The 53,977-nt window shown below is 64.8% G+C and carries 60 protein-coding genes and 1 tRNA gene (2 of these 61 cut by a window edge); 25 read left to right on the forward strand and 36 right to left on the reverse strand.

Annotation, left to right across the window (positions count from 1 at the left end; all coding sequences use genetic code 11):
* The 6 genes from HWX69_RS12665 to HWX69_RS12690 form a co-directional block, all read right to left on the reverse strand.
* Positions 1-91 carry the 5' end (the start) of an acetyl-CoA carboxylase biotin carboxylase subunit gene (locus tag HWX69_RS12665; RefSeq protein ID WP_178917455.1) on the reverse strand. 1,757 nt of this gene lie to the left of the window's left edge, so only the first 91 of its 1,848 coding nucleotides appear in the window; it begins with the start codon at positions 89-91; its stop codon lies off the left edge, out of view.
* 158 nt (positions 92-249) lie between these two features.
* Positions 250-492: an acc operon protein gene (locus HWX69_RS12670; RefSeq protein ID WP_178918339.1), complete on the reverse strand. Its 243-nt coding sequence runs from the start codon at positions 490-492 to the stop codon at positions 250-252.
* Positions 493-494: 2 nt separating this feature from the next.
* Positions 495-2,039 (reverse strand): acyl-CoA carboxylase subunit beta, encoded by a 1,545-nt coding sequence (locus HWX69_RS12675; RefSeq protein WP_394353448.1) that lies wholly within the window; start codon positions 2,037-2,039, stop codon positions 495-497.
* Positions 2,040-2,130: 91 nt separating this feature from the next.
* The gene (locus tag HWX69_RS12680; protein WP_178917457.1) at positions 2,131-3,447 is read right to left on the reverse strand and encodes a sodium-dependent transporter; all 1,317 of its coding nucleotides are present in this window, start codon (positions 3,445-3,447) and stop codon (positions 2,131-2,133) included.
* Between the two features lie 76 nt (positions 3,448-3,523).
* A complete protein-coding gene (locus HWX69_RS12685) occupies positions 3,524-4,231 on the reverse strand; it encodes an SDR family oxidoreductase (RefSeq protein WP_178917458.1) in 708 nt (235 codons plus the stop codon).
* Positions 4,232-4,335: 104 nt separating this feature from the next.
* Positions 4,336-4,986, reverse strand: coding sequence for a helix-turn-helix domain-containing protein (locus HWX69_RS12690; RefSeq protein ID WP_178917459.1), 651 nt, complete (start codon positions 4,984-4,986; stop codon positions 4,336-4,338).
* 84 nt (positions 4,987-5,070) lie between these two features.
* Here HWX69_RS12690 and HWX69_RS12695 point away from each other — a divergent pair, with 84 nt between their 5' ends.
* The 3 genes from HWX69_RS12695 to sucD all read left to right on the forward strand — a co-directional run bounded on the left by HWX69_RS12695 (position 5,071) and on the right by sucD (position 8,783).
* Complete coding sequence (locus HWX69_RS12695) at positions 5,071-6,003, forward strand: ferritin family protein (RefSeq protein WP_178917460.1); 933 nt, start codon at positions 5,071-5,073, stop codon at positions 6,001-6,003.
* A 765-nt stretch (positions 6,004-6,768) separates the two neighbouring features.
* The gene (sucC, locus tag HWX69_RS12700; RefSeq protein WP_178917461.1) at positions 6,769-7,914 is read left to right on the forward strand and encodes an ADP-forming succinate--CoA ligase subunit beta; all 1,146 of its coding nucleotides are present in this window, start codon (positions 6,769-6,771) and stop codon (positions 7,912-7,914) included.
* Positions 7,911-8,783 (forward strand): succinate--CoA ligase subunit alpha, encoded by an 873-nt coding sequence (gene sucD / locus HWX69_RS12705; protein WP_178917462.1) that lies wholly within the window; start codon positions 7,911-7,913, stop codon positions 8,781-8,783. Before sucC ends, sucD begins: the two co-directional genes overlap by 4 nt.
* A 21-nt stretch (positions 8,784-8,804) precedes the next feature.
* Here the strand turns inward: sucD and HWX69_RS12710 are convergent, their stop codons facing one another.
* Positions 8,805-9,785 carry a hypothetical protein gene (locus HWX69_RS12710; RefSeq protein ID WP_178917463.1) on the reverse strand — a complete coding sequence of 327 codons (981 nt, stop codon included), beginning with the start codon at positions 9,783-9,785 and terminating at the stop codon, positions 8,805-8,807.
* A gap of 76 nt (positions 9,786-9,861) precedes the next feature.
* Here HWX69_RS12710 and HWX69_RS12715 point away from each other — a divergent pair, with 76 nt between their 5' ends.
* Positions 9,862-10,656: an SDR family NAD(P)-dependent oxidoreductase gene (locus HWX69_RS12715; protein ID WP_178917464.1), complete on the forward strand. Its 795-nt coding sequence runs from the start codon at positions 9,862-9,864 to the stop codon at positions 10,654-10,656.
* A 57-nt stretch (positions 10,657-10,713) separates the two neighbouring features.
* Here HWX69_RS12715 and HWX69_RS18035 read toward each other — a convergent pair whose 3' ends face one another.
* Positions 10,714-12,000, reverse strand: a complete 1,287-nt coding sequence (locus HWX69_RS18035; RefSeq protein WP_218644789.1) for a hypothetical protein — start codon at positions 11,998-12,000, stop codon at positions 10,714-10,716.
* Positions 12,001-12,164: 164 nt separating this feature from the next.
* On the opposite strand from HWX69_RS18035, the gene HWX69_RS12725 reads away from it, so the two are divergent.
* The gene (locus tag HWX69_RS12725; RefSeq protein WP_178918340.1) at positions 12,165-13,484 is read left to right on the forward strand and encodes a cytochrome P450; all 1,320 of its coding nucleotides are present in this window, start codon (positions 12,165-12,167) and stop codon (positions 13,482-13,484) included.
* On the opposite strand, the gene HWX69_RS12730 is transcribed toward HWX69_RS12725, so the two are convergent.
* The 5 genes from HWX69_RS12730 to HWX69_RS12750 form a co-directional block, all read right to left on the reverse strand.
* Positions 13,481-14,104, reverse strand: coding sequence for a DUF7504 family protein (locus HWX69_RS12730; RefSeq protein ID WP_178917465.1), 624 nt, complete (start codon positions 14,102-14,104; stop codon positions 13,481-13,483). The two genes, HWX69_RS12725 and HWX69_RS12730, sit on opposite strands and share 4 nt — an antisense overlap.
* Before the next feature lie 100 nt (positions 14,105-14,204).
* A complete protein-coding gene (locus tag HWX69_RS12735) occupies positions 14,205-15,293 on the reverse strand; it encodes a twin-arginine translocation signal domain-containing protein (protein WP_178917466.1) in 1,089 nt (362 codons plus the stop codon).
* A gap of 75 nt (positions 15,294-15,368) precedes the next feature.
* Positions 15,369-15,677 carry a hypothetical protein gene (locus HWX69_RS12740; protein ID WP_178917467.1) on the reverse strand — a complete coding sequence of 103 codons (309 nt, stop codon included), beginning with the start codon at positions 15,675-15,677 and terminating at the stop codon, positions 15,369-15,371.
* A gap of 81 nt (positions 15,678-15,758) precedes the next feature.
* Positions 15,759-15,832, reverse strand: a tRNA-Val gene (locus HWX69_RS12745).
* A 38-nt stretch (positions 15,833-15,870) separates the two neighbouring features.
* Positions 15,871-16,137 (reverse strand): DUF7553 family protein, encoded by a 267-nt coding sequence (locus HWX69_RS12750; protein ID WP_178917468.1) that lies wholly within the window; start codon positions 16,135-16,137, stop codon positions 15,871-15,873.
* A 216-nt stretch (positions 16,138-16,353) separates the two neighbouring features.
* On the opposite strand from HWX69_RS12750, the gene HWX69_RS12755 reads away from it, so the two are divergent.
* On the forward strand, positions 16,354-16,728 hold the full coding sequence (locus HWX69_RS12755) for a HesB/IscA family protein (RefSeq protein ID WP_178917469.1): 375 nt from the start codon (positions 16,354-16,356) through the stop codon (positions 16,726-16,728).
* 86 nt (positions 16,729-16,814) lie between these two features.
* Here the strand turns inward: HWX69_RS12755 and HWX69_RS12760 are convergent, their stop codons facing one another.
* Positions 16,815-17,012 (reverse strand): dodecin, encoded by a 198-nt coding sequence (locus HWX69_RS12760; protein WP_178917470.1) that lies wholly within the window; start codon positions 17,010-17,012, stop codon positions 16,815-16,817.
* A 112-nt stretch (positions 17,013-17,124) separates the two neighbouring features.
* On the opposite strand from HWX69_RS12760, the gene HWX69_RS12765 reads away from it, so the two are divergent.
* On the forward strand, positions 17,125-18,309 hold the full coding sequence (locus HWX69_RS12765) for a pyridoxal-phosphate-dependent aminotransferase family protein (RefSeq protein WP_178917471.1): 1,185 nt from the start codon (positions 17,125-17,127) through the stop codon (positions 18,307-18,309).
* On the opposite strand, the gene HWX69_RS12770 is transcribed toward HWX69_RS12765, so the two are convergent.
* Positions 18,295-18,609, reverse strand: a complete 315-nt coding sequence (locus tag HWX69_RS12770) for a DUF7116 family protein (RefSeq protein WP_178917472.1) — start codon at positions 18,607-18,609, stop codon at positions 18,295-18,297. The two genes, HWX69_RS12765 and HWX69_RS12770, sit on opposite strands and share 15 nt — an antisense overlap.
* Positions 18,610-18,733: 124 nt before the next feature.
* Positions 18,734-18,970, reverse strand: coding sequence for a DUF5816 domain-containing protein (locus HWX69_RS12775; RefSeq protein WP_178917473.1), 237 nt, complete (start codon positions 18,968-18,970; stop codon positions 18,734-18,736).
* A 78-nt stretch (positions 18,971-19,048) separates the two neighbouring features.
* Here HWX69_RS12775 and HWX69_RS12780 point away from each other — a divergent pair, with 78 nt between their 5' ends.
* The gene (locus tag HWX69_RS12780; protein WP_178917474.1) at positions 19,049-20,410 is read left to right on the forward strand and encodes a 5'-nucleotidase C-terminal domain-containing protein; all 1,362 of its coding nucleotides are present in this window, start codon (positions 19,049-19,051) and stop codon (positions 20,408-20,410) included.
* Positions 20,411-20,461: 51 nt separating this feature from the next.
* On the forward strand, positions 20,462-20,863 hold the full coding sequence (locus HWX69_RS12785; RefSeq protein WP_178917475.1) for a universal stress protein: 402 nt from the start codon (positions 20,462-20,464) through the stop codon (positions 20,861-20,863).
* Here the strand turns inward: HWX69_RS12785 and HWX69_RS12790 are convergent.
* Positions 20,847-21,929, reverse strand: a complete 1,083-nt coding sequence (locus tag HWX69_RS12790; RefSeq protein WP_178917476.1) for a mechanosensitive ion channel family protein — start codon at positions 21,927-21,929, stop codon at positions 20,847-20,849. The genes HWX69_RS12785 and HWX69_RS12790 overlap by 17 nt on opposite strands.
* A gap of 73 nt (positions 21,930-22,002) precedes the next feature.
* Between HWX69_RS12790 and HWX69_RS12795 the strand changes: the two genes are divergently transcribed.
* Positions 22,003-22,743, forward strand: coding sequence for a proteasome assembly chaperone family protein (locus HWX69_RS12795; RefSeq protein ID WP_178917477.1), 741 nt, complete (start codon positions 22,003-22,005; stop codon positions 22,741-22,743).
* Between the two features lie 11 nt (positions 22,744-22,754).
* Here HWX69_RS12795 and HWX69_RS12800 read toward each other — a convergent pair whose 3' ends face one another.
* On the reverse strand, positions 22,755-24,836 hold the full coding sequence (locus HWX69_RS12800) for a hypothetical protein (RefSeq protein ID WP_178917478.1): 2,082 nt from the start codon (positions 24,834-24,836) through the stop codon (positions 22,755-22,757).
* Positions 24,837-24,893: 57 nt separating this feature from the next.
* Entirely contained in the window at positions 24,894-25,628 is a 735-nt protein-coding gene (locus HWX69_RS12805) for a helix-turn-helix domain-containing protein (protein ID WP_178917479.1), read from the reverse strand.
* A gap of 89 nt (positions 25,629-25,717) precedes the next feature.
* Here HWX69_RS12805 and HWX69_RS12810 point away from each other — a divergent pair, with 89 nt between their 5' ends.
* Entirely contained in the window at positions 25,718-26,830 is a 1,113-nt protein-coding gene (locus HWX69_RS12810) for an MBL fold metallo-hydrolase (RefSeq protein ID WP_178917480.1), read from the forward strand.
* A gap of 3 nt (positions 26,831-26,833) precedes the next feature.
* Complete coding sequence (locus HWX69_RS12815) at positions 26,834-28,123, forward strand: MFS transporter (RefSeq protein ID WP_178917481.1); 1,290 nt, start codon at positions 26,834-26,836, stop codon at positions 28,121-28,123.
* A 404-nt stretch (positions 28,124-28,527) separates the two neighbouring features.
* On the opposite strand, the gene HWX69_RS12820 is transcribed toward HWX69_RS12815, so the two are convergent.
* The 5 genes from HWX69_RS12820 to HWX69_RS12840 all read right to left on the reverse strand — a co-directional run bounded on the left by HWX69_RS12820 (position 28,528) and on the right by HWX69_RS12840 (position 32,462).
* A complete protein-coding gene (locus HWX69_RS12820) occupies positions 28,528-29,880 on the reverse strand; it encodes an NAD(P)/FAD-dependent oxidoreductase (protein WP_178917482.1) in 1,353 nt (450 codons plus the stop codon).
* A gap of 32 nt (positions 29,881-29,912) precedes the next feature.
* Positions 29,913-30,449, reverse strand: a complete 537-nt coding sequence (locus HWX69_RS12825; RefSeq protein WP_178918341.1) for a cob(I)yrinic acid a,c-diamide adenosyltransferase — start codon at positions 30,447-30,449, stop codon at positions 29,913-29,915.
* Positions 30,450-30,499: 50 nt separating this feature from the next.
* Complete coding sequence (locus tag HWX69_RS12830) at positions 30,500-30,712, reverse strand: hypothetical protein (protein WP_178917483.1); 213 nt, start codon at positions 30,710-30,712, stop codon at positions 30,500-30,502.
* A gap of 214 nt (positions 30,713-30,926) precedes the next feature.
* Positions 30,927-32,081: an acyl-CoA dehydrogenase family protein gene (locus tag HWX69_RS12835; protein ID WP_178917484.1), complete on the reverse strand. Its 1,155-nt coding sequence runs from the start codon at positions 32,079-32,081 to the stop codon at positions 30,927-30,929.
* A 102-nt stretch (positions 32,082-32,183) separates the two neighbouring features.
* Entirely contained in the window at positions 32,184-32,462 is a 279-nt protein-coding gene (locus tag HWX69_RS12840) for a PadR family transcriptional regulator (RefSeq protein WP_156710334.1), read from the reverse strand.
* A 246-nt stretch (positions 32,463-32,708) separates the two neighbouring features.
* Between HWX69_RS12840 and HWX69_RS12845 the strand changes: the two genes are divergently transcribed.
* Positions 32,709-33,398: a hypothetical protein gene (locus tag HWX69_RS12845; protein WP_178917485.1), complete on the forward strand. Its 690-nt coding sequence runs from the start codon at positions 32,709-32,711 to the stop codon at positions 33,396-33,398.
* Here the strand turns inward: HWX69_RS12845 and HWX69_RS12850 are convergent.
* Positions 33,395-34,819: a sodium-dependent transporter gene (locus tag HWX69_RS12850; protein ID WP_178917486.1), complete on the reverse strand. Its 1,425-nt coding sequence runs from the start codon at positions 34,817-34,819 to the stop codon at positions 33,395-33,397. The two genes, HWX69_RS12845 and HWX69_RS12850, sit on opposite strands and share 4 nt — an antisense overlap.
* Before the next feature lie 86 nt (positions 34,820-34,905).
* Between HWX69_RS12850 and HWX69_RS12855 the strand changes: the two genes are divergently transcribed.
* Positions 34,906-35,190 carry an amphi-Trp domain-containing protein gene (locus HWX69_RS12855; protein WP_178917487.1) on the forward strand — a complete coding sequence of 95 codons (285 nt, stop codon included), beginning with the start codon at positions 34,906-34,908 and terminating at the stop codon, positions 35,188-35,190.
* A 192-nt stretch (positions 35,191-35,382) separates the two neighbouring features.
* Here HWX69_RS12855 and HWX69_RS12860 read toward each other — a convergent pair whose 3' ends face one another.
* Positions 35,383-35,529 (reverse strand): hypothetical protein, encoded by a 147-nt coding sequence (locus tag HWX69_RS12860; RefSeq protein ID WP_178917488.1) that lies wholly within the window; start codon positions 35,527-35,529, stop codon positions 35,383-35,385.
* An 83-nt stretch (positions 35,530-35,612) separates the two neighbouring features.
* Here HWX69_RS12860 and HWX69_RS12865 point away from each other — a divergent pair, with 83 nt between their 5' ends.
* The 3 genes from HWX69_RS12865 to HWX69_RS12875 all read left to right on the forward strand — a co-directional run bounded on the left by HWX69_RS12865 (position 35,613) and on the right by HWX69_RS12875 (position 38,318).
* Positions 35,613-36,572: an asparaginase gene (locus HWX69_RS12865; protein WP_178917489.1), complete on the forward strand. Its 960-nt coding sequence runs from the start codon at positions 35,613-35,615 to the stop codon at positions 36,570-36,572.
* A 42-nt stretch (positions 36,573-36,614) separates the two neighbouring features.
* On the forward strand, positions 36,615-37,325 hold the full coding sequence (locus HWX69_RS12870) for a DUF7117 family protein (RefSeq protein WP_178917490.1): 711 nt from the start codon (positions 36,615-36,617) through the stop codon (positions 37,323-37,325).
* Between the two features lie 84 nt (positions 37,326-37,409).
* A complete protein-coding gene (locus HWX69_RS12875) occupies positions 37,410-38,318 on the forward strand; it encodes a citramalate synthase (protein WP_178917491.1) in 909 nt (302 codons plus the stop codon).
* A gap of 163 nt (positions 38,319-38,481) precedes the next feature.
* Here HWX69_RS12875 and HWX69_RS12880 read toward each other — a convergent pair whose 3' ends face one another.
* The 5 genes from HWX69_RS12880 to glyA all read right to left on the reverse strand — a co-directional run bounded on the left by HWX69_RS12880 (position 38,482) and on the right by glyA (position 43,272).
* Complete coding sequence (locus tag HWX69_RS12880) at positions 38,482-38,985, reverse strand: NUDIX hydrolase (protein ID WP_178917492.1); 504 nt, start codon at positions 38,983-38,985, stop codon at positions 38,482-38,484.
* Positions 38,986-38,996: 11 nt separating this feature from the next.
* Positions 38,997-39,890, reverse strand: coding sequence for a bifunctional methylenetetrahydrofolate dehydrogenase/methenyltetrahydrofolate cyclohydrolase FolD (gene folD / locus HWX69_RS12885; protein WP_178917493.1), 894 nt, complete (start codon positions 39,888-39,890; stop codon positions 38,997-38,999).
* A gap of 92 nt (positions 39,891-39,982) precedes the next feature.
* Positions 39,983-40,531: a hypothetical protein gene (locus HWX69_RS12890; RefSeq protein WP_178917494.1), complete on the reverse strand. Its 549-nt coding sequence runs from the start codon at positions 40,529-40,531 to the stop codon at positions 39,983-39,985.
* Complete coding sequence (locus HWX69_RS12895) at positions 40,528-41,934, reverse strand: FAD-dependent oxidoreductase (RefSeq protein WP_178917495.1); 1,407 nt, start codon at positions 41,932-41,934, stop codon at positions 40,528-40,530. The genes HWX69_RS12890 and HWX69_RS12895 overlap by 4 nt, the downstream gene beginning before the upstream one ends.
* Before the next feature lie 63 nt (positions 41,935-41,997).
* A complete protein-coding gene (glyA, locus tag HWX69_RS12900; protein WP_178917496.1) occupies positions 41,998-43,272 on the reverse strand; it encodes a serine hydroxymethyltransferase in 1,275 nt (424 codons plus the stop codon).
* Between the two features lie 153 nt (positions 43,273-43,425).
* On the opposite strand from glyA, the gene HWX69_RS12905 reads away from it, so the two are divergent.
* From HWX69_RS12905 to HWX69_RS12915, 3 genes are all read left to right on the forward strand, one after another.
* On the forward strand, positions 43,426-45,375 hold the full coding sequence (locus HWX69_RS12905; protein ID WP_178917497.1) for a CHAT domain-containing protein: 1,950 nt from the start codon (positions 43,426-43,428) through the stop codon (positions 45,373-45,375).
* Between the two features lie 130 nt (positions 45,376-45,505).
* On the forward strand, positions 45,506-46,315 hold the full coding sequence (gene tbsP / locus HWX69_RS12910; protein ID WP_178917498.1) for a transcriptional regulator TbsP: 810 nt from the start codon (positions 45,506-45,508) through the stop codon (positions 46,313-46,315).
* 130 nt (positions 46,316-46,445) lie between these two features.
* Positions 46,446-48,143, forward strand: coding sequence for a YcaO-like family protein (locus HWX69_RS12915; RefSeq protein WP_178917499.1), 1,698 nt, complete (start codon positions 46,446-46,448; stop codon positions 48,141-48,143).
* 3 nt (positions 48,144-48,146) lie between these two features.
* On the opposite strand, the gene HWX69_RS12920 is transcribed toward HWX69_RS12915, so the two are convergent.
* From HWX69_RS12920 to HWX69_RS12930, 3 genes are read right to left on the reverse strand one after another with little or no spacing between them, the layout of a single operon-like run.
* Complete coding sequence (locus tag HWX69_RS12920; protein ID WP_178917500.1) at positions 48,147-48,632, reverse strand: DUF2062 domain-containing protein; 486 nt, start codon at positions 48,630-48,632, stop codon at positions 48,147-48,149.
* A gap of 48 nt (positions 48,633-48,680) precedes the next feature.
* Positions 48,681-49,310: a hypothetical protein gene (locus HWX69_RS12925; protein WP_178917501.1), complete on the reverse strand. Its 630-nt coding sequence runs from the start codon at positions 49,308-49,310 to the stop codon at positions 48,681-48,683.
* Positions 49,307-49,969 carry a hypothetical protein gene (locus HWX69_RS12930; protein WP_178917502.1) on the reverse strand — a complete coding sequence of 221 codons (663 nt, stop codon included), beginning with the start codon at positions 49,967-49,969 and terminating at the stop codon, positions 49,307-49,309. The genes HWX69_RS12925 and HWX69_RS12930 overlap by 4 nt, the downstream gene beginning before the upstream one ends.
* Before the next feature lie 151 nt (positions 49,970-50,120).
* On the opposite strand from HWX69_RS12930, the gene HWX69_RS12935 reads away from it, so the two are divergent.
* From HWX69_RS12935 to HWX69_RS12945, 3 genes are read left to right on the forward strand one after another with little or no spacing between them, the layout of a single operon-like run.
* Complete coding sequence (locus HWX69_RS12935; RefSeq protein ID WP_178917503.1) at positions 50,121-50,375, forward strand: MTH865 family protein; 255 nt, start codon at positions 50,121-50,123, stop codon at positions 50,373-50,375.
* A gap of 53 nt (positions 50,376-50,428) precedes the next feature.
* On the forward strand, positions 50,429-50,641 hold the full coding sequence (locus HWX69_RS12940; protein ID WP_156710440.1) for a hypothetical protein: 213 nt from the start codon (positions 50,429-50,431) through the stop codon (positions 50,639-50,641).
* Between the two features lie 56 nt (positions 50,642-50,697).
* Positions 50,698-51,336, forward strand: coding sequence for an ArsR/SmtB family transcription factor (locus tag HWX69_RS12945; protein ID WP_178917504.1), 639 nt, complete (start codon positions 50,698-50,700; stop codon positions 51,334-51,336).
* A gap of 3 nt (positions 51,337-51,339) precedes the next feature.
* Here HWX69_RS12945 and HWX69_RS12950 read toward each other — a convergent pair whose 3' ends face one another.
* Together HWX69_RS12950 and HWX69_RS12955 are read right to left on the reverse strand one after the other, a co-directional pair.
* On the reverse strand, positions 51,340-52,014 hold the full coding sequence (locus HWX69_RS12950) for a metal-dependent transcriptional regulator (RefSeq protein ID WP_178917505.1): 675 nt from the start codon (positions 52,012-52,014) through the stop codon (positions 51,340-51,342).
* A gap of 55 nt (positions 52,015-52,069) precedes the next feature.
* Positions 52,070-52,354: a hypothetical protein gene (locus HWX69_RS12955; protein WP_178917506.1), complete on the reverse strand. Its 285-nt coding sequence runs from the start codon at positions 52,352-52,354 to the stop codon at positions 52,070-52,072.
* Positions 52,355-52,451: 97 nt separating this feature from the next.
* Between HWX69_RS12955 and hisD the strand changes: the two genes are divergently transcribed.
* Together hisD and HWX69_RS12965 are read left to right on the forward strand one after the other, a co-directional pair.
* The gene (gene hisD / locus HWX69_RS12960) at positions 52,452-53,732 is read left to right on the forward strand and encodes a histidinol dehydrogenase (RefSeq protein WP_178917507.1); all 1,281 of its coding nucleotides are present in this window, start codon (positions 52,452-52,454) and stop codon (positions 53,730-53,732) included.
* A 25-nt stretch (positions 53,733-53,757) separates the two neighbouring features.
* Positions 53,758-53,977, forward strand: partial view of an enoyl-CoA hydratase/isomerase family protein gene (locus tag HWX69_RS12965; RefSeq protein ID WP_178917508.1) — the start only. It continues 569 nt past the right edge of the window; only the first 220 of its 789 coding nucleotides appear in the window; its start codon is at positions 53,758-53,760; its stop codon lies beyond the right edge, outside the window.

Genomic DNA, 53,977 nt, shown 5'->3' on the forward strand with positions numbered 1-53,977 from the left:
CGGCGACGGTGTCGATACCGAGGTCATCGCAGGCGCGCATCACGCGCACCGCGATTTCACCCCGGTTGGCGACGAGTACCTTATCGAACATCGTATACTGGTCCACCGACGGAGAACTTGTCATTCTATCGGTTTTCACGATTTTCAACACCACACAAATTTATCGTTTATTTGCGTACACCGCATCGATTGCGCCGGTTTACGCGGCCCCTGCGTCGGTGTACCGAGGGTCTGTCAGCGGACGAACAGTCAGCGGAACGGCATCCGCTCGGTGCGTCCGGCGGCGCTCCAAGCGTCGTCGGGGGCTCCCGCCGGTGTGCGAATCCGGCGGCCCTGTAACGAATCGACGCGGCCGGAGAACCGCCACCGCCGGTCGTTCCAGTCGGTCGTTTCCTCGTCGTCGTCGCCGTCGGCGTTGACGTGGGCACGGATGACGGCGGCGATGGCGGCGGCCTCGTCCTCGTCGGCGTCGTCGGGAACGTTCAGACGCATGCTCACAGCGGGATGTTGCCGTGTTTGCGGTCCGGCGTGTCCTTGCGTTTGGATTCGAGCATCTCGAGGTCGCGAATGAGTCGCGGTCGCGTCTCCTTCGGCTCCAATACGTCGTCGACGAAGCCGCGTTCGGCCGCCGTGTAGGGGTTGGCGAACTGGTCGCGGTACTCGTCGATGAGTTGCTGACGCCGGGCCTCCACGTCGTCGGCGGCCGCCAGTTCGTCGTCGTAGAGGATGTTGACCGCACCCTTCGGCCCCATAACGGCGATTTCGGCGGTGGGCCAGGCGTAGTTCACGTCGGCTTCGAGGTGTTTCGACGCCATCACGTCGTAGGCGCCGCCGTAGGCCTTCCGGGTGATGACGGTCAGAAGCGGCACCGTTGCCTCGCTGAAGGCGTACAGCAACTTCGCGCCGTGTTTGATGATGCCGCCGTGTTCCTGGTCGGTGCCGGGCATGAAGCCAGGCACGTCGACGAACGTGACGATGGGGATGTTGAAGGCGTCACAGAACCGAACGAATCGACCGCCTTTCAGCGAGGCGTCGATGTCCAGCGTGCCGGCGTTGACCCGCGGTTGATTGGCGACGATGCCGACCGACCGGCCGTCGAGGCGGCCGAACCCGGTGACCAGATTGCGGGCGTACCCTTCCGCCACCTCGAAGAACGAATCCTCGTCGACGACGCGGTCAATTACGTTGACGATGTCGTAGGGTTTCTGGGGTTCCGCGGGCACTACGTCGGCCAACTCTTCGTCGCGGCGCTCGGGGTCGTCCCAGGGCTCGACCCGCGGCGGGTCCTCGACGTTGTTCGAGGGGAGATACGACAGCAGATACCGGATGTCGTCGAGTGCTTCCTTCTCGGCGGCCGACGAGAAGTGTGCGACGCCGGATTCCTTGGTGTGCGTGGAGGCGCCGCCCAACTCCTCGAAGCCGACTTCCTCGCCGGTGACCGTCTCGATGACGTCGGGGCCGGTGATGAACATGTGGCTGGTCTCTTCGACCATGAAGATGAAGTCGGTAATCGCCGGCGAGTACACCGCGCCGCCGGCGCACGGGCCCATGATGGCCGAAATCTGGGGGACGACGCCGCTGGCCTTCTGATTGCGGTGGAAGATGTCGGCGTACCCAGCGAGTGAGTCGATGCCTTCCTGAATCCGGGCGCCCGCGGAGTCGTTCAGACCGATGATGGGCGCGCCGGTCTCGACGGCGCGGTCCATCACTTTGCACACCTTCTCGGCGAAGGCTTCACCGAGGGACCCACCGAAGACGGTGAAGTCGTGGGCGAAGACGAACACCTGTCGGCCGTCGACCTCGCCGTAACCGGTGACGACGCCGTCGCCGTACGGCTGGTCTTCGTCCATGTCGAAGTTCGTACTGCGATGGGTTTTCAGTTGGTCGAACTCCTCGAAGGTGCCGTCGTCGAGGAAGTACTCGATTCGCTCGCGAGCGGTCATCTTCCCCTTCTCGTGTTGTTTGGCGATGCGCTCTTCGCCACCGCCCTTCTCGGCGTCCCGTTTCAGCTCGCGTAGTTCCTCGATCTTGTCGTCCATTGTCAACCCAGTTGGCGGGAAAACGAGGAGCCACGAAAAAGGGTTTCCGCTATCGAGACAGCGACGAACCGATTGTGTTTCCCGGGCGTCGCTACAGCGGCGCACCGGTCAACTCGAAGAGGCTCAACGCGACCGTCCCGAGGACGGCCAGAAACACGATGGAGCGAATCGACCACAGCCACACGGTTCCGAGCCCCTCGAACCCGTCGGCTCCCTTTCGAATCTCGTCGACGGCGTCGTCGGCGAGCACCCAGCCGACGAAGACGACGACCAGCAGGACGGCCGTCGGCAACAGCAGGTTCACGCCGATGGCGTCGAACCACGTCAGCCACGCGGTGTCCAGCGCCGAGGGGATGCCGAGTGCGAAGACGATGCCACCGAGCAGTGCGGTCGTTCGGCGGCGTTCGAATCCGTAGGTGTCGACGAGATGGGAGACGACGACCTCCAGAAGTGAGATAGCCGACGACAGCGCCGCGACGGCCACGATGAGGAAGAAGACGAAGCCGACCGCCGACCCGAACGGTACGTCCGAGAGTGCGGTCGGAATCGAGACGAAAATCGCGCCTGGGCCAGCCTCACCGTAGCCGCCACCCTGAACCGCCAACAGCGGAAAGACGACGAGTCCAGCCGTAATTCCGATGAGCGTGTTCGTCAACGCGATGGCGCCGCCGTCGACGAAGAGGTTCTCGTCGTCGTCGATGTAGGAGGCGTACGTTATCATCACCGCAAACCCGAGCGACAGCGAGAACAGCGCCTGTCCCACCGCCGCTGGAACGACCGTCTGGTAGTTCGCGAGGAGTGCACCGAAATCAGGCGAGAGGAAGTACTGATAGCCGGCGCCCGACCCCGGGAGCGTAAAGGCGTACACCGCCAACCCGACGAGCAAGACGACGATGCTCGGCACCATCACTTTCGTCGCCTTCTCGATGCCGCCGCGGATGCCGAAGGCGACGATGCCGACGGTGACGAGCATGAACGCGGCGTGGAAAGCGAGCGCCTCCGGCCCGGCGGAAACTGCCCCGAAGTACTCACCCGGGGCTTCGAGATAGCCGCCGGTGACGCTGGCGCCGATGTAGCGGAACACCCACCCGCCGACGACGCTGTAGTACGACAGCGTCCAGAAGCCCCCGAAGACACCTAAGGCGCCGACCGCACGCCAGCCGGGGTGGTCGAGTGCGTCGAAGGCGCTGATGGCGCTGATGTCGGCACGGCGTCCAACGACGAACTCAGCGAGTATCGCCGGCAATCCGATGACGACGACCGCGAGTAGATACACCAACAGGAACGCCGCGCCGCCGAACTCGGCGGTCTGGTACGGGAACCGCCAGATGTTCCCAAGGCCGACCGCCGACCCGATGGACGCGAGGATGAATCCGATTCGTGTCGCCCACGTTTCTCTGTCTGTCATCGGTCGAATCCCGGAGGTGGGGACGCAAAAATGGCGCTATTCGAACGTAGGCGCGTTCCCGCGTCACACGCTCACGTTAGGCTTCGCCGTACACCGGCACCGCCGCGCCGCTCGTCACCGTCGCCTCGTCGGAACAGAGGAACATGACCACGTCGGCGATGTCGCCGGGGTCGACCCACGAGTCGTGGTCGGCGTCGGGCATCATCTCGCGGTTCATCGGCGTGTCGATGACGCTCGGCATGATGGCGTTGGCCCGGAGGTCGCCGAGGTTCTCCTCGGCGACGGTTTCGGTCAGGAGCCGAACCCCGGCCTTCGAGGCGCGATACGGACCGTCTCCCTCACCGCCCTCCAGCGACGACCGCGCCGACACCGAGACGATGGCGCCGCCGGTCTCTCTGAGGTGCGGAATCGCGTGTTTCGAGGCGAGAAACATCGACTTGAGGTTCACGTCGAACAACATGTCGAACTCCGAAACGTCGGTGTCCTCGATGGGGTCGCCACCGCGCCACGTGCCCGCGATGTTACACAGTGCGTCGAGACGGCCGTGGTCGTCGACGACAGCCGAAACGGTGTCGCGGACGCTGTCCTCGTCGGTTGCGTCGGTTTCGTAGAACTCGACGGCCGAGGAATCGACCAGCGCGTCGTCGTCGCTCGGCGCGACGATGTCCGCAGCACACACCGTCGCCCCGGCCGAATCGAAGGCTTCGGCGATGGCACTTCCGAGAGCCCCGCTTGCCCCGGTCACCAATACGACCGCCCCGTCGAAATCGTATTCTACTGCCATACTGCCCGTAGGGGCGCGTACCGCATAAAATCGCGTGGCGGGTGAAACGTAGCGACCACTTCCGCTGGCTGGCGGAAATTTATATACGTGGTTTGGTTGCGGGCCTACTCCCGAAGCGCCCGCAACACCTTCCCCTCGATTCGTCGGAGGTGTTCACCGACCGTCGCGGGAGCCAGTCCGACGGCGTCGGCGACATCGGCCTGTGTGCCACGGCGTGGTTCCTCGTAGTAACCCACCGCGAGGGCGGCGTCGAGAACCTCGAGTTGTTTGTCGGTGAGCAGCGACTCGGGGCGGTTGGGTTCCGGGGCGTACGCACCGATTTCGACCAACTCGACGTGAAGGTCGTCGGGGAGTCCGTCCAAGGCGTCCTGCAGCGTCGCGTCGTCGCCGACGGCGGATATCTCCAGACGGCCGTCCGAGAGCCACCGTATCGGTGTTCGGACGACCAGTTCGTGTGACCGGCGCAGCGTCAACAGCGCCGCCGCGGCCGCGGTCTGCTCGAAGTGGACGAAGACGTGGATGGTCTCGTCGGTAACGCTCGCGTGGAACGCCGAGACACCCGCCGACTCCGAGAGAATGGTTCGGAGTTCCTCGGCGTCGCCTCGTAGCCGACACAGCGCCACGCCGGTGCCGTCCTCCAGCAGCGAAATCCCGTCGATGGCCACCCGTTCGATATCGGGGTGGTCGGCCACGTCGCTGTCGGCCGGGTGGAGGCCGCTGCCGGGCGCCGACAGCCGAATCGTGGCGGTCCGCATATCTGACCTGTCAACTCCGTCCGTAAAAAACACTCCCCAGATAACCGGGAGAGAGACAAACTCCTGTTAGCGTGTCACAGGAGCATGGCACGACTGACCGACACCGACCGTGGCACCCGAGCGGACATGGATTCCTTCGCCGGTGGCTACTTCAGAAACGCCGTCTATCGCCACTGGGACCCCGACGAGGTCGACATCGCCGGAGATAGACGGGAGTTACTCGACTACGAGGAGTCGTTTTCCGGCGAGGAGTTCGACATGCTCAGACTCGCCGTCGCCCGCTTCGGCGGCGGCGAGGAGGCGGTTACCGAGGACCTCATGCCGCTCGGTCTCGCGCTCGACGGCACCGACGAACAGCTGTTTTTCACGACGCAGTTGTACGAAGAGGCCAAACACACCCGATTTTTCGACCGCTACTGGGAGGAAGTGTTGACGCCCGTCGCCGAGGAACTCGGGGTGGAAGTGACCGAGCCGACCGACGAGCGGTATCTCAACGACGACTACGTCGCGCTGTTCGACGCCGTCGAGAGGTCGATGGCCTCGCTGTTGGACGACCGTTCCCCGGAAGCGCGCGCCCGCGCCTACAGCCACTATCACATCGTCGCCGAGAGCGTCCTCGCCCAGACCGCCTACTACAGTTTGCAGTCGGCGTTCAGTTCCAGCGGTGACGACGACGTCGTTACACGCCCACGGTCGAAACTGCCGAACCTCGACGGCCTCGTCGGGGGCATCGCGCGGATTCGCTCCGACGAGGGCCGACACGTCGGCTTCGGGATGCATCAAGTCCGGAAGCTCATTCAGGAAGACAACGTCGACGAAGCCGTCGTCCGGGAGGTGCTGACGGAACTGATGCCACACGTCGCCGGAATCTTCACGGATATCGAGGGACCCGTCGACCACGGCGCGCTCGTCTCCTACGCCCGGGAGAAACTCACGCGCCGACTCGACATCATCACGGAGGCCGACGCCGAGGTCCCGCCCGTCGACGACCTCGTCGCCATCGAACGGGCGGGCTAACCGACTTCAACCACACCATACCACGTCCCGGCGGCGGTCGTTACTCCTGGGCAGACACGAACGGTCAGAAACGATAAGTCATCTGATAGCGTACCCCAAACCGGGCGGCACGTTTTGTATCGGCCGACGGGGCACAACCCCCCACCTCCCGCGAATCCGCGGGCCCGTCGTCCGACGCCGTCCATCCCGACGAAACCGGACGCCGAAGCCCCGCTTCCGCGTTCGTATTAATAAATGACCTAGACTAGCCGGGTAAATTCCTATTCTTAAGAAGGCCGTACCGGTTGATGCCGAGGTCACCTCCAAGCGGTGGTCGTCGGCACGACTCCGACCGTGGTTCACCCCACTAGGTCGGTTCTCCCATTTCGGGCGGTGGTCCTCCCGCCGCCGCCTCACTGAAGGCACCGAGTCGGCACCGATGATGGATGCCCCCTGAACGTGACGTTACCCCGCTGACGTCATCTCGATGGAAAATAATCGCTAAATAACTTTACCAGTAAAGACGGTAGCGTGTCGTGGGCGCCGGCCGTCCGAGTTCCCCCATCCCCACTACGGTGTTGGCGCCCTGCGGCGGGGACTCCAGCGGCGGACGATTTACCCCGCCGTACGATTCCTCTCCGACACAACGTGTTGAGCGTTTAGCGCACTCACGGCTGGGATTTTCCCCCGTCCGTGGACGCGCGTCGAGTTTACAGCGATATTTTTCGAGCCGACAAGCCACCAAATGGCACGATTTAAGCGGCTGCCACTCGCCGTTCGATGTGGATGAAACTTCACGAGTACCAGGCGAAGGGTGTCTTCGCCGACGCCGGGGTTCCGGTGCCGGACTCGAAGCTCGCGTCGACCGTCGACGAAGCGGTCGATGCGGCCGAGGACATCGGTTATCCCGTCGCCATCAAGGCGCAGGTACAGGTCGGTGGTCGTGGGAAGGCCGGAGGTATCGAGTTGGTCGACAACGCCGAGGAAGCCCGCGAGGCTGCCGAGAACATCATCGGGATGGACCTCAAGGGCCTCCACGTCGACCGCGTCCTCGTCGAGGCGGCCGTCGACTTCGTCAACGAACTGTACGTCGGCGTGACGATGGACCGAAACGAGGGCGAACCCGTCGCGATGGTTTCGACCCGCGGGGGCGTCAACATCGAGGAGGTCGCCGCCGAGGACCCCGAAGCCATCGAGCGGGAACACATCGACCCCGCTTTCGGAATGCAGCCCTACGAGTCTCGGAAGGCCGTCTACGAGGCCGGCGTCGACCGAGAGGTCGCCGGCGACGTGGCGAGCGTCCTCCGGACGCTGTTCCAGCTGTGGGACGACTCCGACGCGACCGAAATCGAGGTCAACCCGCTGATGATTACGGCCGACGGCGACATCGTCGCCGCCGACGCCGTGATGAACATCGACGACGACGCGCTGTTCCGTCACCCCGACCTCGCCGAGATGGAAGAGGAGGCCGCAGAGGACGACCTCGAAGCGAAAGCCAACGAGTACGGCTTCGACTACGTCCGACTGTCGGGTAACGTCGGCATCATCGGCAACGGCGCCGGACTCGTGATGACGACGCTGGACCTCGTCGACTACTACGGTGGCGCGCCCGCCAACTTCCTCGACATCGGTGGCGGCGCGAAAGCCGAACGCGTCACGAACGCCCTCGATATGGTGTTCTCCGACGAGAACGTCGATTCCGTCGTGTTCAACATCTTCGGCGGCATCACCCGCGGCGACGAGGTCGCGAAGGGTATCAACGAGGCTCTGGAGAGCTTCGACGAGATTCCCAAGAAGGTCGTCGTCCGACTCGCCGGCACGAACGCCGAGGAAGGCATGGAAATCCTGAACACCGACCTCGTGACCGTCGAGGTGACGCTGGAGGAAGCCGTCCAGCGAGCCGTCGAATACGCCGAGGAGGAAGCACAATGAGCATCTTAGTCGACAACGACAGCCGCGTCGTGGTACAGGGCATCACTGGCGGCGAGGGGAAGTTCCACACCCGCCAGATGGTCGAATACGGAACGAACGTCGTCGCCGGCGCCGTCCCCGGCAAGGGCGGCCAGGAGGTCGATGGGATTCCCGTCTACGACACCGTCGACCGCGCCGCTCGCGAGGAGAACGCGGACACCTCGGTCGTCTTCGTCCCCCCGGCCTTTGCTGCCGACGCGCTGTTCGAGGCGCTCGACGCACCGCTCGACCTCGTGGTCGCCATCACCGAGGGCATCCCCCAACAGGACATGTCGAAGGTGTACCGGAAGCTCCGAGAGACCGACACACAACTCGTCGGTCCGAACTGTCCCGGCGTCATCACGCCCGGGCAGGCCAAACTCGGCATCCTGCCGGGCAACATCTTCGAGAGCGGTAACGTCGGGTTGGTCTCCCGGTCCGGGACGCTGACCTACCAGGTCGTCGACAACCTCACGAAGCGGGGCATCGGCCAGACCACCGCTGTCGGCATCGGCGGCGACCCCATCATCGGTACCGACTTCGTCGACGCGCTGGAGATGTTCGAGAACGACCCCGACACGAAGGCCATCGCGATGTGTGGTGAAATCGGCGGCGAGGACGAGGAGGAAGCAGCCAGCTACATCGGCGAGTACATGGACACGCCGGTCGCCGGCTTCATCGCCGGCCGCACCGCCCCGCCGGGCAAGCGGATGGGTCACGCCGGCGCCATCGTCTCCGGTGGCGGCGGTACCGGTACCGCCGAGTCGAAAATCGACGCGCTCAACGACGCCGGCGTCCCCGTCGGCGACACGCCCGAAGAAGTCGTCGACCACATCGAAGGCTTCCTGTAACCGGCGCGTCCGATCTGCGTTTCACTCGCTTTTTAATACGAACGGCCCCGACGCCAGCGACCGCTTCGTGACCGCCGACACGCGGAGGACGTACGCCGTGAGGACGGCAAACGGCGCCAACGCGACGGTGTAGGCCGCACCCGTGAACGCGTAGATGTTCGGAATCCCGAGCGTCGTTCCGGAGACGAGTTTTCCGTCGACGACGAGAATCGCATACGAGATGAGGAGGATCGCGGGAATCGAGGTGTAGATGAGGTCCCGTGAGAAGTTCGCGAACTCCCGCTCGAAGTACAGCGACTTGAAGTACTGTCGAGCGGTGCTGAAGTACTCCAAGGCATCGAGGAGGTCGTCCATCTCCTCGTCGATGCCGTCGGGAAACTCGCCGTCGTGTCGGGATTGAAACTGTCTGACCGCCTGCTGTTGTTCGGCGTAGTCGAACGCCAACGCCGTCAACAGCATGTCGATGGTTCGAAACTCGGTTTCGGCGAGCGTCTCCTCTATGGGTTCGACCTCGCCGACGAGTCCGTCGATGAGCGCGTTGACCTCCTCGGCGACGGCCTCGTCGCTGTTCTCGACGGCGGCACGGATTTCGTCGGCGTGTTCACGAATCGCCCGCGAGAGGGCCTCCAGAAAGTTCGCCGGCTCTGCGGGACTCACGTCGACTTCGAGGACGTTCTCCGTCTGCTGGCGAAACTCCCGGGAACCGCTGATGTGGTCGCGGAAGCCGTCGATGGAGGCCAACTCCCGTGAGACCGACAGCGAAGTGACGGAGACGACGATAGACACCAGCAGAATGACGCCGCTCAACAGGGTGTTGAGGATGGACGCGACCGCACCCTGCTCGTCGAGGAGCTGGTTCACTTCCGAGGGTGCGAGGACGCCTATCGGCACGAGAGTGAGGAAGACGCCGACCAGCAGCCAGCCGACGACGACGCGTCGGTTCCCGGTCAGCAGAACCCAGCGGACGGCCCGCCCTCGTCCCGTGTCAGCCCGATACGGCATGTTCGTGTCGGCTCACGAACTGGACGGTAAAACACCCACCGATACCGTGATACCGACGGCCTTCGAGGGGCCGGATATGCCGACAGACCAGTTCAGCGTCGACGGCTGTAACGCCATCGTTACCGGTGCCTCACAGGGCATCGGTCGAACCATCGCGGAGCGACTCGCCGCCGACGGCGCCAACGTCGCCATCTGTTCCCGGTCACAGGACCGCGTCGACCCCGTCGCCGAGGGCATTCGAGAGGAGGGCGGCACCGCCCTCGCCGTCGAGTGCAACGTCCGCGAACCCGACGAGGTCGAGGCGTTCGTCGAGGCCACCGTCGAGGAGTTCGGCGGCGTCGACCTGCTCGTCAACAACGCCGGCGGCGAGTTCGTCGCCCCCTTCGAGGACATCTCCGAGAACGGCTGGAAGGCCATCGTCGACCTCAATCTCCACGGCACCTTCCACTGTACGCAGGCCGCAGGCGAGTACATGCGCGAGGGAGACGGTGGCTGTATCATCAACCTCTCCAGCGTCAACGGCCAACACGCCGCGCCCCACGAGAGCCACTACAGCGCCTCGAAAGCCGCCATCATCCGGCTGACCGAGACGCTATCCGTCGAGTGGGCGCCACACGGCATCCGCGTCAACTGCGTCGCACCGGGACTCATCCAGACGCCGGGCGTCGCCGAGACGCTCGGCATTCAGGAAGAGCAGATGCCACCGCGGGAGACGGTCGACCGTCGTATCGGCCACACCGAAGATATCGCAGATGTCGTCCAGTTCCTCGCCAGCGACGCCGCGGCGTTCATGACCGGCGAGACGGTCACCGTCAAGGGCGTCCCGCGCGCCGGCAATAGCTTCGACGTGGACCTCGGTCTGGACGGGTAACGAGCCGTATCGACGCGCAAATTAGTTTTCGCAGTGAGAGAACGGAGGAACCGACCGTTAGAGGATTCCGAGCAGGCCGTCGTTGCTGCTCGTGCTGCTACTGTCATCGCCACCGAGGATGGGGTCGGTGATGGGGTCGAGCGTGCCGTTTTCTTCAGGGGTCGGCGTCGGCGTGGGTTCCGGAGTCGGCTCCGGCGTGGGTTCCGGTGTTGGCTCCGGTGTCGGCTCTGGCGTTGGCTCCGGTGTTGGTTCCGGTGTCGGTTCCGGTGTTGGTTCCGGTGTCGGCTCCGGCGTGGGTTCCGGTGTCGGCTCTGGCGTCGGCTCCGGCGTTGGCGTCGGCGTGGCGACGGCCTGTGCGTCACCTCCGTCGTCGGCGGGCGGCGAACTGAATCCCTGCGCCGGCCCGAGTGCCGGCACAGCGCCGGCGAGCGTCAGCGCGACGGCGACGATGCTCGCTGCGAACAGCGCGAACGCCGCCACCTTGATGGGTGGCGTGTCGGTGATGCCACCGCTTCCCGGCGTCGGATACGACGGTTCCCCGCCGACGGTCGCACCGGCGGCAGCCGGTTCGGGGTCGGGCGTCGGCTCCGGCGCCGCGGCGACCGGTTCGAAGTCCGACTCACCCTCGCCGAGCCAGCCGGCGAAGTCGAAGCCGCCGGGGTACGTATCGACCGGCTTCGGCGAACCGACGAACGGCAGCACGCCGAGCAGCCGTGAGCGCGCCGAAACGGCTCGCTCGGGCGTCGCACCGACCACGCGAGGCATGTCCGGCGGCTCTTTCGGCCCGGCCTCGTCATCGTCGGTGATCCAGCGGCCGAAGTCGAATCCGTCGTAGACGGGCCCCAGTTCGGCCGCTTCTTCGGTATCTACCTTGGCTTCCGTAGCCGTCGTGGCCTTGGCTTCCGTCGATTCGAGCCACTCGGTGAACTCGAAGCCGGCGAAATCGGCTGGACCGACGGTCGCCTCGGCTTCCGACGTCGCAGTCGTCGATTCCTCGTCCACACCGAGGTCCGTCCGACCGACCGATTCGGGGTCGACTCCCGAATCCGAAAGCCAGTCGGTAAACGAGAACCCCCCGAAACTGGACGGAGCCACCGACGAGGAGACGCCCGATTCGGTCGTCCCGGCGTCGTCGGAAGCCGTCGATTCATCACCCGTACCCGGAAGCACGTCACCGAGCCACGAGTCGAAGTCGAAGCGACTGTTGGTGTTCCCCGCACCGTCGGTACGTGTCGGTGGTTTGTCGTCGGATTTCTCGGAACCACCGTCGGGAACTCCAAACTGGAAATCGCCGACCTCGGCCTCGTTTCGGTCGTCGTCCGGAGTTTCGTTGTTTTCGGTCATGCGATACAGAGCGCTCTGTCCTTGGGGAAATGATACGAGAAGATACGTATAAATTCTCCGCAGAATATACCCGGTCCCTTATACCAGACCACCGGAACACAAGCGGCCGTCCCCGCCGCCACCCCGGTCTTATTGCCCCGCGAGACCCTACGTTAGGTATGTCGATGGACGACCAGCCGCCCGGACCGAACGGCGTACCCCTCCTCGGAAGTACCCACCGGTACGCCCGCGACCCGTTCGTTTTCATGGACGCGGTCGGTCGCGCCTACGGCGACATCGCTGCCTTCGAACTCGCCGGACAACCGACGTACATGCTCACCGGGCCGGACAGTATCGAACGCGTGCTGGTGAGCGAGGCCGAGAGCTTCCGAAAGCCGGCCTTCGGCGACGACGCCGTCGAGGAACTGCTCGGCAACGGCTTGCTTCTCAGCGACGGCGAGGCGTGGCGCCACCAGCGGAACCTCGCGACGGAGGCGTTCGACCCCGGCCGCTTCGAGGACCTCACTTCGATGATGACCGACCACGCCCGGACGCTCGTCGAGGGGTGGAGCGCCGGCGACGTGGTCGACATCCGCGAGGAGATGGCCGAACTCACGGTGAAAATCATCGCCGAGGCGATGTTCGATGCGACGCTGGACGACGAGACGACCGCGACGATACAGGCCGCCCTCGAACCGCTCGGCGCGCGGTTCGAACCCGACGCCCGTCGGTTCCTGCTGCCGAACTGGCTGCCGACCGCCGAAAACCGGGATTTCCACGACGCCATCGGCACGCTCGAGGACATCCTCGACGACATCGTCGCCGAGCGCCGGGCGATGGGTACCGACGGTGAGGACCTGCTCGGTGTCCTGCTCCGCGCACAGGAACGCGGCGAACAAACCGATCGACAGCTTCGGGACGAACTGGTTACGATGCTTCTAGCCGGCCACGACACGACGGCGCTGACGCTCACCTACACGTTCTTCCTCCTCGACCGAAACCCCGAAGTTCGCCGGAAACTGTACGCGGAACTCGACGACGCTGGCGACGACCCGACGTTCGCGGACGTGCGAAACCTCGAATACACCGACCGAGTGCTAAACGAAGCGATGCGGCTGTACCCGCCCGTGTACACCCTGTTTCGAGAGTCGACCGAACCCGTCCGCCTCGCCGGCTACGACCTTCCCGAAGGGGCGCTGTGTATGCTCCCACAGTGGGTCGTCCACCGCTCGCCGCGGTACTACGACGACCCCGAGACGTTCGACCCCGACCGCTGGCTCCCCGAACGTGCCCGAGAACGCCCGCGGTTCGCGTTCTTCCCGTTCGGCGGCGGCCCTCGCATCTGTATCGGAAAGCAGTTCTCGCTGCTTGAGTCGAAACTCATCCTCGCGGCCGTCGCGAGCGAGTTCGAACTCGAACGCGTCGACGACGAACCGCTTGAGCTCCGGCCGTCGCTGACGATGCACCCGCGTAATCCGGTCAGAATGCGTTTGACGCCGCGTTAACGTTCGTCCCAGCTGTCCGTTTCGGTGTCGTACTCGAACTGCTCGGAAAAGAGGTTCTCCACGGTCGAAACCGTTCGGTCGTCGTGGGCGGCGGGGTCGATGTGGAAGTACCCGAGTGCGCCCGCGTTCTCGATTTGCTGGGTGAGCATATGCAGGAACCGGAACGCACGCTGGAGGTCGGCGTACTGCAGCAGCGTCGTGAGCGAGTCGAAACACAGCACCGTCGTCGCGTCGTCGTCGCGCCACGCCGAGAGACACTGGCTGACCTTGATTCCGATGCCTGTGAGGTCACCGGGCTCGGAGACGGTGGTCGTCGACACCGTCGTTCCGTCCGGTCCCACCGTCGCGGACGGTGTGTCCGCGGCCGCAGCACTGCGTGTTTCGTCGGCCGTCACGATACCGACTTTCTGCGGCAAGCCGCCGTGACGGCGCCATGTATCGAGAATGCGGTCCGGTGTTCCGGAAAGAGAGACGACACACAGATTCACATCGTCGCCAGCGTGGAGCGACGGACAGATGCTCCGTTTCCCGTCGCTCAACGCCGGTGCCCGAAGGAGAACGTTCCCCGGTGGGGCAACCGACACGTCGTCCGACCCGCGACGACCGCGCGTAGTACTCATCGCTAAGTACCACTAACATCCCTAGGCATATAAATCGAGGTTCGTGTTATCGCCGCGAGAAAACGCCCCGTCGAATCGCGTTCGGTCGCGGGATATTCGGTTATTCTCGCGCGAGGATGTCGTCCCAGAGCATGTGACACTCGTCTGTCTCCCAGCCGTGTTCGCTGGTGAACCCCCGTACCTGAATCCGTTGGACGTTCTCCCCCCGCTTGAGCGGGTGTGTCCCGGTGTACGACGCCCCCGACTCGGTGTCCTCGAATCTCACCTCGACCGTCCCGCTCGACCAATCGAATCGCAGCGAGACACGAATCCACCGTTGGTACTCCGTGCCCGAATCGACCTGGGCGATGCCCTCACCGTCGTCGACGACCCACTGGGGATTGTCCGAGGTCGTGCCGATTTCGACATCGCCAGCGTCGTTCAACAGCCGGATACCGCCACCCCAACTCGCGGACGATTCATACCAGTAGTAACTGAACTCACCAATCCGTCGCGCCGAATCGAAGTCGGTCGTCGCAATCGTCCCGACCCCACCGCGGGCGTCTATGCCCACGCTGTTCGCCCCGGAGACCGCGGACGTACTCGTCCGCCGCCACGCCGACTCGACGACGTTCCACTGCTCGAGGTCCTCCTCGAACCCATCGTAGAACACGGTGTCACCGGGGGTCTCCGTTTCCGTTTCGGGTTCGTCCTCCGTGTCGGTGTCTTCGGACTCCGTCGGGGACTCCGTTTCCGTCCGTGTTCGTGTCGGTGTCGGTGTCCTTCGACCCCGCTGGAGTTGCCAGATACCCCACGTATCGCCGTCTCGACGAACGTCGAAGGTGTACCAGACCTGCCCGTCCGGAGTTCCCGAACTGCCGCTGAACTCCAACTGTGCGTGGACGGTCGCCGTATCGTCCCCCGAAGAACTCGTTTCGATGGTGACGATGTCGATGCTCGTTCCACTGACCTGCTGTTCGCTCAGCGACTCTCGGAGCGGCGACTCGGAGTGAAGCGAACTCCTGATGGTGTCGACGTCGTCGTTTCTGAACCCCTCGGCGAACGTCCGAACCGGCTGGTGCCGTTCGTCGCCGCCAGTCAACTGGTCACTGGAACATCCCCCAATCGCGGTTGCCACGGCGAGTGCCCCCGTCGAACGGAGGAACGCCCGCCGATTCCGCGTGCCCTCGTCGGGCGACTTTCGCGTCACGCCGCCGGCTTCTCGGAGGGGACCAATAGACCTAACGGACAGTTGAAACAGTGAAACCGACGTCTTCGGGCGGATTCACCCCTTCTCTTCGTTTCGTGCCGCCACGACGTGGGTGCGTGCCTCCGCCCGCGTCATCCCCCGCACGCCACAGGAGCAGGAGAGTAGTTCCGGGTCGGCCAATTCCTCGACCTGTTCGGTGTCCGCCCGTTGGAGTTCGTCCGATTCCTCGTCGTACGTAAACGAGACCCGATAACTCACCTGTGCGACGCCCTCGATGCGGTGGTTCTCGTCGGGGTCCGGGTTCTCGATGGCGGCTTCGTGTTCGGCCTGCATCTCCGCTTTCCACTGTTCGAGCGCCTCGTTGGTCTCGGTCTCGTCGGTCATAGACGACACTTGTACGGCGACCCTCAAAAAGGACGACAGGACCGGCTTTCGGTACTCCTTCAAAAACGGGAAGTGAACGGATGGGTCGGGGCGGATTCGAACCGCCGGCTTCCTCCGTGTGAAGGAGGTGTCATAACCAACTAGACCACCGACCCTGCAGCCGAAAATATCCCCGCCCCGAACTTAACCCTTTTCAAGCAGCCGTACGCTCGCGGCGACGGGTTCCGAGTTTCTCGCGACCGGTCCGAATCGCGGCCCGCGTTCTATCCTCGGCTCTCTCACCGAAGTCGACGAGCTCGGTCCGAACCACGTCGAACCGCCGGGGTTCGGGTTCGGACTCACGGGCCGTAAATCCCCGAACCTTCGTCTCCACCGGCTTCAGCTCCTCGACGACGCCCGCTTTCGTCGTTTCGCCCGCGCGCTTCAGGTAGTATTTCGTGTCTTGGAAGTGCTTGTTCATGTTACGTGGATAACTACTCCGCCAGCAGATATAGCCGTTGTGGCACTTGTGATACACTGAATCACAGTTCTTCAGTCGTGGAGTTTCATCCGAATCTTTCCGATTTAGTACCATATCTGCGTCCTGTAGTGGGCACGTTCGTCCCAAGAGAGCAGCCACCGAGTGAGTCGTGACAGCGGCGTCAGGATTATTGCCGTCGGCGTGGTAGCAAGTTTCATGAGCCAGACCGCCGACGCGGGCGAGGGAACGGAGACGGGCGACCCGGTACAGGTGACCGAGCAAGCGGCCGAACAGGCCCTCGATTTGATTCGCGACGAGGGCCTGGACACCGACGAGGCCGGCCTCCGGCTGTTCGTCAAGCAGGGTGGCTGTGCGGGACTCTCCTACGGACTGCGCTTCGACCTCGAACCGGAAGACGAGGACGCGGTGACGACCCACCACGGCCTGCGCGTGTTCGTCGATTCGGCCAGCCAGAACTACGTCGAAGGGTCGGTACTGGACTTCGAGGGCGGCCTACAGGGCGCCGGCTTCCACGTCGAGAACCCCAACGCCGAAAGCGAGTGCGGCTGTGGCGAGTCGTTCCGGACCTGACGCTGGTCGGTTACTCCACGAAAAGCCGTCGTGCCGGACGGCACGACGATGCTCCTTCCCTCCTTGCGCGTGCAAGGCCGCGATGGTTACGCGAGTTCGAACGCGACTTCGACTTCGGCCTGATACTCCCGGCCTTCGACGGAGGCGACTTCGACGCCCAACTCCCCGACTTCGACCCACTTGACGTTGTCGAGGGTGTCTTCGGCCCGGTCGACCGCGTCGTCGACTGCCGCGTCGAAACTCTCGTCGCTCGTCCCGATGAGCGTTATTTTCTTGAAGACCATCGCATGTAACCTTCTCACTGGGGGTTAGTAAAACTACCTTGACGTGTCGGAACGCATACTGTTACTGGGCACTTCCGCACCCCTTTTGTGCTGTGGCTGTCCACGTTCGTGTATGGAACCTCCGGTAGGGGAATTGCGGCTCCCGGACCGCCTGCTGATGGGTCCGGGCCCCAGCGAGACTCACCCACGCGTGTTGGACGCCTTCGGAACGCCGCCTGTCGGCCACCTCGACCCCGCGTTCATCGACGTGATGGACGACACACAGCGGCTGTTGCGGGCGACGCTTCAAACGGACAACGAGTGGACGATTCCGGTCAGTGGAACCGGGTCGGCGTCAATGGAAGCAGCCATCGGAAACCTCGTCGAACCGGGCGAGACGGCCGTCGTTCCCGGGAACGGCTACTTCGGGGACCGCATGGCCGAGATGGTCCGACGCGCCGGCGGCACCGCCGTCCAGGTTGAGACCCCGTGGGGGGAGCCGCTGGACCCCGCCGACGTTCGTGAGGCTTGTGCCGAACACGACCCCGCCGTCGTCGGGGTCGTCCACGCCGAGACCTCGACGGGCGTTCGACAGCTCGAGATGTCTGCCATCGCGGATGCGGCCCACGACCACGGTGCCGTCGTCGTCGCCGACTGTGTCACCTCCATCGGCGGCGTCGAGTTCCGGATGGACGAGTGGGGTATCGACGCCGCCTACGCGGCCTCCCAGAAGTGTCTCTCCTGTCCGCCGGGTGCGAGTCCGCTATCGGTTAACGACAGGGCAATGACGAAAATCCTCGACCGAGAGGAGCCGGTTCGATCGTGGTACCTCGACCTCTCGCTGCTCGACGACTACTGGGGTGAAGAACGCGCCTACCACCACACGGCCCCGGTGAACAACGTCTACGCCCTCCGTGAGGCGCTCCGACTCGTCGACGAGGAGGGCGTCGAGAACCGCTGGCAACGGCACGAGCGATACGCCGAGGCGCTACAGGAAGGACTGTGGGCGCTGGGACTGGAACCGGTCGTCGAATCGGACGTGCGACTGCCGAGTCTCACGACCGCCCGACTCCCGTCGGGACTGCAACCGGGTGAGGTCGTCGCGACGATGCGGGACGACTACGACGTGGAAATCGCCACGGGACTCGGCGCGTTCGCCGACGAGGCGATTCGCGTCGGCTGTATGGGCTACGGTGCCCGTCGCGGGCCCGTCCTCGAAACGCTCGGTGCACTGGGCGAGACGCTGGCGTCGGCCGGTGTCGGCGTCGAACCCGGTGCGGGCGTCGAAGCGGCGGTGGCGACCCTAGGGCGCCGGTAGGACGTCACCGCTCGGGTGGAGCACCTGATACTCCCCGTCGTCGACGCGCATTACTGCCCAATCGTAGTCGGGCTCGCTGGAAAGTAACCGTTCGCGGACGGTGTTCGCTCGGTCACCGCGGGCGACGAAACATCGTAGTCGGCCATGCGTGGCCGCGTCATCGGGGTCATCGGTCGTGACGTGGACGGTTCGCCACTTGCGTTCGGCGCGGAGTTCGTCTCCGTCCTCCGTAACCTCGTACCCGAGGTCGGAGAAGATGGTTCGTGCCTCCTCGACGAGAGATGTGCTAACAGCACCCATTCGTACGGAGATTGCGCGCGCCGAGAGATAAAGATTAGCACGTACCCGTTCGGTGACCTGTAGGATATCCTGAGTCAGACAACCGTCAGGCGAAGTCCGTATCGTCGTAAACGTATCTGTTCGGTTACTCGTGGGCGGCGTCCCACTCCTCGGCCTTGTGGAAGTTGGCACACTGATTACACTGGATGCGACCCATCGCGTCGACGGCGTTGTCGAACGTCTCACAGTTGGTGCAGAAGAAGCCCCAGCGACGCTCACCCTCCGGATCGGCGTACACCACCCGAAACGGCCCCTTGTTACCGCGTTCGACCTCCCGAGAAACGTACAGCGTCTCTCCGTCAGGTCCAGTGCGCTCGTCCATACGGACGATGGGCCGCGGGGCGGCAAAACCGTCACGGTCTCGATACGGTTTTGCGCGTCGGACCCCTCGACTGACGCAGTGCGACTCCTCCACTACTCCGACATCGAGAACGCCCACGACGACCCCGAGGTCGTCGGCCGACTCGCCGGCCTCGTCGACGCGCTCCGCGACGACGAAACCCTCGTCTGTGGCACCGGTGACAACACCGCCCCCGGCGTCCTCCCACTCGTGACTCGCGGGGAAATCGCCCTCGAGTTCTTCGAGGCCGTCTCGCCGACGGTGTCGACGTTCGGCAATCACGACTTCGACTTCGGCGCCGACCGGGCGGCCGAACTCGTCGAGCGCTCCCCCCAACAGTGGCTCAGCGCGAACGTCTACGACGACGGCGAGCGCTTCGCCGGCGTCGAGGCCGCCACCATCCGGGAAGTCGACGGGGTGCGCGTCGGCTTTCTCGGCGTTACGGACCCGACGACGCCCTCGGCCAATCCCGAAGCGACCGAACTGACGTTCACTGACCCAATCGTCGCAACGCGAGAGGCGACCCGAGAACTGCGAGCGGACGGCGCAGAGTACGTCGTCGTCTGCTCACATCTCGGCCGCGGCGACGAGCGCCTCGCTGCCGCCTGCGAGGTCGACGTCATCTTGGGCGGTCACGTCCACAGCGAACGCGTCGAGCGCGTCGCCGGAACGCTGTTGACCCGTCCCGGAACGGGCGGCGAAGTCCTCCTCGAAATCGACCTACCGTCGCTCGATGTGACTCGTCACGTCGTCGCCGACGCCCCGCTCGACGAAGAACTGACCGCGCGTTACCATCGACGGCTCGACGAGGCAGGACTCGACACCGTCGTCGCGACCGTCGAGGAGCCAATTCGGCGAACCGAACGGGAGGCGTTCCGCGGCGAGAGTCGCGTGGGCAACTTCGTCGCCGACGCCTACCGCTGGGCCGCCGAGCGGAAACTCGACGCCACGGAACGCGTCGTCGGCCTCCAGAACAGTGGTGGCATCCGAACCGGGCCATCGTTGGCCGACGAGGTGACCGTCGCCGACCTCGTGAGTCTCGTCCCTTTCGAGGAGCCGGTGGTCGTCCTCGAATGCTCCGGGTCGGAACTGCTGGATACCTTTCAGGAAGCCGCCGACACCCCCGGTTTCGGTGAGTCCGACTGGTGGCACGCCCACGTCTCCGGAGCGCGACTCGTCTACGACTACAACGACGACGAACTCATCGAGGCACAGGTCGGCGGCGAGGCCATCGACAACACCACGCGATACGCGCTTGCGACGACGGAGTTCCTCCTGCACACCGACGCCGAGTTCCCGACGCTGACCGACGCCAAACGTATCGCAACGCTCGACATCCAGTACGACATCCTCGTGGAATACGCCCGCGAGGTCGGCGTGGCCCCGGAACTCGAGGGGCGAATCGTTCGGACCGGGCTCTGAGCCTCGCGCGCAACCGGAAGGTTGAGGCACCGCGGTCCGCTTTCCCCGGTAATGACGCTGGTCGTCGTCCCGGTCCGCTATCCGCTTTCGGAGCACTCGCTGGCGACCCTTCGGCGCGCCATCGAAGTCGCCGACGAACACGACGCCGAACTCACCGTTCTTCACGTGAACCTCTATCAGAACGACAAGCGAGTCACCCGAACCGAACTCAAAGCGGCAGCCGAACGCGAGTGCGGACGCATCGACCGCGCACGGTACGTCGTCCGGTCGGGGTTCATGGTCGAGGACACAATCCTCGACGAAATCGCAGCCGAAGGCGCCGACTACGTCGTCATCGGCCGAAAACAGGCCAGTCGCTGGCGTCGAATGCTCCGCCGATTGGTCGACGACCCGGACATCGAGTCGTTCCTCCGCCGGGAACTCGACTGTCAGGTCATCACTGCGAGTCTGTAGCGTCCTCGTCCGATTCGTTTTCGCGGTCCTCGACGGCTTCCTGTGCCCCCGCGTCGGCCTCTCGACGCGTCGCGCCACCCGGACTGGACGGCGCCTCGGCATCGATTTCGCGAGTCGCAACCTGCATCTCGCCGCTGGTGTCGTCGAACACCAGATGGGAGTGCGGGTAGGGGATTTCGATGTCGTGCTCCTCGAAGCGCGTCCAGACGTTCGTCAGCACCTTCGAGCGGACCGCCGTTTGCTTGTAGGGCTCCTTGGCCCAGTAGCGGAGTCGCAACGCGACCTCGCTGTCGCCGAACTCCCGGATGTAACAGGTCGGCGACGCCGGATAGCGCGCGCTCCCGACGCGGATGTCCGGGCCGCCCTTGATGACGCCCTCGACGGCCCGAGCGGCGGCCTCCATCTGCTCTCTGGCCGTCGGGATGTCGCTCTCGTAGGTGACGCCAACGTCCAGCGTCATCCGAATTCGAGTGTCCTCGGCGGAGTAGTTCACCACGTCGCGGTCCCGCATCGTCCCGTTCGGCAACACGATGAACGTGTTGTCGAGCGTGAACATCTTCGTGTACGACAGCGTGATATCCTCGACGAACCCCTTGGTGTCGGTGTCCGCCAACTCTACCATGTCGCCGATTTCGTAGGGCTGTTCGTTCAGGATGAAGACGCCGCTGAGGATGTTGCCGATGATGGGCGCGAGGATGACACCGACGACTGCGGAGAACACACCGACGGAGAGTGCGATGTTACCGAATCCGAGGCCGAAGATGCCCAGGGACGTAAACAACGCGAGGAGCATGATTCCGACCTGTACTCCTCTGAGTACCGTCCGTGTGACCGACGGCCGTTTGAATCGCCGTGCGATACGCCGTCCGAGTGCCTGTCGGACGAGCTTCGAGAGGTAGTAGGCGACGACGAGAACCGCAACTGCGATGAACAACCGAAATGCGAACGACGGAATCACATCGGGGAGCCACGGTGGACGGGGAAGCGGCCCTTCCGAGGCCCGAATCGTCGGCGTCGGGGTTGGAGTCGTCCCCCCAGTCTGCAACACCGCCGTCGTCAGGTCCATATCCGGCAGTCGCCGGGCGCCCGAAAAAGCGTTCCGCCCTGACACCTAATACCGAGGGTCCCGTCATTGGTGTATGGTTGGCCAAGGAACGTCCCCGTCATTCGACATTCAACACGAAGAACCGACATCGACACTCGTGGCCGGCTTCGCGGAATTCGGTCTCGCGGGTCTCACGGCCGCAAACTACGTCACCGAAACGCTCGAACTCGAACGGACCGGTCACATCGGCGTGGAGCAACTGCCGGCAGTGACACCGTTCGAAAACGGGACGCCTCGCCACCACACCCGGCTGTTCTCGAAACCGGACCTCGACATCACCGTCGTCGTCGGCGAACTGTTCGTCCCGCCGTACGCCGCCGAACCGTTCGGTAACGCCCTGCTCGATTACACCGACGAACACGGTGTCGAGGACATCGTTGTACTCTCGGGAGTCCCCATCCAGCACGGCCCCGACGACCATCGCGCGTTCTACGTTGCCAGCGAAGACTACCAGTCGGCACGGTTGGACGGCGACCACGGAATCACCGCGATGCCCGGTGGTTTCCTCGACGGCATCAACGGCGAACTGATGGAACGAGCCGTCGACTCCACGCTGAAAGCCTGCGTTCTGACGACACCAGTACACCAGCAAGTCCCCGACATCGACGCCGCGCTCAGACTAATCGGCGCGCTGGACTCGGTGTACGACCTCGACATCGACACCGGGCCTCTCGAGGAGTTCGCCGAGACGCTGTCGAAGCAGTACGAAGAACTCGCTGCTCGACTGGAATCCCAACGCGAGGAGATGCGTCCGGAAGACCGGATGTACATGTAGTCCGGTCGCGCTCAGAGTTTCTCTTCGGCTTTCGCCTGCTCGGAGCGCCGGCGGGCTTGCTCAAGTCGTAGCTCGACGGCGCGTGCGATGTCGTCGGGGAGCGACCCGCGTGCGTCCTCCAATCGAGCCTCGACCTGTTCGAGCAGCGAGATGACGCTATCGATGTTCCGGTCGGCAGCCCCGCGGTTCCCGTTTTCGGCCCGCTCGGCCGCACGACGGGCAGTTTCTCCGACCGACGACAGCGCCTGTGCGAGTCCGCCGATGGCGTTGACCGACCCCCCGCCGGTATCGTCATCGTCGTCGCCAACGTCGTCCATGAGTTCCGACAGTTCCTCGGCAGTCTCCTCGGAGATGTTCGCGAGGAACGTCGCGAGCGACGCCTTCCCGGTTCGCGGGCGGTCGATTCGGACCGACGACTCCTCGCCTGGGTTGACCCGAAAGGCGCCGAGGGCGTCGTCGCTGTCACGGACCTCCGTCGTGTATGCGCCGCCACGGTGGACGTACACCGCGTCGCGGCCCGAAACCGGGGCGTCGTACAGCCGTCCGCCGAAGTCGTCCTCGACGGCGATACCGGTCAGGTCGGCATCGGTCCCCTCGGCATCGATTTCGAGTTTCGTCGCGTTCTCGCGGGCGACGAGCGGAATCTCGCCGTCGACGCCGGCAACCGTCGCCCCAGCCTCGTCGTTCACCGACACTGCCTCGCTGTGGGGGGTAAGGCCCGCACCGTTGACCGTCAGGCGATGCTCGCCCTCCGGAATATCCTGTGCCACGACGTATCCGCTGAAGGTCGGAATTGCCTCAGGGTCGCTTTCGACCAACGCGAAGGCCTCCGTCGAGGACTGCTCGGTCGTCACCCCCTCCCCGTCCGGTGCCTCCTCGTCGGAGACGGCTTCGGTGACCCTCGCGACGACGGTGTGAACCGGCGCTGCCTCGCCGATGGCGTCGTAGCGGTCCGCAAGCGCCACCCTGTGATTTGGTTCGGTGATATCGGCCGCCGGGTTGTCGTATCTGGGCTGTTCCCACGGTAGACCCGTCGTAGTGATGTGGCCGGCGACGGCGTCCTCGGCGAACTGCGGAACGTCGAACTCGAAGCTCAACTGCGGCCCGGTGAACCCTCTGATGTGTTCGAGTTCGCTCGACGGGACGAGTTCGTACTCGACATCAGCGTCCTCCCTCCCTCTGTCGACGTGTTCGAAGACGAGGCCCGTGCTGCGTTCCGGTAGCTCCTCCGGCGGGGAAGTCAGCGCGTCCAGCGACCGTATCGTCAGCGATTCGTCGACCAAATCCGACCGCTCGACTGACGGGAGTCGCTCGTGTTCGTAAATCGGCTCGCCGTCGAGTTCCGGGACGAGATACGGCAGTGCCGACCCCTCGTCGCGGGGCAATCCGTAGGCGACCGGTATCTCCTCTATGTCTTCGATGCTCTCGATTGCGCTGTTGGTTATGTCGGCGAAGGTGTCGCCGATGGGGAACCGCTGGAACCGGTCGGGAACGTCGTTGACCGACAGCGCACTGGAGTGTGACCCCAACTCAGAGAGCACACGGGGCACCATCTCCCGGTCGGGGTCGAGAAACTCGTTGTTCGGTATCTTCCGGGAGTGAGAACTGGCGACGTACAGTTGTGGGGTGTCGGTCTCCGTGTCGACGAAGACGTGCAACACCTCCCAGTCGTGCCAGTGGAAGTTCGTCGTGAACTGGTCGAAGGCGCCGTACTGCCAGTACTGGACGACCGCAAGCGGGGATGCTTCGTACTGGACGACGTTGAAGAACACCGTCGGCTCCGGCGGCGTCTCGGATTCCTTGAACCGCCGGGTGTAGCCGTCGAAGGCTTCGAAGCCGTCGACGACCGTTTCTCCATCGCGTTCGACTTCGTAGGAGCGGGGGTCCGTCGGGAACCACTTCTCGTAGGTGTCGAAGTACAGCGTCGGCGCGTACTGTACGGCCAACTCACGAGCCGTCTCGCCGTCTATCACGGTCGTCGGGTCGTCGGATTCGGGTTCGAGTGCCGAACAGCCGGCTATCGACATCGCCCCGGCGCCGGCTAGCGCTTCGAGCACCGTTCGCCTGTCGAGCGACGGGGCAGGGTCGGTCATTCGTGGCTCACGTTCGCCCCCAGCGGGGATGACCGTTACGGCCGATTGGAGCGTCAGTCAGTCGGCGGGCTGTTCGTTCCGTCGGCGTCCCTCCACGTCTAACGGGTCCGCCGTCGAGGTCGCGGTGACCAATCGCAGGAACTGCCCCGCGTTCGTGAGCAGTTTGTTCTCCGCCTTCCGGAGGTGTTCCTCGTAGGTCGAACGAGCGACGCTGGTTCGGTCGGCCAACTCCCGGAGCGACGTCTTCCGGGGCTGTTCGTAGTAGCCGCTCTCGAGGGCCAGCCGAAGCGCAGCCATCTGCCGTTCGGTCACTGACTCGAACAGTTGGTCGACCGGTGCGAGCATACTGTGGGGAATCCGCTGTTCAGTAATCGCGGTCTTCGAGAGGACATCGATGTCCCGGTCGGCCTCGAGGTCCTGAACGAGGTTTCGAACGTCGCCCTCGTCGAACGCGATGACCGTGTAGTGCTCCCAGCCCTGACGGTGAATCGTCGGCGGCTGATACAGGCTGTTGTACGACTCGAACCGCTCGATGATGGAGTCCTCCAGCGAACAGAGACACGACTGGGTGACGACGTGAAGCCCGGATTCGTCGACCGATTCGTGCAGCACCGTCCCCAGTTCGTCGATTTCCTCGAGTAGGTCCTCGGTCGGCGACCCCGGAGCCGTGATTTCGATGACCTGGCAGTCGCTCAGATACCACTCGCGAATCGTGAGGTCCGGGTAGCGCTCGGACAGCTCCCGATACGGACACTCGTGTTTGACCCGAAAGGAGGCCTCGTACAGGCTCATATCGATACGTTCGGGCTGGAGATTATTATTGGTGCCGGTCATGTCCGGCAGTCACTATATTCAAACACCCCTCATAAGACAGAACACTGATGGCGGAGATTTCCCCCGAAGAACTCGGAGAACGGTTACAGACTGATGAAGACGACTTGCTCGTACTCGACGTTCGCCACGAAGCGGAGTACGAGGAGTGGCACGTACCGGACAGCGTCAACGTCGACGTGTACGACGAGTTGAACGACGACCCCGACGCTGCAGCGGCTGTCCTCGAAGACCTCCCGGAGGACAATGAGGTGGCGACCGTCTGTGCTGCGGGCATCGTCGCCGACACCGCAACCCAGGTCCTCCTATCGATGGGTTACGACGCGAAGACGCTCACCGACGGAATGAACGGCTGGAGCCGTGTCCACCGGCACGCGACCGTCCCCGTCGATATCGACGGCACGCTCGTGCAAGTCGCACGGCCGGGGAAGGGCTGTCTCTCCCACGTCCTCATTTCGGACGGTGAAGCCGCCGTCTTCGACCCCTCACACTACCTCGAGGAGTACGACGCGATTCTCGAGGCGTACGACGCGGACCTCGTCGGCGTCTTCGATACGCACGCCCACGCCGACCACGTCTCCGGCGCGTCGGAACTCGCCGACCGACACGGCGTGCCCTACTACCTCCACTCGAAGGACGCGCTCGCTCTCGACGCAACGCCGCTCGAGGACGGCCAACGCGTGACCGTCGGCCACCTCGACATCGAAGTCATCCACACGCCGGGACACAGCGAGGGAAGCGTCTCCTTCGACGTCGAGGGTGCGGCACTGCTTACGGGCGATACGCTGTTCCACGACAGTGTCGGCCGCGTCGAACTCGGCGTCGAAGCCGGCATCGAGGACTCCGACGTCGAGGGGAACGCCGCGACGCTCTACGAGAGCCTCCAGCGGTTGCTCGACCGGCCTGACGACGCACTCGTCCTGCCGGCACACGACCCCGGCTCCCCCGAACCGCCGGTGACCGCAACTCTCGGTGCGGTCAAAGACCGAAACGATGACCTCGGCCGCGACCGCGAGGCGTTCATCGCGGAACTCGCTTCGGACATCCCGGACCATCCCCCGAACTTCGAGCGCGTCAAGCGCACGAACGTGGGACAGGAGTCGGTTCCCGAAAATCAATTGGCCGAACTGGAACTGGGGCCGAACAACTGCGCCGCCGAGTAACCGATGAGTACGACAACCGAACTCAAACAGGGAATCCGCGAACACCTCGGGCAGTTCTCGCTGCACGTCCTGTTGGTGTTCGCGACCGGGTTGACAATCGGGTCCGAACGCACCGTCGTCCCCGTTCTGGGAGAGGACGTACTCGGCGTCGAGTCGTTCCTCGTCATCGGGTCCTTCGTCGTCTCGTTCGGAATCGTGAAATCGATTCTCAACCTCTACGCCGGAAAGTGGGGTGAGTCCTACGGCCGCAAGCCCGTCCTCGTCGCCGGGTGGGCGACGGCACTTCCCCTTCCGGTTATCCTCATCTTCGCACCAAGTTGGGGCTGGATTACCGTCGGGAACATCCTACTGGGCATCAACCAGGCGCTGACCTGGAGTATGGCGATCAACGCGAAAATCGACCTCGCAGGTCCCGACCAGCGCGGCCTCGCGGTCGGCATCGACGAGTCGTTCGGATACACCGGCGTCGCTGTCGGCGCCTGGATTACGGGCCTCATCGCAGGCCAGTGGAACCTCCGGCCCGAGCCGTTCTACTTCCTCGCCGTCGTCGTCGTGCTGGCGTTCCTCATCTCTATCTTCCTCATCAAGGAGACGGTCCAGTACGCACAGGCCGAAGGTGACGACGACCACCACGACGCGAACCTCCCGTTCAAAGACGTGGTAAAGCGAGCGACCTACGGCGACCGGACGCTGTTCGCTGCCGCACAGGCCGGCCACATCGAGAACTTCGTGGACACGCTGTTCTGGATTGCAGTCCCCCTGTATCTGGTGAGCGAGGGACTGGGAATCGCGGCCGTCGGCGTCGTCGTCGGCGCCCACAGCGCGATGTACTTCCTCCAGATTGCTACGGGCGGACTCGCTGACCGAATCGGTCGACGCCCACCGGTCATCGCCGGGATGTTCCTGGCCGGCGCCGGCGTCCTCGGGATGGTTCTCGTCGAGGGGTACCTCTCGTGGGCCGTTCTGGCCGCCGTCTCCGGGCTCGGGATGGCGTTACTGTATCCGAACCTGATGACGGTTCCGAGCGATGCAGCCCACCCGACCTGGCGGTCCGCCGGGATGGGCGTCTACCGCATGTGGCGCGACTCGGGCTATGCGGTCGGGGCAATCCTCATCGGCCTCTCGATGGAGTTCGTGAGCGCCGAAGCCGCGTTCTACATGACTGCGGCCCTGATGTTCGTCTCCGGAGCCGTCGTGTACGTCTGGATGGAAGAGACACACCCCGACTTCGGAACGCACGAACCGCCGGCACCTGCGACATCTCAATCGACCCAGGCCGTGCTCGAAGACTGAATCGGCGAGCGAACTGCCGGCCGACCGCATTTTGCCGCGACTGCTCGGTTCGGTCGAGTAAGCCGGGCTTCTCGGTTCTCCAGTGCCCCCGCTGTCTGGTATCGTGAAATGTACGCCCGAAACACTAACGTCCGACCTCATCCCAGGCGGCGTGCCGCGGTCGGTCGGGAAACCCTCGTGTCGGGCGGGTGGTTCGGTAGAACCACCGAATGGCCAGGCGGCGGAAGCCGCCAAGCCGGGCGACGGAACGTCGCCGAATGCCGAGACGGCGGACGCCGTCACGGCAAATCAATGTCGCACACCCGGGTTCTCCGGTCCGTCATCGCTGCCCAAAGGGCTGCTCAGTCGGGGACTAAAGGTGCGCAACTCTCCTACACCGTCGAGCGGTAATCCTCTTTCGGCTTTCAGACCGTGTAGTCGTCCTCCCGGACCTGTGCGTAGCCGCCGTTGCGGAAGCGGAACTTCCGCCATTTGTATTCGCCGAACAGTTTCGCGCCGGTCAGACCCGCATACACCGCCTCGTAGGGGGTGAAGCCGTCGTCGCCCTGTACGTCTTCAACCAATCCGAAGATGGTGTCCCAGTCGTCGGGTTCGTAACCGCGAACCATGTCGGCGAACACGCAGTTTCGACGGATTTCGCTGCCGATGGCGCGGTGCCATTCGGCGTTGTACGCCCGCAACGCACCGAGGGCAGCGAGGCGGCCCGCTATCTGGCCGGTCCGAATAGCGACGTGGTCGCCGCCCTCGTGGAACGCTGAGGTGGCACCCATCGCCCCGCCGACGACGGCGACGTTGGCCGTCGTCGGTGACTCGATGGGACGCGTCGAGGAGATGGGGTAGGTCTCGGTGCCACCGGATTTCCCGCGGTCCTCGACGAGCGGGAAGTCGGCGAGGTCGTAGCCGGGGTAGACCTCCTCGATGAGCCGTTCGATGTAGGTGTTGCCCTGTGGGACACGTTCGTCCTCGTCGTGGAGCAACCGATATGCCTCGCGGTTCGACACCTCGTCAAGGTCCATCCCGATGGGCATCGTCAGCCCGACGCGGGCGACGGGGTCGTCGTTCGGGAACACCCACGGGTAGGCGGTGTGGCCGGGCATGTACCCCCACCAGAACTTGATGCGGTCGCGTTCGAACAGTTCCTCGGGGAGTCGGCGGTACTCCTGATAGGCGATGTGGTTGGCCCGACGGGATTCCAGCTTTGCCATGTGCTCGTCGGCGAGCCAGTTTTGCAGTACGGTCCCGGTAATCGTCCGCTGGGGGCCGTCGGCGAGAATCAGATACTCCGTCTCGATTTCGGTGCCGTCCCGCAGCGTCAGCGTGTGTGTGGGCGTTCCCGTGAGGTCGGACTCGACCGACGCGACGCCGGTCCCGACGCGGTACTCGGCGCCGGCGTCTTCGGCACGCGACCGAAGCCAGTCGTCGAACCGCGCACGGTGGACAGTGAACCCGAAGTTCGGGTACGTGGCGTCTATACCCGTTTCGGTCAACTCGAGCGTCTCCGAGGGGCCGATGAACTCCGCGGCGTCGAGTTCTTGGTGTTTGACGTGGTCCGGAATCGGCTCGTCGAGGTCCATCAGGTCGACCCAGTAGTCGAGGATGCCGGCAGCGTCCGTCGAATCGGGTCCGAGTTCCTCGCGGTCCGCTCGGGGGACGCCCTTCTCGATGACGACGGCGTCGGCGCCTTCGCTGGCTGCCGCGTAGCCGGCCGAGGACCCGGCCGGGCCGCCACCGACGACGGCGACGTCTACCTGTTGCATACTGCCTTCCGTGAGCGGATGGGGCTTAAGCCCTAGTACTCCGGTGCTTCCTCGGGGACTCCATCGCGTTTGTTGACGACCCGGGCCCACACGAACAGCGCATCGGAGAGTCGGTTGAGATACGCGACCGCGGCGCCGTTTACGGGTTCGTCGGAGGCCAACGACACCGCTCGGCGCTCGGCGCGTCGACAGACGGCCCGTGCGTGGTGGAGTTTCGACCCGGCGTCGCTGCCGCCGGGGAGGATGAAACTCTGCAGCGGGTCGAGTTCGTCGTCGAAGGCGTCCATCCAGTCTTCGAGTTTCTGGACGTGATGTTCCTCGAGATGCGGAGCGTCAGCGTCCTCGCGGTCGGGGTTGGCGAAGTCGGCCTGAATGATGTGGAGGTGGTTTTGGACCGCGCTCAGTTTCTCGTCGATGTCGTCGTACCCCGAGGGGCGAATGCGCCCGACGACGCTGTTGACTTCGTCGACGGTGCCGTAGGCCTCGATTCGCGCGCTGGTCTTCGAGACGCGAGACATGTCTCGAAGGTCGGTCATTCCCTCGTCACCGCGACCGGTGTAGATCTTCATGTCGAGGCGTTCGGCCTCCGGTGGCTTATAGGTCGCTGCCGAGGCAGTCGTCACGACTCGTCGTCGGTAGAAGCGTCGTCGTCCTCCTCCGTGGGTACGAGGAAGAAGTACGCGAAGACACCGAAGACGACACCGAGTCCGAGACCCAACTCGACGCCGAGACGAACCTCACCCAGCAGGAACCCGCCGACTGCGGTGACGAGAAGCGCCAGGGTGAAGAACGTCGCTGCGCGCGTGAGGTCGTCGGCCACGAGGCTACTCATGACACGCCGTAGCGGTGGCTACCGGGTAAAGCGTGCGTTTCGTACGGGAATCGCAAGAAGCGGTTAAAGCATCCGCGCGAGCGAAGCGAGCGCGGTTCTCCGGACGCGACCGCAGGGAGCGTCCGGGTCGTTTTTCCCCAAGTTTTTGCGACCGAGTGGTGCCCGCAGCGCGCCGGAGGCGCGCGAGGACACCCGAGGGAGTAAAAAGTGGGTTTTAGAAGCCCTTCCCCTGCAGTTCCCGGGCGATAATCATCTTCTGAATCTCAGTGGTACCCTCGTAGATTTGGGTGATCTTGGCGTCGCGGTAGAAGCGCTCGGCGTCGAAGTCGTCGACGAAGCCGGAGCCACCGTGAATCTGGACGCACTCGTTTGCGTTCTTGACGGCGGTGCGGGAGGCGAACTCCTTGGCCATCGACGCGAGCTTCGTCAGCTGGCCGTCGGCGTTGTCGACGGACCACGCCGATTTGTAGGTGAGGTTGCGGGCGGCTTCGGCCTCGGTGTGCATGTCGGCGAGTTTGTGCTGGATGGCCTGGAAGTCGCCGATTGGGCGGCCGAACTGCTCGCGTTCCTGGGCGTATTCGAGGGCGCGACGCGCCGCACCCTTGGCGATGCCGACGCCCTGTGCGGCGACGCCGGTTCGGGTCTCGTCGAAGAACTGCATCTGCTGGAGGAAGCCCATGCCTTCGGTGCCGACGAGGTTTTCCTCGGGGACGCGAACGTTATCGAGGATGAGTTCGGCGGTGTCGGAGGCGCGAATCCCCATCTTGCCCGTAATCTTGTCGGCGGTGAAACCGTCGCGGTCGGACTCGACGATAATCTGTGAGAAGCCGTTGTAGCGACCGTCGGCGTCGGGGTCGGTCTTACACAGCACGACGAAGAAGTCACCAACGCTGCCGTTGGTGATCCACATCTTGTTGCCGTTGATGACCCACTCGTCGCCGTCCTTCTCCGCGCGCGTGCTCACGCTCGATACGTCAGACCCCGTGTCCGGCTCAGAAATCGCCGCGCCCATGATGGCGTCGCCGGAGGCGATGGGTTCGAGGTACTCCTCTTTTTGCTCCTCGGTACCGAACTCGATGATGGCCTCGCCACCGAAGCCGGTCGAGGACAGACACAGGCCGATACCTGGGTCGGCCGCGAACAGTTCCTCGACGATGATGGCGGTGTCGAGAACGTCGTAGCCGGCGCCGCCGTACTCGAAGGGGATCTGCGGGGCGAGCAGACCCATCTCGGCGGCCTTGTCGACGACCTCGTGGGGGTACTTCTCCTCGCGGTCGTACTCCTTGGCGACCGGGAGAATCTCGTTTTCGGCGAAGCGCTGAACCTCGCTTTTCAGTTGTTCCTGTTCCTCGGACAGTTCGAAGTCCATACCGCTACGTTCGACTGAAGCTATAAAAGGCCAGCTTTTCCTAACGACGTTTGCAGGAACCCTACCGTTGCTTTACAACGATAACCGTTATTTGCCGGTCGTTTATGATAGGTCGACGTACTGGTCCTCCCACTCGCGGCGCGCTTCGATTTCTCGGCGGCCGCGACGGGTGAGCGTATAGAAGTTGGTTCGGCGGTCCCGCTGGCCCTTTTCGACGAGTCCCTTGTCGACGAGCGTATCGAGGTTGGGGTACAGCCGACCGTGGTGGATCTCCTTCTCGTAGTAGTCCTCCAGTTCTTCCTTGATTGCGAGGCCGTGGGGGTCGTCGCGACCCGCGATGACGTACAGCAAGTCTCGCTGGAACCCTGTCAAGTCGTGCATCGGTAAGTTCTGTTTTGGTGTTACTGTCCAATTAGGTTAAATATGTCGGAGTGATACTCGATTCAATCCCGCTAACCGACCCGAGACGACCGCTATGTGTCGTTCAGTCGAAGCAACCCTGATTGGATAGGTGATACGTTTCGGTGAATTATCGGAACGTGAACACTGCTCGGATGGGTCGTTCGGGAACTACTCCCGGAGAAGAGTCATTACCGTGTCGCCTCCTCAACAACGTACGTCGATTCGATGTTCACACTCGAAACGCTCGTGGTGGCACTACTCGTCGCCGGCATCGTCGCCGCGCTCGTCGAAGGGATTCGACGCGGGAGCGGCGCAGTCGTCGTGAACGCCGTGGCTGCCCTCGGCGTCACCGCCGTTCCCTCGGCCATCCTGTTGTCTCTCGAGGCGGGCCCTGCGCTGGTGTGGGACATCACGCTCTGGGCTGCGGCAGCCGGTTTCCTCCACTCCCTCGGTATGCTCGGACTCTACGAGTCCGTGGACTGGTGGGACCACTTGACGCATACCCTCTCTGCCGGTGTGCTCGCGGCCGCGTTCTATCCGATGAGTCTCGTTGCCACCCAACCCTGGTCGGACACGGCGGAGTGGACACTCGCCATCACCGGGGCGACTGTCGGCTTGACGCTCGCGGCCGGCATCGCGTGGGAACTCCTCGAATTGGTCGCTCGCGAGTTGGGCAAGCGCTACGATATCGAACCGATTCTCGTCCACTACGGCAGGCGAGACACCGCTCTCGATCTCGTCTTCGATGTCGTCGGTGCAGTGTTGGTCCTCGCACTCGACGTGCGGCTGTTCCTCCCGGTCTTCGAACGGTACCCCGAAACGGCGGGCGCGTTACTGACCGGGAGTGCAGTCGGCTGTGCAATCGGTATCGTCGCGCTTGCGGTCGCAGTACTCGTCCTCCGTCGGCTGGATTAACGCCGATTTCGACCGACGCGCGGCGGACTCCACCCCCGATTTCGGAGGAGCCAGCCGACCACAATCAAGAACGAAAGCAGGGCCGCGGCGATGCCCACCGCGACGCCGTCAACTCTGGCGGTCCCCACCAAGAGCCGCCACGCCGGCCGAGCGACGCCGGCGACTTTCGCACCCGTGACGCCGACGAGAACCACCGGAATGAGGTACCGAACGAGCGGGTACAGGCTACCGAGGTCCTCACGGACGGCTTCGAGGTCGACGACCCAGACGAAGACGGTGACGATGAGCAGCGCCGACACCGGGAGGGCGAACGTACCGACGGATTCGTCGATGATGTCGAGGACAGGGCGCCCGAGAAGCGAGAGGTTCGCCGGACTGTAACTGAGCGCCGACGGGATGCCGAGCAGGAATACCCCCGCCGTAATGCCGACAGTTGCCGGACGGCGCTCGAGCCGCGTCGTCGTCGCTGCCGCGGCGACGCCGACCTCCAGCAGTGCAACGGACGAACTCAACGCGGCGAAGAACAACAACCCGAAGAAGGCGGTTGCGACGACTCGCCCGAACGGCATCGTCGCGAACGCCGTCGGCAGCGTCGTAAACGCCAACTCCGTTCCGAGCGTCGGCTGGAGCCCGAAACTGAACACGATGGGGAAGATGACCAGTCCCGCGACGAGCGCCGCCCCGATGTCAAGGACCGTAATCGCCAGCGACGACCGGAGCAGGTCGGCATCGTCTTCGACGTAACTCCCGTAAGTGAGCATGATCCCCTGCCCGACCGACATCGAGAAGAACACCTGTCCGAAGGCCGCACTCCAGATACCGGGGTCGCCGAGCACCGACAGCCGCGGCGTGAACAGGAACGCCGCTGCCGCCCGCCACCCCGACAGCGTCACCGCATACAGCGCCAGCCCGACCAGGACGACGAACACCGTCGGCATCACGACCCTCGCCATCCGCTCGATGCCGCCGCGAACGCCCAGCGAGACCACACCGCCGGTCAGTACCGTCACAGCCACGAAGTAGCCGACCGGGAGCCAGCCGTCGACGAACCCCGCAAACGTCAGTTCGGTTCCGGCGAGCCACGAGAGGAAGAACCCGAACACCCAGCCCGTGAGGACGAGGTAGTAACTGAGGATGAGCAACACGCCACCGACGACGAGCCAGCCCGCGGCGGCGTACGCCGGTCGAACCGACCGAAACGCCGATACAACGTCAGTTCGGAGGGTTCGCCCCACGGACAGTTCGAGGACGAGCATCGGAACGGCACAAATCAGCGCCGCGATGAGGTAGGGAACCAGATACGCTCCGCCGCCGTTCTGTCCGACCACCGCCGAAAACCGCCAGACGTTACCGAGACCGACGGCCGCACCCACCGTCGCGAGGAGAAATCCGAGCCGAGACGACCACCGTTCCGGACCCATGGGTCTCTCTGCGTCGGTGGGGGCCTTAATTGTACGTCGGTACCAGTCACCTATCCGTTTATTTTCAGCGACCACATACAGGGTCCATGGAAGAAGTCCTGTTAAAAACCGAACAACGACAGTCCCGAGCCGAAATCGCAGACCACCTTCGTGCAGTGGCCGACAAACTCGAGGCCGGTGAGCCGGTGACTCTCTCGTCGGACACCGAAAGCATCAGCCTCGAAATACCGGCCCAACCGACCTTCGAGGTGAAAGCCGAACGCGAACAGGAAGGAACCTCCTCGGAACTCAGCGTGGAGTTCGAACTGGAGTGGGACGAAAACGACGGCGACGGTAATGGCAGTGACGACGCTGGTTTCGAAATCGCCTGACTCCGGACCCAGACCTCTCTCTTCGTATGTTAGTTAGCGAGTGGAAAGCCCCGAGCCGGATGAAAAGGACCGGCCGGGGGCTTGCCGCCCTGAATTGGTCCCCGCTGACGCTTCGGCCCTCCAAGCGAAGCGTCACCTGAATCAAGTAGGTACCGCATCATAAATGTACCGGCACCGGTGAGGCCTACCGGACTAGATGTACTCCTCTTCGAGGACCCACCCCAGCGCCCGCTTGTAGTACGTGAACATTTGTCGGACGCCTTCGTGGTTCATGTCCTCGTCGTCGAGTTCGTTTTTCAGGAATTCGTACTGCTCTCGGATTTCCTCTTCGTCGCGCATACCTGACACTCTCGCCGGAGTCAAATGAAAGTTCGTCACCCGGCGACCGCAACGCCCAACCCGACGCCGACAGCAGGTGGCGTATGCGCGTCCACGTCATCGCCACCGGTGGCACGATTGCCTCGACCGAAGACGGAGACGAGGCCGGCGCCGCCCCGTCGCTCTCCGGCGACGACCTTGTCGAGGCCGTCCCCGACCTCGAATCGTTCGCGGACATCACCGTCGAAAGCGTCGCCAGCAACCCCGGATTCGACATGTCGCCCGCGGTGTGTGCTCGCGTCGCCGAGCGCGTCCGAGATATCACCGACAATGTCGACAGCGTCGTCGTCACCCACGGCACCGACACGCTTGCGGAGACCGCTCACTACCTCGGACTCACGACGGACGGACCAGTCGTCGTGACGGGGGCTCAGCGACGGCCCGACGAACTCGGCAGTGACGGCCCGACGAACCTCCGAACCGCGGTCAGAGCCGCCGCTCACGACCGACTCGACGCCGGCACGTTCGTCGCCTTCGACGAGGAGTTGCATGCAGCCGCGACGGTCCAGAAATCCCACACGAGTTCGCTCGATACGTTTCAGTCCCCCGAGGCAGGACCTATCGCTCGGTTCACCCGACGCCGAGTCCACTGGCACCGCGACCCACCGGCAGCTGACACACTACTTCCCGTTCCCGACCCCGAATCCCACCCGACGGTTCCCATCGTCGTTTCGGCCTCCGGCGTCGGCCGGGATGCGTTCACTGACGCCACATCCCGCGGTGACGCCGTCGTCGTCGCCGGCACGGGCCTCGGAAACACGACGGGTGCACTCGGCGAGGCCATAGCGGACGCCGACTGTCCGGTCGTCATCGCCTCCCGGTGTTACGCCGGGCCCACGGAACCGGTGTACGGAACACCCGGCGGTGCGGCGACGCTGGCAAACCACGATCACGTCCGATTCGCTCACGGAACGCCGTGGGCGGCGCGCATCGAACTCGTCCTCGCGGTCGCCGCCGGCCGCGTCGACGAGCGCTTCGATGCGTTCGACGTGTCCTCGGCGTGACGGTCCGGGAGTGTTTTGCCGGCGACGGCCCAAGGGAGCGACATGAAGGTCCGCGGCCGACGGGAATGCAAAGAGTGCGGGACGCGGTGGTCCTACTACGACACCGGGGAGATTGCGTGTCCGGGGTGTGGCAGCCTCCACAGCGTCGGCACCGACGACGAACGGTCCTTGCACACCGCGACGGCGGCGACACTCGACCTGTCGCCGGTCCGAAACGCTATCGACGAACAGCCCACCCGCCGACTCGCAGAACGCGCGGTAGATCGATGCCGGGAGTTCACCGGCGGCTACGGATTTATCCAATCCGGGGTCCTCCAACCGCTCGACGACACCTATCTCGCCGCGATGGAGCTTCGACACGTCGCCGGAGAGCTCACGCGACGGATGGACAGCACCGACGACGAGGAGCGATATTTCACGACCTTGCTCCGTGCCGACGACGACGAGCGTCCGGCCATCGAGGAGGTTCCGGACTCTCTCCGGGCGATGCGTGGCTTGGCGTACGCCAACGCCGTCAAGGAGTATCGCTCGGACCTCCGTCGGTATCTCGAGGAACACCCCGACCCAGCCGTCGGCAACATCCTCGAACGCCTCGGCGACCACACCAAACGCATTCGCGCACTCGACGGCGACGTGTCCCCGCGAGCGGTCGAGTCGCTCGTTGAATCGGCCCGCGACATTGGTCGATATCTGAGTTCGGGCGAGGAAAGCGCACTCGCCACCGCCGAATCCCGACTGGACGAACTGGCCTGAACCGCCCCAGAGTGTTTAATCGGTGCCGTCCTCAGCCCGATACATGAGTTGGCTCAGCGACGTACCTCAGGGAGGCCTAACCGAATGAGACTCTGTGATACTACCGTTCAAGCGGCCGCACAGCACTCCGACCGAACGTACACGGCCGACCAGTTGGTCGAAGCGGGGCAGGCGCTCGACCGACTCGGCGTGGCACTGATACGGGCCGGAAACCCCTCCGTGGCGGGCGTCGAACACGAGACGGTCAGCCGCCTCGCGTCGAACCTCGACGCCGACGTGGTGGCGACCTGCCGGCCCCGTACCGACGAGGTGGAGACGGCACTCGAAACCGGCGCGGACGTCGTCGAGGTTTCGATTCCCGTTTCCGACGTGCGACTCGAATCCGTACTCGGGATATCGCGCGAGAAGGCGTTCGACCGCGCCGAGACGGCGATACGCCAAGCTCGTGAGGGCGGCGCGGACGGCCACCTCCATTTGCAGGACGCGTTCCGTGCCGACGTACCGTCGGTCGCCGGCGCGTTCGGGCGGTTCGACGGCTCCATCGTCCTCGCGGACACCGTCGGCGCTCGGACACCGCCGTTCGTCGCGGGCTTCCTGCGGACGCTCGCCGATGCGAGTGCCGACCTCACACGAGCCGGCGTCAGTTTCAGCGACGACCTCGGCTGTGCGACGGCGAACTCGCTGGTCGCCGCCGAGACGGGCATCGACCGCATCGACGCCAGCGTCGCTGGTATCGGAACTGGGGCCGGAAGGGCCGCAATCGAGGAGCTAATCGTCGGGACGGTAACGGGCGGCGGCGACGCCGGCGTTGCCACTACCGAGACGATTCCCGCCTGCGAAGACGCCCTCCGGGCTCTCGGCGAGTCCGTCGACGAGCGGAAAGCCGTACTTGGCGCGGGCGCGAGCGGAGACGAGTCGGGTGAGGGGACCGAGAGTGGGGTGGACGACCCCGCGGCGTTCCGTGCGTACGACCCCTCGACGTTCGGCGGTTGACGACGAAGAGAGCGTGGCGAGGCGAAATTCCTCCCGGACCGATGGGACGCACAGCGATTGGCGAACAGGCGGCACGTCGACTCCCGAAGCGCTGTGCCGCGCTCCCGTTGGACGCTCCGGGGTAGGCGAGTCGAGCACGGGGGTGCTGGCCCCGTGTTCGTATTTAAACGTACGTGTCGACGAGTCGACAGACGAGGTCACGGTCGAACGTGTTCTCCGGTACCTCCTCGAGCCAGGCCGCCTCGTCGATGCCCTCCGATGGGCGTCCCGGATTCGAATCGGTGCTCGTCGTCAGGGGTGTCCCGAGGAACGTCGCGAAGTAGAACTGGTAGCTCGCTCCGTCGCTGGCCCGAACGAACGTCTGCTCTGCGATGGCGGCGAGGCCGGTGAGTTCGATGGTGACGCCCGTTTCCTCTTCGACCTCACGCATCGCACCCACCTCGGGCGGTTCGTCCGTTTCGAGGCGGCCGCCGGGCAAGAGCCACGTGTCGTCCTCGCGGACGAACAGCACGCACCCGGAATCGATGACGAGCGCGCCGACACCCCACGCGCCGTCGTCGTCGCGCTCCATCGCTCGGTCGAACCGGTCGGCGTCGATTTCGATACGCTCGGCTTTCCGGTAGGGGTCGTCGTAGCGGGCGGCGAGGTCTTCCGGTGTGAACGACATGGCCGAGACAGTCAGGGCAACTCGACTGTGATGTCCTCCTGCAGTCCGGCGGCTTTGACCGTGTTGTACAGCAGCATCGCACGCGTCATCGGTCCAACGCCGCCCGGAACGGGCGTGATGGCTCCGGCTTTGGCCTTCGCGCTCTCGTAGTCCACGTCGCCGACGAGTTCGTACCCCTTCTCCGTGTCGGCGTCGACGCGGTTGATACCCACGTCGATGACGGTCGCGCCCTCCGAAATCATCTCGCCGTCGATGAACTCCGGCAGTCCCGCGGCGGCGACGACGATATCGGCGTTTCGGGTCTTCGCTTCGAGGTCTTCGGTTCGGGAGTGACACACCGTCACCGTCGCGTTGCCGTCCGGGGCTTTCTGGAGCAGGAGGTTCGCCAGCGGCTTGCCGACGATGTTCGAGCGCCCGACGACGACGGCGTCCGCACCTTCGGTTTCGATGTCGTAAGCCGCCAGCAATTTCTGGACCCCGTGGGGCGTACAGGGCCGATAGCGGTCGTTGCCGGCGACGAGACGGCCGACGTTCTCGGGGTGGAAGCCGTCGACGTCCTTCACCGGGTCGATGCTCCGGAGGACACGCCGCTCGTCGACGTGGTCGGGCAGCGGCATCTGGACGAGGATGCCGTGGACCGCCGAATCGGCGTTGAGTTCGTCGATGGTGTCGTACAGTTCCTCGGCGGGGGCGTCGCTGTCGATCTCGACGTGGATGCCGTCGATGCCGACCTCCTCGCAGTCGCGCTGCTTCATCGAGACGTACGTCTCGCTTGCGGGGTCGTCGCTCATCAGAACGGTCGCCAGTCCCGGCGTCACGCCCGCTTCGGTGAGGGCGTCGATGCTTCCGGACAGCGACTCGCGAATCTCGCTGGCGACGGCGTTGCCGTCGATGACCTCTGTCATTGTCGAGAATCCGGCGCGCCGAACGTATCAATGATTCGGGTTCGTGCTTGTTTGTCGCCGAATAACGGTACAAGTGTACACGAACGTGAGTATTAGGGGCAGTCGCTTTCGTCGAACGTCGTCGGTTCGCTTCCCTGCTGGACGCCGCGTGTCGCCCCCGAATCGAGGGCGAACAGTACCGCCCGACCGCCGTATCCGTGCGTCTGGTCGTGGCCGCGGACGACCACACAATCGACGTTTTCGGGGATTTCGACGGTCGAAAAGCGGGTGAACTCTCGGGTACCGTGGGAGTGCGCGAGGTCTCGACGACCGAGGCGGTCGCCGTCGAGCGTCTCGAGTTGCCACCAGTTCGCGTACCCCTCCTCGCCGTCGTCGTCGTGATACAGCGTCACGGAGAACCGATACCCGCCATCGACGCGCTCGGCTTCGACACCAATGACGTTCGCCTCACGGAGGTCGAGACCACTCTCGTCGGTCGCGGTATTCGTATCGGTGGCCTCGTCAGTCACTCCGCTGTCGTTACGTTCGTCGCCGTTGTCGCCATTATCGCGTTCGTCACCGTTATCCCCAGTGCACCCCGCGAGAGCCCCGGCGAGCAATCCGAGCCCACTCGCCAACGTGCGGCGGCGCCCGACGGTCACAGTTTCCCACCGAGTACCTTCGCCGCGGTCAACACCGGGTCCCACGTCGTGTTGAACGGCGGCGCGTACGCGAGGTCGTAGTTCGCCAGTTCCTCGACGGTGGCACCTTCGGTGACGGCACCGACGACGGCGTGGCTCCGGTGGACTGCACCCTCGCCGTACTCGCTGGCGAGGCTGGCACCGAGGACCCGCCCCGACTCGCTGTCGGCGGTGAGCGTGACCTTCACCGTCCCGCCCTCGGGGTAGTAGCCGGCTCGCGATTTCGCGTCGATGGTGACCGTCGTGGGGTCGAAGCCAGCGTCCCGTGCCTCCTCGTCGTCGAGGATACCGGTCCGGGCGGCCTCGACGTCGAAGGCCTTGACCGCGGCCGTCCCCGCGATGCCACCGCCGACGGAGGGGTTTCCAGCGACCGTCTCCCCGATGGCGCGGCCGTGGCGGTTCGCGGTCAGCGCCAACGGGACGTACGCCGGCTCACCGGTGACGACGTGTTCGGCCTCCGCGCAGTCACCGGCGGCGTACACGTCCGGGTGGTTCGTCTCCCGGTAGGCGTCGGTCGCGATGGCACCCGTCGACCCCAACTCGATGCCGGCGTCCTCGGCGAGGTCGGTCCGGGGTCGGACGCCGGTTCCGAGCAGCGCCATCTCGACGGGGACGCGCTCGTCGGCCGTAACGACGGCCTCGACGACGTTGTCACCCTCGAACGCCTCTACTTCGCTGTTCAGATACAGCGCGACGTTCTGCTCTCGGAGGTGGTCGGCGACGTAGGCGCTCGTCTCCTCGCTGAACCCCTTGAGCACGCGGTCACCGCGCTGGAAGAGGTGAACCTCGAAGTCGTTTGCGGCCAGCGCCTCGGCCATCTCGACGCCGATGTAGCCGCCACCGACGACGGCGACTGGCCCGGTACACGATTCGAGGAACTGACACGCCGGCCCGCGGTCCGGCTGTTCGAGTGGGCTGGATTCCCGCGAGCGGGCGACGAACTCACGGAGTTCCTTGCCATCCGTCATCGACCCGAGGGTGTACACGCCCTCCTGTTCGCGACCGTCGATAGACGGGACGACCGCTTCCGCGCCGGTCGCGACGAGTAGGTGGTCGTACCCGACTGCCACCTCGCCGTCGCCTCGGGCCGTCACTATCCGGTCGTCGGGGTCGATGTCGACCACCTCGTGACCCGTCCGGAGGTCGATGTCACGTTCCTCGCGGAACTCTTCGGGCGTGATGGAGACGAGGTCCTCCAGTGACTGAATCTCGCCCTTGATGTAGTACGGCAGCCCGCAGGCCCCGTAGGAGACCCATTCGCCTTTCTCGAAGACGATGACATCGAGGTCGGGGTCGTCGCGTTTCGCCTTGCTCGCGGCCGACATGCCTGCTGCGTCTCCACCGACGACGACGAACGTGCTCATTGCTGGTGGTTCGCCTGCGGAAGGGATAAAAGTCAGTCGAGTGTGTGGCGGCGGTGAACGCGCCTACTGGAAGTCCGTCAGCGACCCTTCACGATCGTACAGCGGGTACTCGGCACACAATTCCTCGACTTCGGTGGCCGCCTCGGACTTCACGTCCTCGTCGTCGGGAGAGTCGACGACGCGGGCGATGATGTCGGCGACCTGCTCACAGGCCTCCTCGTCGAAGCCACGCGTAGTGAGTGCTGGTGTGCCGGCGCGGATACCCGAGGGGTTGAACGCGCTTCGCGTCTCGCCGGGGACGGTGTTCTTGTTGAGGACGATGCCGACCTCCTCTAGGGCCTCCTCTGCAACGCCACCGGGCGTGTCGGGATGGGATTCCCGGAGGTCTACGAGGACGAGGTGGGTGTCGGTGCCCCCGGAGACGAGTTTGAAGCCGTGTTCCTGAAGGCGCTGGCCGAGCGCCTTGGCGTTGTCGACGACCTGCTGGGCGTACTGCTCGAATTCGGGTTGGAGGGCTTCGTTGAAGCCGACGGCCTTGCCGGCGATGTTGTGCATGAGGGGGCCGCCCTGAGCGCCGGGGAAGACGGCCGCGTCGATGTCGTCGGCGTACTGCTGGTCGCACATGATGATGCCGCCGCGACCGGCGCGGATGGTCTTGTGGGTCGACCCGGTGACGAAGTCGGCGACGCCGACGGGCGATTCGTGGACGCCCGCGGCAACGAGGCCGGTGATGTGGGCGATGTCCGCGAGGTGATAGGCGTCGACGGAGTCGGCAGTGTCCTGCACGCGCTGGAAGTCGACTTCGCGGGGGTAGGCGGAGTAGCCGGAGACGACGATGTCTGGGTCGAACTCCTGGGCCAGCGCATCGAGTTCCTCGTAATCGATGTAGCCCGTTTCGGGGTCGACCTCGTACTGTTCGACCTCGTAGGTTTTGCCGGTGAAGTTGGCAGGGTGGCCGTGACTGAGGTGGCCGCCGTGTTCGAGTTCCAGCGAGAGGATTTTGTCGCCGGGGTCGAGCATCGCGAGGTAGACGCCCATGTTCGCCTGCGTGCCCGAGTGGGGCTGGACGTTGACGTGGTCGGCGCCCCACAGCTCTTTGGCGCGCTCGATTGCGAGTTCCTCGACGGTGTCGGCGTACTCACAGCCGGCGTAGTAGCGCTCGCCTGGGTACCCCTCGGCGTACTTGTTCGTCAACTCCGAACTCTGGGCTTCGAGAACCGCCTTCGAGACGTGGTTCTCGGAGGCGATCATCGCCAAGGTGTGCTCCTGTCTGTCGCGTTCGCCGTCGAGGGCGTCTGCGACCGCGGGGTCGGACTCCCGTACCTGCTCGTAGCTCATACCTGCAGGTCGGGAACGCCGGAACAAGAAGCTACCCGTTCTTGGCAAGCACGGCCGGTGTCGGTGCCGTCGAAGGGTCGACTATCGTCCGTTCGGAACGACCGTTCGAAGCTGGGAGTAGTATTATACAACAGGAAACCAACCGAACGATAGATGGTCGAGTGGGCCGCGGCTGAGGACTGTGTCTGCGGATTCGGCGACGACGACTCGGTGGAAATCGGCGTTAGTGACTGGCAGCTCGGCGGTGACCCGCCGTCGCTACCCGCCGCCACCGACGCCGTCGTCGTCGGCACGACCACCAGGCTCGGTTTGCCCGCGGATGTGGCTGTTTCCGTCGCTTCGTCGGGCGGCCGCCCGCTCGAACCCGGCGCGCTTCCGGCCGGTCGACACCACCTCCGGGTGGCCGCGCCGCTGGAATCGCACCTCGCCTTCGACGGTCCGGCAACCGTCGTCGACGCCGGTGACGGTTTCGGGGTCGAATTTTCGGAACCGACAGCAGTGGCCGTCGGATTCCGTGAGGCTCCGGCGCCACGTCCGACGGTGACGGTGCCGAAGACGCCGGCGGGACTGGCGACCGCAGTCACGGCCGCCGGCTGGACGCACCGAACGGCTGGCCCGGTCCGTTCGCATCCGGGGTTCCGCCCTCGGACGCCCCGCGTGACCTTCGGCGAGCAGTCGATACCGACGGGGCTTCGCGACCGCTCGCCGGCGGCGACGGTAACCGTTCCCCCCTCGACGAGAGCCGTCCTCGTCGCGGCACCGATGACGTACTACCTCGGGGCGGAGCTGCGGGTGGCCGAAGGGGTGCCACACATCGAAAGTCCGGCACTCACTCGGACCTTCGAGCCATTCCCCGCGTTCGGCGACACCGTCGCTGAGTGGCTCCGACGACTCTGTACGCTCGATAGCAGACTGCGTTCGGTCCCCGGTGAGTCGGGGCCGATGTCCGTCGACGGCTACGATGCCGAGACGTTGCGGTCGGCACCGCCGACGGCGCGGTTGCGGGCCGCACTCGAGGCGTCCTCGCCGACGCTGCCGCAGTGGCCGCTGTCGACGTACGTCGACGAAACCGTCGAAAACGGTCGGTATCTCTCGTACGTGCTCGACCGATTGAGCCTCGTCCACCCCGCGGAGTCGTCGGCGCTCGACCCGAAGGCGCTGTTGAAGCGGAGCCTCGACGAGTTCTATCGCGGTGAGTCCCCGAACGTCGAGGCCGTCGACCCGGCGCTCTCGGAGAGTCGCTTCCACGCGTGGCTCGCCGACGGAACCCCCGTCGACGCCTACACCCTCCTCGGAGCGGAATCGGGCCGACAACCGCCGACGGAGGGGCTGACGGTCGACGTGGTGTGCAACGACGCCGACATGGCGTCGGAACGGGAGGTGGCTGCGGTGTATCGCCGCCGGCTCGCGGGCCACGGCGTATCTGTCCGGGTCCACGAGGGGCTCCAGCGCCGGGAATTGGCAGCGGTATTCGAAGGCCGGACCGATTTGGTCCACTTCATCGGTCACGTCGAAACGGACGGACTGGTGTGTCCGGACGGCACGCTCGCCGCGGCCGACCTCGATACCTGCGGCGCAGCGGCGTTCTTCCTCAACGCCTGTGGCTCCTATTACGAAGGATACGACCTCGTCAGACAGGGGGCAACCGTCGGCGCAACGACGCTGACGGCGGTACTCGACGAGCAGGCGGTACGACTCGGGACGACGTTCGCCGAACTGCTCGCCGCCGGCTACTCCTTCGACCGGGCGCTGTCGGTGGCGCGGCGCGAAATCATCGTCGGGCGTGATTACGTCGTCGTCGGTGACGGCACGCATCGACTCCGTCAGCCGACGGGACAGCCGGCGACGCTCGACGTACAGACCGACGGCAAGGCGTTCACCGTCCGATACGACGTGACTGCACCGGATTCGGCCGGCAGGCGGTACATCGAACCGTTCGACGGTGGGGAGCGACTCGCGGGAACGTCGGCGACCGCGACCCTCGACCGCGGGGGGCTCCGCGAACTGCTGTCACGCCACTCGGTGCCGGTGCGATACGACGGCAACCTCGTGTGGGCGACGGAACTGGCGGAGCGATTGGAAGCGACGAGACAACACGATTAAATAGGCGACGAACCGCTGCATAAATAATCGAAGCCGTACAGGTACGGCAATTTATGTATTTTCGAGGAGTTTTCCATCGAGTTTCCCGCTAATATTAAATACGTTCAGAGACATACTTTCACACACGATAATGCAATCAAACCTTGTCGAGCGGACCGTTGCCGACGTTCTCAACGAGGCGCTCAGCGCCGCCGACGAAGAGCTGTTCGTCGTCAACCCCCCCGCAGATGTCATCGAGGAACTCGTCGAGGTACTCGGCGAGGGAGCACCGACGGTACGGTTGCTCGCAGCGGAGAGCGAGCTGAAATCCGTGATGGACGACTTCATCGTCGCGAGTCGCGCAGCCGACCACATCGAGGCCGAACGCCTCGACGTTCGAACCCACGAGGACGGAACCAACACGCTTCTCGTCACCGACGCCTCCGTCGTCGCCATCGTCAGCGCTGGCGACCGAGTCGCCGGCCTCGCGACCGACAACGAGGCGTTCATCGAGAGCGCATACGAGCAGTTCACGAGCGACTGGGAGAACGCCGAGTCGTTCAACCTTCGAACGCCCGCCATCTCTCGTGTCCGGGAGACGCTGACGGCCGAACTCGGAGAACCGACCGCCGACGACTTCGACGGCGTCCTCCAGTCGCTGGAGACGGCCCGCGGCGACGGCGAGGGGCTCGACGAGGTGACCATCTCCCTGCTCGTCGCGGCAAAGAACGAAGACCTCCTCTACGACATCTCGAAGTGGGGCGAGGACGTGGGTATCGCATCGAAGGCCACCTTCTCCCGGACGAAGACCCGGATGGAAGAGATGGGACTCATCGACACCGAGAAGGTGCCCATCGACGTGGGTCGCCCGCGCCTCCGTCTGAAACTGGGCGACGACCGCCTGCGTGAGGCCGACACCGGCCAACTCGCGAGCGTCGCACAGTCGATGCTCGCCGCCTGAAGCGCCTAACGGTCCGCTGTTTTCCCTCCGTTGCCCCCACGTTTATCGACCGCCGACCGGTAGGGACCGTCATGGAACTCAATCGCGAACGGCCGTCCGCGGTCGCCTCCCGAATGGCGGTGTCGTCGGCGTGACCACGGTCGGCTTACTCGGCGGTGGACCCGCTGTCGAAGCGATTCGTTCGGCGCTTTCGGATACGGATGCCGACGCCGTCGCCATCGATGCCGACCGTATCGGTACGACCGATGTCGCCGCAGCCGTCGGCCCTGCTGGCGACGACGGGTTCGCTGCCGCGACGGCAGCGGCGCGACGGACGGACACCGCGTTTCTCGCCATCGAACTGGGCGGCATCGGTGGTCTGGCCGTCGAGGGCGTCGACGCCGCCGTCTCGGGGTTCGCCCCCGGAACGGCGTGTCACGACTGTCTCCGTGGACGGGTTGCTGCAGCCGAACCGGACACCGACAGCGGAGCCTACGACGCCGGAACCGCACGCTTCGCAGGCGCGCTCGCGGGACGGGAGTTGACGACGCTCGTCGCCGGCGGACAGTCGGCCGTCGTCGGGGGCGTCGTCGAGGTTCCACACAGCCAGCGTCGCGTCCTACCGCTACCGTACTGTGACTGTGCGGATTCGGAGGACCGACGCCTTCGCCGGAATCACGACCCGCGGCCGCTGGAGGAGGCGCTCACGATGGCGGAACTGACCTTCGACGAGCGCGTCGGGCCAATCGCGAGCGTCGGCGAAATCGAGTCGTTCCCGGTCCCGTACTACCTGTCGACGCTCAACGGGACGCCGTTTTCCGACGCCGACGTACCCGAACACGCCGCCGGCGTCGGATTGGACTGGGACCCGGCGTTCATGAAGGCACTCGGCGAGGCCTTAGAGCGCTACAGCGCCGCGGTGTATCGGGAATCGGCGTTCGAGCGCAATCCGACGAATCCTATCGACCCGGTGCGGTTCGTCGCACCCGGTGACGCCGTCGGCGCCGACTCGGTCCAGCGGTGGCACCCGGCGACGAACCTCGAAACCGGTGACGCCGTCGAACTGCCGGCGGAGTTGGTCGTGTTCCCGCCGCCGGAGCGTCGGATTCGCCCCGCGATTACGACCGGCCTCGGGTTGGGCAACGGCGGCGTCGAGGCGCTGTTGTCCGGACTGTACGAGGTGATAGAGCGGGACGCCGCGATGCTGTCGTGGTACTCGACGTTCGAACCTCTTGGGTTGGCTATCGACGACGAGGGATTTGAGACCCTCGCTGCGCGCGCACGGAGCGAGGAACTGACCGCGACGGCGCTGTTGTTGACACAGGACGTGGACGTGCCGGTCGTCGCCAGTTGCGTCCACCGCGAAGGGGAGTGGCCGCGGTTCGCGGCGGGGATGGCCGCCGATTTCGACCCGGAGGCGGCCGCGCGGGACGCCCTGGAGGAAGCCATCCAGAACTGGCTCGAACTGCGTCGGATGGGCCCCGACCGCGCTGCCGACGAACCGGGAGCAATCGGCCACTACGCCGATTTCCCGGCAACGGCACGGGAGTTCGTCGCCCCGGAGACGACGATACCGGCGGCGAGCGTCGGCCCCGAAACGCCGCCCGACGGGGAAGCCGAACTCGACGCGTTGGTCGAACGCGTCTCCGATGCCGGACTCGACGCCTACGGTGCCCGGGTGACCCCGCGAGACGTGGCGACGCTCGGGTTCGAGGCCGTCCGAGTGGTCGTTCCCGAGGCCCAGCCGCTTTTCACGAACGACCCCTACTTCGGTGAGCGGGCCGAATCGGTGCCCGAGTCGCTCGGGTTCCAGCCCCGACCGGACCGAGACCACCATCCGTTCCCGTGACGCTCACTCCGAGAACGGCTCGGCGATGTGGTCGACGACATCGATATCCCGGCGTCGGAGTTCCCGGATGAGTCGAAGCGCGATCCCGTAACCGACGACGGCGACGACGACTGCGATGACGACGTTGCCGACGAGGAGTCGAACCAGCACCTCCGGCCCGAGCGAAAGCGACAACTCCGAGACGGAGGCGCCCTCGACCGGCCCGAGGATACGCGAACCGAGCCAGAAACTCGCGGCGTAGATGGCCCACTTCACCGGCGGGTTCATCACGACGACGGAGGCGAACAGCGCGAGTTTACTGACCCGCTCGAAGGTGTAGGCGAGTGCGACGAACAGCACCAAGGCGATACCGAGGTTCGGGAGCGCGGAGACGAACACGCCGACCGAAAAGCTCGTCGCCACGTCGTGGGGCGGAAGTTCCTCGGAGAAGGCGTCCTCTAACGACGCTCTGACTCGGTCGCGGTACGCCGCCAGCCGTCGCCGAGGCATGGTAGTCTGTCGCTCTCCACGGCCATCAACGCTCCGGGCGAGATCGAATTACGGTCCCATGAGCACCCGTTCACGGATGAGTTCCGCGACGCCGGAGAGGTGCGCCTGTCCGAAGACGGCCACGAGAATCGCACCGAGGGAGTTGAACATCAGGTCCCGGACGGTGTCGTCGAGTCCGTGCTGGGACACCGGCATGTCGAGTCCGGTCGCGGTTGCCGCCACGTCGAGGCCGAACTCGAAGAGTTCCCAGACGACGCCGAAAGCCAACACGACGACGAGTAGGTAGACGAAAAAGAAGCGACGTGGGATGTAGATCTCGTCGTTGTGGAGGTCCACAGCGCGGGCGAACGTGTAGCCAACGGCGGCGACGAGCGACGCCGACATCGCGTGGGTGATGCTGTCCCACCAGTCGAGTTGGCTGTAGAGACCAGCGGACCCCAGCGTGTGCAGGAAGACGGCAAGCGTAATCCAGAGCGCGAGCCACGGGTCCAACGGTAGGTCGTAGTTCCGCCTGAGCAGCGCCGGGACGAAGGTGATTACGAGCGCGATGGTGCCGTTGGTTATCGCCTTCGGTTGGACGAAGACGACCCCGCTGACGACGATACCGACCAACAGGACTTGCATCCCACGGGTTAATCGACGCTGGTTTCGACGCGAGGGGCGCGGCAGGAGGCTCATCCGCGAATCACCGTCCGGATGCGCCGCCTGAGTTGCCGACCGCGGCGTCGGAAGTACGCATCGAAGATGACTCCGGCGGCGAAACCGGCCAGCGTGACGTAGGCCCATTCGGTCATCAACGCGGCGTTGGCAGCGTCCTGCCCGAGGCTGGCACCGCCCAGAAACTCGGTACCGAGGTATTGGTCGGCGTTCCACCGCAGTACCGTCCATGCCGCCTCGGTGGCCATCGTCGTCATGACGACGAACGTGATGGCGAACCAGTGGGTCATCCGGAGGGCAGTGAACATGTGCAACTCGACGGAGACGATGAGCGCAAGCGCGGCGATGGAGAGGTAAAACGAGAACGTCCCGAGTTCGCCGCCGACGGTACCGCGAACGAGAATCGGCAACAGCGCGAGCACGAGCAGTTCCCACGGGAGCATCACCTGCCACTCGCGGTGGGCGAGTGGCGGGAGCAGGACGACGGCGCCCGTCGCGGCGACGAACGCTATCCACAGCCGGTCGAAATCGAGGAGACTCTCAACGAACACGCCCACGAGGACGGCCACCAACAGCCACGACAGCACGGCGTTGGTCCGGCCGCTCCGGAACAGCCGCGAGAGGGCGTCTTCGAGTTCCTCTCGCGACATCGACTCCGTCGAGTCCTCGCGGTCTGACATCGGTCGTCCGGAAGCGTCGAGTAGGGATAAAACCACTCGCCGTCGCCGTCCGGACGCGGCCCGGTTTCGGCCCTGAAACGGGTTGGTATATAAGCACACGGCGATGCGTAGCACAACATTCAATTGGATGTGCGTTTCATGAGCGTACGCAATGGTCGACAAAGACGACCTCCGTCAGCAGTTCATCGACGCGTTCGAAGGTGCCGATTACCCCGTCAACAGCCCGATGGACCTCGTGCCCGCCCTGCCGCAGGGCCCCGGCACGACGTTCGAATCCGGCGACTTCTCCATGACCGCCATGGAACTCAACACGAAGGGCGGGGGCAGCCAGGACTTCCCGTACGATGACGTCGAGTCTCTCGTCGACGACATCATGGAAGGCCTCGAAGAAGAAGGTCACCTCTAAACGCCGACAACACCCTTTTTATTTGCGCACGTCCGAGTCGGTAGCGACTGCTGATGCGACAGAATACGTTCGTCCGACTCTCGCTTCTCGCCTTCGGATTGGTCATCGCGAGTTTCATTCTCATGGGGACGTCGCGACTCGTCCTCGCCGACGACACCGCACGGCTGCTTTCGGCGCCGACCATGCTCGCCGGCGGCGCACTCATCGTCTTTCTGACCCTTCGGTCGGTGCTTGCGGTGTCGGGAATCCGCCCGCTCGAAGAGTGAAATGCCGGTTTGAGTTACCGGAAGGGGTATTTCCGCATCTCGAGTACGACTCGGCAATGAGTCTGTTGCCGAGTCGACTGGAGGTGTCACCGTCGCCCGACGAACCGAAGGTACTCGACATCGACGGCGAAGGTGCCGACGCGGCGTTCGACGCGCTGGGGTCGGAGACCGCCCGAAAGGTGTTGGCCGCGATTTACGACGAGCCACGAACGCCGACGGAGGTCCGCGAGAGCGTCGGTACGTCGCTACAGAACGTCCACTACCACCTCGACCGACTGGAGAACGCCGGCCTCATCGAACCGGCGGGGATGGGCTACTCCGAGAAGGGCAACGAGATGACCGTCTACGGGCCGGCGAGCGAAGCCGTCGTCCTCTTTGCGGGCCGTGACAACGACAGTTCGCGGCTCAGAAACACCCTCCAGCGGCTGTTCGGACTGTTCTTCGTCGTCAGCCTCTCGACACTGGTGTTCGCGGCGGTCTCGGAGTTGCTCAGACCGGAGGTGGCCCCACAGCCACGTAGCGACGACGTGGGGATGATGGCGGAGTCACAGTCGGCGGCCGACGCGGCCACATCCAGCGTCGCCGCACTCGACCCGCTTTTGGCCTTCTTCCTCGGTGGCTGTGTCGTCGTCGCCGCCCTCGGATTGGTGTGGGGAATCCGCGAGTACCGAGCCCGAAAGACCGCGTCGGCCTGACGGTCAGGCCTCGGCCTCGGTGACGGGAACGGTTTCGATGAGTCGGGCGATTTCCTCGGGAAGGCTCTGTCGGCCCTGGGGCGTCCGAACGGTGACGAGTCCGAACGGTGCGATTTCGACGATTTCGAGTTCGACGCCAGGTTCGATACCGGCGCCGGAGAGATAGCGCAACTCCTCGTCGCCCTGATGGCGGATGCGCCGGACGACGACGTGGTCGCCCTCGGTCGCCGAGGAGAGACGCCGCGTCTGCTCGTCGACCTCCGGCAACCGGAGGTCTGCGTCGGGTATCGGGTCGCCGTGGGGGTCGACACCGGGGTTGTCCAGCGCCTCGGCGATTCGTTCGGTCAACTCGTCGGAGACGTGGTGTTCGAGGCGGTCGGCCTCCTCGTGGACGTCGGCCCAATCGTAGTCGAGGTGTTCCGTCAGGAAGGACTCCAGAAGCCGGTGGTGGCGGAGGATTTCGAGGGCGACGACTTCACCCTCCTCGGTGAGCGTGACGCCGCGGTACTCCTCGCGGTCGACGAGTCCGCGCTCCTCCAGTTTCTTCACCATACTGGAGACGGTCGGCGAGGTGACATCTAGGTAGTCGGCGAGTTCCGACGTGCTGACGCGCTCGTCAGTGTCGTTGCCGATGATGTATATCGCCTTGATGTAGTCCTCCATGACGGCGCTCAGCATCGTCCGAGTCTTGGCGACCGGAAGGGATAGTGTTTTTCGTCCGATTGGACGGCGGTTACAGCGTCTCCTCGGGGTCGTACTTTTCGGCGGTTCGACTCGCCGCGTCGGCGAAGTACTCGCGGTCCTCCGGGGGCGTCTCCCCGAGGTTCGCGGGGTCGGCGTCGATGGCGGCGGTCGTCTCGCGTTTTGCGCCGGTGAAACTCGTCAGCGCGCGCTCCTTCCGGAGGTATCGCTCGCCGTCTGGGGTCGCGTAGGTGAGGATGACGATGTTCAGTTCGTCGTCTCCGTACGTTCGCTCGACGAGCCAGACCCGGACGGTTTCCGTCGCTGTTTCGGCCATGTTGGAACTAGGAACCGCGAACGAATGAGGCCGTCGTTGGCGTGTACCAACTGCGACGATGGAAACCGCTTTCCGGTCCGACCGCCCAACGCAAGATATGAACGTCAGGAAGATCGCCGACCTCTCGCCGGCGGAGCGTGCGGCGCTGTTCGAGCGAGACGCCGGCGTCGCCGACGCCCGCGAGGCGGCCCGGGACATCGTCGACCGGGTTCGGACGGAGGGCGACGTTGCGCTGCGGTCGTACGCAAGCGAGTTCGACGGCGTCGAAATCGGGAACATCGACGTGAGCGACGAGGCCGAACGCGCCTACGAGGAAGTCGACGACGCGGTTCGTGAAGCAATCGAGAACGCCGCCGAGAACATCCGCGCCTTCCACGAGCGACAGGTCCCCGAGGACTGGCGGGAGGACTTCGAGGGCCGGGAGCTGGGGCGACGTTATCGACCCCTTGAGCGCGTCGGCGTGTACGCTCCCGGCGGCACGGCGGCGTACCCATCCAGCGTCCTGATGGGCGTCATCCCGGCGAAAGTCGCAGGTGTCGACCACGTCGCGGTCGCGACGCCGCCGGCCGAGGAGTTGAACCCCGCGACGCTGGCGGCGATACACGTCGCCGACGCCGACGCGGTATACCAGGTCGGCGGCGCACAGGCCATCGCGGCGCTGGCCTACGGTACGGAGACGGTGTCGGCCGTCGAGAAAGTCGTCGGGCCGGGCAACAGGTGGGTCACCGCGGCGAAAGCCGAGGTGCGCGGCGACGTTGAAATCGACTTCCTCGCCGGCCCCTCCGAGGTGTTGGTCGTCGCCGACGACACCGCCGACCCCGAGCTCGTCGCCGCCGATATGGTCGCACAGGCCGAACACGACGAGAACGCCTCGGTGGTCTGTGTCACCGACGACGAGGCGACAGCCGAGGCAGTCGCCGAGGCCTGCACGGAACAGGCCGAAGACCGGGAGCGCCGGGAGGTCATCGAGGCGGCGCTGGACAACGACGCCTCGGGCGTGCTGCTGGCCCGGTCGATGCCCGAGGCCGTGCTGTTCGCCGAGGAGTACGCCGCCGAACACCTCTCGATTCAGACCGACGACGACGAGGCGATACTGGACCGCATCGACTCCGCCGGTAGCGTCTTCCTTGGCGCCGCCTCGCCGGTCGCTGCCGGCGACTACGCCTCCGGCCCGAACCACGTCCTCCCGACCGGCGGGCTGGCGAAGGTCGCCGGCGGCCTCTCCGTGGACCACTTCCTCCGCTCGACGACGGTACAGAAACTCGACGGCGATGCGCTCGCGGATATCCGAGAGACGGTGACGACGCTCGCCCGCGCGGAGGGACTGGAGGCCCACGCCGAGAGCGTCGACCGGCGCTTCGCGGGCGACGAAAGTTAAGGGGGTCCGCGCCGTCGGGTGTCGTATGTCACAGTACGACACCATCGAGGTGACCCGCGATGGCGCCGTCGGTCGCGTCGCCTTCGACCGCCCGGATGCACACAACTCCCTGAACGAGACGATGGGCGAGGAACTCGCGGCGGCCGCCCACGACCTCGTCAGCGACGATTCGGTGCGGTGTATCACGCTCACCGGCAACGGCCCCGTCTTCAACACCGGTGCAGACCTCACGATGTTGTCGGGCG

Source organism: Natronomonas gomsonensis (assembly GCF_013391635.1).
Classification (GTDB): Archaea; Halobacteriota; Halobacteria; order Halobacteriales; family Haloarculaceae; genus Natronomonas; species Natronomonas gomsonensis_A.

Excerpts from the sequence above, each read along its gene's own strand:
- HWX69_RS12670 (WP_178918339.1), bottom strand. The coding sequence starts at position 492 with ATGCGTCTGAACGTTCCCGACGACGCCGACGAGGACGAGGCCGCCGCC.
- HWX69_RS12675 (WP_394353448.1), bottom strand. The coding sequence starts at position 2,039 with ATGGACGACAAGATCGAGGAACTACGCGAGCTGAAACGGGACGCCGAG.
- HWX69_RS12680 (WP_178917457.1), bottom strand. The coding sequence starts at position 3,447 with ATGACAGACAGAGAAACGTGGGCGACACGAATCGGATTCATCCTCGCG.
- HWX69_RS12685 (WP_178917458.1), bottom strand. The coding sequence starts at position 4,231 with ATGGCAGTAGAATACGATTTCGACGGGGCGGTCGTATTGGTGACCGGG.
- HWX69_RS12690 (WP_178917459.1), bottom strand. The coding sequence starts at position 4,986 with ATGCGGACCGCCACGATTCGGCTGTCGGCGCCCGGCAGCGGCCTCCAC.
- HWX69_RS12695 (WP_178917460.1), top strand. The coding sequence starts at position 5,071 with ATGGCACGACTGACCGACACCGACCGTGGCACCCGAGCGGACATGGAT.
- sucC (WP_178917461.1), top strand. The coding sequence starts at position 6,769 with ATGAAACTTCACGAGTACCAGGCGAAGGGTGTCTTCGCCGACGCCGGG.
- sucD (WP_178917462.1), top strand. The coding sequence starts at position 7,911 with ATGAGCATCTTAGTCGACAACGACAGCCGCGTCGTGGTACAGGGCATC.
- HWX69_RS12710 (WP_178917463.1), bottom strand. The coding sequence starts at position 9,785 with ATGCCGTATCGGGCTGACACGGGACGAGGGCGGGCCGTCCGCTGGGTT.
- HWX69_RS12715 (WP_178917464.1), top strand. The coding sequence starts at position 9,862 with ATGCCGACAGACCAGTTCAGCGTCGACGGCTGTAACGCCATCGTTACC.
- HWX69_RS18035 (WP_218644789.1), bottom strand. The coding sequence starts at position 12,000 with ATGACCGAAAACAACGAAACTCCGGACGACGACCGAAACGAGGCCGAG.
- HWX69_RS12725 (WP_178918340.1), top strand. The coding sequence starts at position 12,165 with ATGGACGACCAGCCGCCCGGACCGAACGGCGTACCCCTCCTCGGAAGT.
- HWX69_RS12730 (WP_178917465.1), bottom strand. The coding sequence starts at position 14,104 with ATGAGTACTACGCGCGGTCGTCGCGGGTCGGACGACGTGTCGGTTGCC.
- HWX69_RS12740 (WP_178917467.1), bottom strand. The coding sequence starts at position 15,677 with ATGACCGACGAGACCGAGACCAACGAGGCGCTCGAACAGTGGAAAGCG.
- HWX69_RS12750 (WP_178917468.1), bottom strand. The coding sequence starts at position 16,137 with ATGAACAAGCACTTCCAAGACACGAAATACTACCTGAAGCGCGCGGGC.
- HWX69_RS12755 (WP_178917469.1), top strand. The coding sequence starts at position 16,354 with ATGAGCCAGACCGCCGACGCGGGCGAGGGAACGGAGACGGGCGACCCG.
- HWX69_RS12760 (WP_178917470.1), bottom strand. The coding sequence starts at position 17,012 with ATGGTCTTCAAGAAAATAACGCTCATCGGGACGAGCGACGAGAGTTTC.
- HWX69_RS12765 (WP_178917471.1), top strand. The coding sequence starts at position 17,125 with ATGGAACCTCCGGTAGGGGAATTGCGGCTCCCGGACCGCCTGCTGATG.
- HWX69_RS12770 (WP_178917472.1), bottom strand. The coding sequence starts at position 18,609 with ATGGGTGCTGTTAGCACATCTCTCGTCGAGGAGGCACGAACCATCTTC.
- HWX69_RS12775 (WP_178917473.1), bottom strand. The coding sequence starts at position 18,970 with ATGGACGAGCGCACTGGACCTGACGGAGAGACGCTGTACGTTTCTCGG.
- HWX69_RS12785 (WP_178917475.1), top strand. The coding sequence starts at position 20,462 with ATGACGCTGGTCGTCGTCCCGGTCCGCTATCCGCTTTCGGAGCACTCG.
- HWX69_RS12790 (WP_178917476.1), bottom strand. The coding sequence starts at position 21,929 with ATGGACCTGACGACGGCGGTGTTGCAGACTGGGGGGACGACTCCAACC.
- HWX69_RS12795 (WP_178917477.1), top strand. The coding sequence starts at position 22,003 with ATGGTTGGCCAAGGAACGTCCCCGTCATTCGACATTCAACACGAAGAA.
- HWX69_RS12800 (WP_178917478.1), bottom strand. The coding sequence starts at position 24,836 with ATGACCGACCCTGCCCCGTCGCTCGACAGGCGAACGGTGCTCGAAGCG.
- HWX69_RS12805 (WP_178917479.1), bottom strand. The coding sequence starts at position 25,628 with ATGAGCCTGTACGAGGCCTCCTTTCGGGTCAAACACGAGTGTCCGTAT.
- HWX69_RS12810 (WP_178917480.1), top strand. The coding sequence starts at position 25,718 with ATGGCGGAGATTTCCCCCGAAGAACTCGGAGAACGGTTACAGACTGAT.
- HWX69_RS12815 (WP_178917481.1), top strand. The coding sequence starts at position 26,834 with ATGAGTACGACAACCGAACTCAAACAGGGAATCCGCGAACACCTCGGG.
- HWX69_RS12820 (WP_178917482.1), bottom strand. The coding sequence starts at position 29,880 with ATGCAACAGGTAGACGTCGCCGTCGTCGGTGGCGGCCCGGCCGGGTCC.
- HWX69_RS12825 (WP_178918341.1), bottom strand. The coding sequence starts at position 30,449 with ATGAAGATCTACACCGGTCGCGGTGACGAGGGAATGACCGACCTTCGA.
- HWX69_RS12830 (WP_178917483.1), bottom strand. The coding sequence starts at position 30,712 with ATGAGTAGCCTCGTGGCCGACGACCTCACGCGCGCAGCGACGTTCTTC.
- HWX69_RS12835 (WP_178917484.1), bottom strand. The coding sequence starts at position 32,081 with ATGGACTTCGAACTGTCCGAGGAACAGGAACAACTGAAAAGCGAGGTT.
- HWX69_RS12840 (WP_156710334.1), bottom strand. The coding sequence starts at position 32,462 with ATGCACGACTTGACAGGGTTCCAGCGAGACTTGCTGTACGTCATCGCG.
- HWX69_RS12845 (WP_178917485.1), top strand. The coding sequence starts at position 32,709 with ATGTTCACACTCGAAACGCTCGTGGTGGCACTACTCGTCGCCGGCATC.
- HWX69_RS12850 (WP_178917486.1), bottom strand. The coding sequence starts at position 34,819 with ATGGGTCCGGAACGGTGGTCGTCTCGGCTCGGATTTCTCCTCGCGACG.
- HWX69_RS12855 (WP_178917487.1), top strand. The coding sequence starts at position 34,906 with ATGGAAGAAGTCCTGTTAAAAACCGAACAACGACAGTCCCGAGCCGAA.
- HWX69_RS12860 (WP_178917488.1), bottom strand. The coding sequence starts at position 35,529 with ATGCGCGACGAAGAGGAAATCCGAGAGCAGTACGAATTCCTGAAAAAC.
- HWX69_RS12865 (WP_178917489.1), top strand. The coding sequence starts at position 35,613 with ATGCGCGTCCACGTCATCGCCACCGGTGGCACGATTGCCTCGACCGAA.
- HWX69_RS12870 (WP_178917490.1), top strand. The coding sequence starts at position 36,615 with ATGAAGGTCCGCGGCCGACGGGAATGCAAAGAGTGCGGGACGCGGTGG.
- HWX69_RS12875 (WP_178917491.1), top strand. The coding sequence starts at position 37,410 with ATGAGACTCTGTGATACTACCGTTCAAGCGGCCGCACAGCACTCCGAC.
- HWX69_RS12880 (WP_178917492.1), bottom strand. The coding sequence starts at position 38,985 with ATGTCGTTCACACCGGAAGACCTCGCCGCCCGCTACGACGACCCCTAC.
- folD (WP_178917493.1), bottom strand. The coding sequence starts at position 39,890 with ATGACAGAGGTCATCGACGGCAACGCCGTCGCCAGCGAGATTCGCGAG.
- HWX69_RS12895 (WP_178917495.1), bottom strand. The coding sequence starts at position 41,934 with ATGAGCACGTTCGTCGTCGTCGGTGGAGACGCAGCAGGCATGTCGGCC.
- glyA (WP_178917496.1), bottom strand. The coding sequence starts at position 43,272 with ATGAGCTACGAGCAGGTACGGGAGTCCGACCCCGCGGTCGCAGACGCC.
- HWX69_RS12905 (WP_178917497.1), top strand. The coding sequence starts at position 43,426 with ATGGTCGAGTGGGCCGCGGCTGAGGACTGTGTCTGCGGATTCGGCGAC.
- tbsP (WP_178917498.1), top strand. The coding sequence starts at position 45,506 with ATGCAATCAAACCTTGTCGAGCGGACCGTTGCCGACGTTCTCAACGAG.
- HWX69_RS12920 (WP_178917500.1), bottom strand. The coding sequence starts at position 48,632 with ATGCCTCGGCGACGGCTGGCGGCGTACCGCGACCGAGTCAGAGCGTCG.
- HWX69_RS12925 (WP_178917501.1), bottom strand. The coding sequence starts at position 49,310 with ATGAGCCTCCTGCCGCGCCCCTCGCGTCGAAACCAGCGTCGATTAACC.
- HWX69_RS12930 (WP_178917502.1), bottom strand. The coding sequence starts at position 49,969 with ATGTCAGACCGCGAGGACTCGACGGAGTCGATGTCGCGAGAGGAACTC.
- HWX69_RS12935 (WP_178917503.1), top strand. The coding sequence starts at position 50,121 with ATGGTCGACAAAGACGACCTCCGTCAGCAGTTCATCGACGCGTTCGAA.
- HWX69_RS12940 (WP_156710440.1), top strand. The coding sequence starts at position 50,429 with ATGCGACAGAATACGTTCGTCCGACTCTCGCTTCTCGCCTTCGGATTG.
- HWX69_RS12945 (WP_178917504.1), top strand. The coding sequence starts at position 50,698 with ATGAGTCTGTTGCCGAGTCGACTGGAGGTGTCACCGTCGCCCGACGAA.
- HWX69_RS12950 (WP_178917505.1), bottom strand. The coding sequence starts at position 52,014 with ATGCTGAGCGCCGTCATGGAGGACTACATCAAGGCGATATACATCATC.
- HWX69_RS12955 (WP_178917506.1), bottom strand. The coding sequence starts at position 52,354 with ATGGCCGAAACAGCGACGGAAACCGTCCGGGTCTGGCTCGTCGAGCGA.
- hisD (WP_178917507.1), top strand. The coding sequence starts at position 52,452 with ATGAACGTCAGGAAGATCGCCGACCTCTCGCCGGCGGAGCGTGCGGCG.